This window comes from Candidatus Methylobacter favarea, assembly GCF_902806695.1.
GTDB classification, from domain to species: domain Bacteria; phylum Pseudomonadota; class Gammaproteobacteria; order Methylococcales; family Methylomonadaceae; genus Methylobacter_B; species Methylobacter_B favarea.
Genome location: NZ_CADCXN010000052.1, coordinates 1 through 51,938, shown reverse-complemented (window position 1 = coordinate 51,938; position 51,938 = coordinate 1). Strand labels below are relative to the sequence as shown.

The window sequence follows — 51,938 nt, the reverse complement described above, 5'->3', positions numbered from 1 at the left end:
CGCCATGCCCCCTCACTCAAATTACTCGGGTAACGTTTTTTCCGTTTTTTGTGCTCATACTATTTATTTCATAATCAAAATTGATACCTTATGGGCGAAAAGATGAATTTCCAAACAGCTTCTAAGATTCGGGGATATTCATCAGCGCTCGAATCTGCAACCCATCGGTAATGTTCAATCGATCGGCGGCTTGAATTAATAATCGCATCAAGTGCAACCTGTTTTTCAGTTCTCAGCATTGCATGATTACTCCTGTGTAAAATAATCGCCAGGTACGTATACCCGCAAGCTGTTCGGCTGCAGATCAAAATAAGCCGGGGTCTGAGAGACAAACTCACCATCCGCCCATATATCCAGGGTTCTGGAAGTATGTATTCTAATGAACTCGCCGCTGCGAAGCCAAACACCTTCGCGGCCTTTTAATTGACCGCCCAGCATTACTACTGAGTGACTTAACAGATTCCAGAAGCTTTGCGGTTCCAGACTAAAAATTCTCAATTTATGGTCATCGAATGAAGCTTCCGTGGATAAAGCCATTCCTCCTCCGTAAAACCGGCCGTTGGCAACAGTAATATGAATTGAGCGCACACTGAATCCTTCTCCATCGCAGACCACATCGGCACGATAGGGCCGCATCGATTTAAATGCGTCAATCAGGCTTCTTGCATAACTGAACCGCCCCCACCGGGCTTTTATATCTTTGGTCAGCGTGTTATTTACTTTCACGCCAAGCCCGATATGCGCAGCATTTATAAAGCAACGATCGTTGACTTTGCCCAAATCTATGACATGCAAGCGGCCATTGGCAATGATTGTAGCGGCTGATTCCAGGGATTCGGGGATTTTCAAAGTACGGGCCAAGTCATTGGCAGTGCCCATTGGCAAAATACCCAAAGCAAGTCCGCATTCTGAGAGAGCCCCCGCTGCGGAGCTCATGGTTCCATCACCGCCTGCAAGGATAACTGTATCGACTATGCCGCGATTTTGTCGAATTAAATCACTAGTATGGGAAGGACTTTCAGATTCTTGTTCGATCAGGTTAAAATTGGAATCTTTAAGAATCTTAACGGCGCCATTGAGCTCATTAACTGCTTTGCCGCTTTTTTTATTTGAAATAAAAAGGGCATTCCGTTTAGTCATTCAAATCATTCCTGTAGGATAATTAGTGGCCTGTAATATCCTTATGCACTAATCAATAAACTTAATAGACTACCATAGCCAGTTAATCAACTATCGCCTCAGTCTGATAGACAGTTGTTTTCCTAAATTATTTAAGCGATGGGGCAAATTTAATTATTAAAAATGGCCGTAAGGTTTAGTTAAATTATGAAGTTATTTTATAAGCTACTATAAATCAGGATTTTTATTTTAAGAAGGGTATCGGATAAAGCCTGCATAATCTGAAAGATTCTCCCGACCATAAAAACCCTTGCCAAAAAACCTGGCTTGACGATAAAAAACAATATATTGAAAAGCCGTTAAACTATTTAAACTATTGAGGCTGACTGGCTCTAAAATCTCTATTTATAAAGGGCATTGGCTTAGTGTCCGGGAATAGATATAAAGGCAGCTGTCTTAGGCCGATAATTAACATTTAAAAGGTAAGTTAATGAAAAATAAAACAGTAACCCTACAACATTGTGTTAAGGGAATAACCGTAGGCATCCTGGCTTTCAGTTCTATAGTCATGGCTGCAAACTATGACCTGTTAAATTCGCAGCCAAATAACCTCAATAATCCTGATTTAGCTGTCCCCCTGAATAATGAATCAGAGAATTCTCCTTCAATTCTTGAGTCATTCAGGCAAGCTGAAATAAATAACAAGAAGGAAAATTACCTTGAAGTGCTTGAGCTGGTAAAACAAAACAAACTTAAGGAAGCTCAGACCAAGGTTTCCGCCTTATTAAAAAAGTATCCCAATGAACCGGAGTACTACAATTTACAAGCGCTTCTGGAAACTCTTAATAAAGACATGAGCGCTGCCCGGCAAAACTATGAAAAAGCTATTAAACTGGAGCCGAAAAATATCCTCGCGCATCTTGGCTTGGCGCAATTGGCTTTGGAAAGCGGCCAACCCTCTAAGGCCAAAGAATATGTAAATAAGTCGCTGGCTATTAACGATAAAGCTATTAGCGCCTATTTCCTATTAGCGGCTATTGCTTACAAGCAAAAAGACAATACTGAAGTAGAAAAGGTTTTAATAAAAGCCCATGAAAAGGTAAAGGGAAATTTCACCGCTGAAATAAAAGTCATAAACAATTTAGCCAAGTTTTACGCCATTCAGAAACAACCGGAAAAAATCCTGGCCTTAGCTGAAGAGTTGGTCAAACGCTATCCCGATAACAGCGTCGCTTTATCTCTGCTTGCCGGAGCCCAAATTGTCAATAACAAAAAACCGGCAGCCGAGGACACATTACTTCAAATTATTAACCGGGAAAAACAGGATATTAACAGTCGTTTATTACTAGCCAAATTATGGAGTGAGCATGCTGATAAAGACAAGGATATACTTAAATTACTGGACGAAACAGCTGCAATAGCTGCTGATAAGCCGGAGGCTCTGGCATTTAAAACCGCCTATTTAATTAAACTGAAGCGTAATCAGGAAGCCCTGGAATTAGCCACCCGGATTGATACTCAATTTCCAAAGCTGGTATTGGGCAAGCTGTTAAAAGGTGAAGTGTATCGGGCAGAGAAAAAGCTCGATAATGCCATCGATATGTATCAACAAGTCTATAAAATTCAGCCGATCGACCAAGTGTTGTTTACTATGGCTGACATAATGAACGCCCAGGGGAAACTGCCGGACGCCATTAACCTTCTCAACAACGCATTGGAAAAAAATCCCAAAAACGGCGCTATCCATTTTAAACTGGCTACTGCCTATCAACTGCAGAATGACTATAAACAAGCTGAAGGTCATTATAAAGCGATACTGGACCAGCAGCCTGATAATGTGCTTGCCTTGAATAACCTGGCCTTTCTTTATTCACAACAAAATGACCCGCAGGCTTTGGGATTAGCCAAAAAAGCTTTTGAGAAAGCTCCTGAGTCAGCCGCAATTCTAGATACCTACGGTTATATCCTTATTAAACAAAATCAACCAAAAGAAGGCTTGCCGATACTTGAAAAAGCCGCCAGCCTGGCGCCCAAAGCCAATGACATCCAGTTTCATTTGGCAGAAGCTTATGCTGCCAATAACAACAAAAAACACGCCATTGAAATCCTCGAAGCCACTGTAAAAACAGAACAAGACTTTTCCGAAAAAAAAGCCGCCGCCAGTTTATTGAATAATTTAAGAGAAGATTAATCAAACGCAGTCTGAGCCAGATTGCTTTTACCCGAACAGCGAGCATAACAATCCTGAGTGATTCCCGGTAGGATAACATCTGTTTAGCTGGCGATTAGTGCTTATCCATCAATCGGTTTCAAGCCTGATTTGACAGTTATCTGTTGTGGATGCGTTTTTCATCTCAAGCCCGAACTCATCCTGACAATAATGAGCCAGCCCCAAACAGGCCGGGTTTTAATTGCTATCTCACAATAGAGTATCAAGGAAAAAATGTGGGTAGCGATTTTTCCTTACTTTTTTCAAGTCAGTTTAATGATAGCGATGACAGCAGAGATGGTTAGGCCTAATGACCAGAACATGAACCGGTCCAGGCGATGGGTGATGATGGTTAAATGCTTATCGATTTGCTCAAAGCGCTTGTCCACCTGTTCAAAGCGCTTGTCCACTTGTTCAAAACGCTTGTCCACCTGCTCAAAGCGCTTGTTGGTATCGATGCTCATTTGCTCCAGGCGTTTGTCCACCTGTTCAAAACGCTTGTTCATATCGGCGCGAATTTCTTCAAAACGCTTGTTGCTGTTCTCAAAGCCCTGCATCATCAACTCGCGCTGATGCTTGAGCTCTTCTTCAACGCGAACAATGCGCTCGCGGATATCCAGCTCATAACGCACATTGGCATTGGCAAATTCCGGATGCGCAGCCAGGCTCTGATCGATAAGGTGCTGGATTTGTTGCAGATCTTCTTGAGCAAGCGCCATAATAATGGCTCCCTCGGGGAGTATAAAATTTGATCTTATGTTAGCCGGAATACAGTGGATTGGCAATATTGCCCATGCCTTGCGTATGGAGTGTCAAGAAGTTTTACAGTTACTGTCCACAGTGCGACGCAGGGCACCTATTAGACCATTTGGCCGTTCCTAAACAGCCATACCGACAAAAACAAATAACCACTCATCGATGGAAAAAGCCAATTGAGGCTTTAATGGCACTGCCTGGTTTAGAGCCTATAGCCGGTCGTTAATTAATCCCTTAAATTTTTGGCTGTTTAGCAAAATCAATCGAATTTAATCCTATTGATCATATTGCCCTGCCGGGTTTACCAGTCCAGCTACAGATATATATAGTCGACAATTGCGCCTTAATCCCATTTGATAGAAAGAAATAAAAAATTCCGCAATTATCGAGACCACAGGCGTGAATGAAGGCCCTTTAATTTATGTCAGAATTTTTTACACTTTAGGGAATGACATTTAGATTAAAATTAACATCATTATTCAAGCCCTTGTTTTAAAATAAATTATATATTTTGGCGCAACTCATGCATATCAATTTGTACGTATGAAAAATTTATACCTGTCATTTAGCAAAATTATTTTAGCTTTTCGTACTTAACTACAGAGGAAACACTATGAAATTACATACCAAACCTAAAATGCCTTTGCTTACTACGGTAGCGGCGGTGGGACTAGCCCTGGGCAGCACTGGTGCGCTTGCTGGCCATATTCCAGGCTTTTCATTTTCAAACGACGCGTTTAACATTAACCCCGTTACTGCGGGAGCATGCACAGCGTCGGCAACTTGCGCAGACTCAACCACCAACTTACGTTACATCGATTTCAGCTACAATGCTGAAGCCGATCAAACAGTAAGCAGCTTCAACGAAACAGGCGGGGGGTTTTTCGGCACTTTCCGGGAATCACTGGGCGGCCAAGCGGCCCAAAACACGGGGCTTGGCACCGACTATAGCATCTATGCCTTATTCTCCGGATTGGGCACTACCGCTAACAATACCGCAGGAGGAATAAACGGCACGTTCAGCAGCTTTACTTTCTCCATGTATATAGATCCGAATCAAGACACAAAGCTCACCACTCCAGCTGTAGGCGGCCCTGATGAGTCTGTAACAGTTGCCAGTTTGGGCGCAGATGACTTTAACATATTAAACGGAACGTTAATTGGCAACAATGGCGGCTTCCATGTGTTTCCAGGGTTAGCGGGCGGTGATTTTGACGTATTATTAAACGCCACCAGAGTAGGGGGCTTTTTCAGCGGCGTGGCATTCGCCGATCCTGGAACTACAGCTGATTTTAACGGCGTCAATTCCAATATCGTAGGCGTGGCCCCGCCTCCTGGCAGTTTTACCGATGGCACAATTAACGGTTCTGGTAATGCCAGCTTTGGATCTCAACAAGTGCCTGAACCGGAAAGTCTGGCGCTGCTTGGCTTGGGATTGGCCGGTCTGGGTTTTGCCAGACGGAGCCGTAAAGCTAGATCTTAACCTTCACACCTTAGCGTGATTATGATCGGGAGCAGAATCTCATGGCTCCCGATTTTTTGCCTTACAAAATAGCAAGGCCGTATAACCGCTGTTATCGCTCGCTCCGAGAGCATTACCATCATGAAATGAAGATGTCAGCTTATACGAATTGCGATACCGGCAATGCCGGTATAAAAAACCAGTTTAAAACGAGGTGCCATTTGATAACATACCAATCGAAAATAACCGGCTGATCAGGCAGGTTTTTAATTATTTGACCGGAGGTCAGGGCGGCATATTCTTTATCCATTCAGCTATCTATTGGTCAAGACGGTGTAAAAAAACCTGACACCCAGTTCCTATAAGGTGCTTATATTCTCTCCTGCTTTATATTCTTCCCTGCTTTTTATAATTAATTGGTCCCTCCCAAGGCGATGAGAGCGAGATGCCGCTTTTTGGCCTTGTCCTATCCTGCCCATAAAAACAGCCATAGCAGTATTTTCAGCACCTACCAGACTGTCGAGCAAGTGTGCCAACTTTTTAGCATACACTACTAATGTGCTTTGCCTGGTAAATGCTACCTGGTTCTGAATATAACCGTAAAAAATCAAGGGCGTCATTTCCGGTTGCATTTGTAAACCAAGTTGGGTAGCTGTTAGCCAAAAACGTTGCAATGCGCGGCCAGCATTGAGAAAGTCCTGCATCGTTTCAGGCTCGTGCCTGGCGATTATCGCAAAATGCGCGGCGCAGCAAATTCCGGGAAGTAAATCCAACTCGATTCTCGGCAGTAAAGTGCCAAAACAATAAGTATTTAGAAAGCTGACGCGCCCCCAGCTTTTCATGGCCCATTTCATCAGCTTTGTGGCAATGGGATCCAGCCCTACAGCCTGGTCGGGAATTTTATCATCGCTAAAACGCGCATCCCATTCTATGACAGTACTGTGGGTGGGGAAGGCTTCCGGTAAGGTCAAGCGTAGCTTGGCGTTTTTGTACATTAACCTGGCCGCTTGCCAGCGTCCTTTAAAGCCCTCAATCCACTTTACCGTGTAAAAATCCCCCACAGCTTGCTGCAGTGCTGTTTTTTGTTCGGGAGTAAGTGCTGTGGTTTTTAAAACGCGGCGCTGCACGCTGCGGATTGGCAAACAGGCAAACAGCGGGTCAGGGGCGATATCGATATTTTCGGTTAACAAAACATCGACCGTTGGCTTGGTTTCTGAAGTATCTACGCGCAGCCTGAATTCAGCTGGGTGCCCGAATTCTCGAGCCGCAATGGCGATACTTTCCAACAAGGCGCCAATGGCTAATTGACTGGCATGTCCCTGCAAATCATAAACGCAGTGATCGCGCGTATCGTAACCATGCACGACAAAGTGACTTGCATCGATAATTTCAAAACGCCAGGTTTGCATATTGTCGCCGCTGGGCGCCCACCGGGCATTTTCGAGTATTTTTTCAATGAGTGTTTGCGGTTCTTTTCCCACGGCGCTTACCCCTTGTTATTAATTTTGGACATAAATTGTTTTTTTGCCAGCGCAATGAAGAGGCGTTGCAACGGATTGCGGTTTCCCCAAGGTCGCCAGGTCTTCGCCAGTTTGTTTCTATACGCATCAAAATGCAGGCCCCAGGGCGCAGCCAAAACAGGCCCGCGCTGCAATAGAATTTTTAAAGCCTGAGTGGCGGCGAAGCCGGCGCAGATTTCGCAGGCCATCGGCGTCGAAGGGCCTTTGTGATTGAGCAAATCGACGGCGCTCATATCAACTAGATAACCATGCTGCAACATAGCCGGCGACAAGCCGAGCAAAAAATGTAGAATTTTATCGCTTTCCTGCTTACCTTGAAGCTGGAAGTACTCTTCAAAAGTCATCTGACCTGGCATGAAATTTAACAAAGCGGCACCCATGCCTAAAGGAGCGGCTGTGATTGCCGGAATTCCCCGTTCTGCGCAGGCAGCAAAAATTGCTTCCCGGACGGAAAAGGCAAAAAAATCCAGGCCGTCCACATAGACATCCACATCGGTTAAAAATTGTGAGAGATTGTCGGGATTTACACCTATTGGAAATTTATTGATAGCGAGCGCAGGATTGATGTCGAGTGCCATTTCCGCCATCACATCGGCTTTCGGCCGATTCAGGTGCGATATGGATGCGCCTGCCTGTCGGTTAAAGTTTGGTAGTTCAAACCGGTCGAAATCAGAGATATTAAATTTTCCTACACCAAGCCGCGTCAAGGCAATCAGATGATTACCCCCGACTCCACCCAATCCGGCAATAGCAATGCGTTTAGATTGAAGTATGTCTTGTTCATGATGAGTTATCCAGCCAATATTTCTGGAAAAGGCAATATGATGATTAAATTGAGAAAGTGGCATACCGTTAGTTACGTTATTGGGGTTGATACCATGATGTATGGAGTTAAAAACGTTGACTTATGCTAAGCTGGGGGCAGTTTTATTTTATAAGGGTCCCCCTTTCTTAAAAATTTAAATAAAGAAAAACAAGTATAGTACAATACCGTTACATCTTCGAATATGGGCAGGTCGCCACCCCAAACGCCCGGCCTGCTTATCACCCGGAAGCCCCCGGTTTAATTTCAGGATTATTGTTTTTCAAGCGCTTATTCGAAGCGGTAGTTATCGTTCGTTCATAAGTTCCACCCGCATATAACTGCTTTGCCAGGGCATTCGGGCAATTTCCTGAATTTAGGCAAAGATACCACTACAGCTTCCCGATGCAGGCAAGACCATCCTGGGGCCATTTGAAGGCTGATGATACCCGAGCTGACACCACAAACTCATGACGCTGCTCAAACTAGCCAGGCTTACTGTCCGGAAAAGTTGGAGGCATAAACGCTGGCGTTTTTGAGAGTTTGCATCCAGTTCCAGCCGAAGGGCTGCCCTGAAAACCGCCTGCCTGGTTGAGGTTGACATTGATAAATGGTTTCTGCTTAGACTCTGTACATGACAAAGATTAAGGGGGTGTTTGACGTTTAGGGGGAGTGTCACGCAGGTACTGACCACAGCAATGAAATCCCTTTTTTAAGCCGTTTGATTAAGCTGGAATAGGCATTACGGCTACTCTAACCCCGCGCTTAAAATGCTTTGGCCGGGAAGTTTTGATGGTCACCGGCAATACGCCATTACCGGCACATGGCGGGTTTCCTGAAGCGCAGGCAGGCCCCCCAAGGGTTTTGTCCCAGTCGCCGCTGGCAACCCCGCCCGTGCGCCAGGCGCAGAGGCTGAGATTAACCCGGCATCGGCCTAATCGCCCCGGTTGCGGCAGCTGTCCGATGCCGCCTGGCTTCAGCGCAGCCAAGCCCCGTTACGCCAAAGTTTTATGATCCCGGCCATGACAGCTGATACTGGTATTTTCAATGCGCATAAAAAACAAGCTTTTTGTTCAAAAGCCAGCCCATCCATTTATCGTAGCTAACTCCCGCTCAGCCGGCAGACTCTCTAGTCATTTTTTGCCCTGCCGACTGATGAAGCGCTTTAAGCTTTAATAGGGCAATGCGGTCCCGGCGCTTGGACCAGAGCATTTATTGACCGGCAATTCAAGGATCGCTGCGCCCGCGCTTCCGATTCGTCAGCTCCGGGAACGGATAAATATCAACTTCAATGAAATCCAACTGTTTCATGACAAAGGGAAATACATTAGGGTTATTGCAAATTGAGACTGAAAGGATTGCCTCAGCCCAGGTGCGGTAAATCCTGAACAGCTATTTAGAAAGCGATGTTCTCAATAGTATTAATTTCTGCTTCAGTTAATTCGATCTCATACGCTGCCAGATCTTCCTGCATATGACTCTTGCTGCTAGTTCCAGTCAGCGGAATCATGCCAACCTGGAGGGCGAACCGGAACACGACCTGCATTACTGAACAGCCATGCCGCCTGGCAATCTTATGCAGCTCCGGCCGGTTTAATTCTGTCAAATTAGCGGTAAGCAAGGAGAAGCCTTGATAGATAATGCCATTTGCCTGGCATAGCGTGCGAATCCCGGCCTCCCATTTTGTCCGTGCATAACACCGGTTTTGTACAAAGGCGGGCTTGACCTCGGCTTTTTCGATCAGCAATCGCAACTGCTCCAAAGTTATATTGGAAATGCCTGTCAGCTTCACGGAAGCTTCTTTCTGTAAATTTTCCATGGCGCGCCAGACTTCCCAATCGGCTTCTTTCAGGCCCTGGTTTGAAGCAGGCCCATGCAGGATATATGAATCCAGATAGGAAGTGTTCAGATGTTCCAGTGAACTTGCAAAAGATTGCCTGACCTGAGTCCCATAGTTTGCTTTCGGATCATAAGGGAGCCGGTGATCCTGGCCTGCAGCATAGGTGAACTTCGTTTGCAGGAACAGATCAGCGCGCTGCAATTTATTTTCAGTCAAAATGCGTTGCACAGCCTTGCCTACGCCAGCCTCGACATAGTGTCGCCGCTGATTGGCGGTATCAATCCCCAAAAATCCGGACTGAACCGCAGCGTAGGTTAATGCCTCGGTTTGATCCTCCTTCCAGGCAGTTCCATATAGAAAAGTGGGAACCGTAGTTCCTCCATGCTGAATAACACGGCTGACTTGATGAGCATTAGCGGGCATTGCGACATCTCCTTTTTTGAAAGGGCTTGAAAGCCGCTATAGCCACCGATATTAGTTTTTGATGGGAGCGGCGCGGAGCATGGCTGATTTTATTTGCTACGCCGAACGCCTTATGTGTTGATTTTATCGATGTTAATCGTGCTGATGGCGACAAACGGCTGCAGCCTTGTTTTACTCAAGGACTGAACTCGCTTCAGTTAAGTTCACCCATTTTGACACTCGGCATGACCATTGCCGTGAAGAAAAATTTCTCCACAATTAAAATTAGGCTAATCGTCGGCTATGCCAAATTGATAAATCGTGGTGTGGCGGTAAATCTCGGAAGGCATGAGCACGGTGGAAGGGAAGTCAGGATGATTCGGTGAATCAGGAAAATGCTGTGTTTCAAGGCACAATCCTGCATGTTTTTGATAAGCCTGACCACGCTTGCCAGTGACCGCGCCGTCGAGAAAGTTGCCGCTATAAAACTGAATGCCGGGCTGCGTCGTATAGACCTGCATGCGCCGTCCAGAGGAAGGCTCCAGGACTTCGGCGGCCAAGGTGCAGGCGTTGTGGTCCTTTATTAATACCCAGTTATGATCATACCCTCCCCGGGCATGCTGCAATTGCTCGCTTTTCACATGGGCTTTCAAATAATGGCCGATGGGCAGCATTTGCCTGAAATCCATGGGAGTCCCGGCCACAGCCGCCTGTTCGCCGGTTGGGATTAAGGTTTCATCCACGGGCAAATAATGGTCGGCAATCAATCGCAGCCGATGGCCGAGCACTGAATTATGCCCGGCCAGATTGAAATAGGCATGGCTGGTCAGATTGATAATGGTGGGCGCGTCGGTTCTGGCGCTGTAATCCAGCCTTAATTCATTGCTTTGCGTAAGCGTATACCCAACCTCAACTTCCACATTAGCCGGGTAGCCTTCCTCTCCATCCGGGCTTTTGCAGCTTAAAGTTAACTGCGGCCCAGTGGTGGTAGTTTCAGCATCAGCCTGCCAGATTTTTTTGTCAAAGCCGGCCACGCCCCCATGTAAATGATTAGGGCCATTGTTGCAGGCGAGCTGATATTCCATGTCATTCAGCAGGAATCGTCCGCGCGCAATGCGGTTGGCATAGCGGCCAATCAAAGCGCCAAAATAGGGATGCTCGCGAAGATAGGGCGCCAGGGAATCGAAGCCCAGAACCACATCGGACAATGCGCCCTGGCGATCGGGCATGCGCAGCGAAACCAGTATGCCCCCATAAGTCATGATGCGCGCTTCAAGCCTATTATCGTTAGTCAGGGTATAACAGTCGATGGCCTGGCCGCCATCAGTCGATCCAAAATATTGCTTCAGAATTGACATTTCAGTTAATTTGCAGTCACTGGACTTTGGGCCCCGCTTCTTCCGGCACCAGCCGGCGGCCTTTACGTTCCGGCCGGTTATAAAGGCCGAGCACGGTTCGGGCGCTGATTATTGCTGTGCCGGATTTGCACAAAGCAACACAGGCTCCGCCAAAGCCCGCGCCGGTGAGCCTTGCCCCATATACGCCTGGCTGGCCTTGCAGAAGGGCTGCCAGTTGATCGAGCTCGGCAATGGATACTTCATAGTCATCGCGCAGACTGGCATGCGATGCATTCATGAGCTGTCCGAATTCTTCAGGAGTAATGCCCTGGCGCGCCCGCAGCACGCGATTATTTTCAGTTACTACATGATGGGCGCGGCGGCGCAAGCGGGGGGGCAATGACGCGAGCCGTTCAGGATCAGTCACATCGCGCAGCGCTGCAACGCCTAACTGCTGTGCCGCGCTTTCACATTCGCTGCGCCGCTCGTTATATTTGCTGGCGGCCAGCGTGCGCTTTACACCCGAGTCGACCACCAGAATTTCCGAGTCGTCCGGAAGCGGCAATAGCTCCCGCTCTAAAGTACGCGTGTCGAGAAACAGCATGCGCTCCGAGTCAGCCAGGCTCGACGCCATCTGATCCATGATGCCGCAATTAACGCCTGCATATTCAATCTCGGCACGCTGGGCAAGCTGGGCTATGCGCACATCATCGAGGGGTAATTGCAGCAATAGTCGCAGAGCCCGGAGAGTAGCGACTTCAAGCGCCGCGCTTGAAGACAGGCCCAGTTCCATGGGCACCTGGGAGTCAATGTAAATATCAAGCACCGGCACTTTCAGCTCTAAAATCTCCAGCTGGCGCAGGCAACCGTAGATATAGCGCGCAAACTGCCGGTCCGGCAAGCTGGTTAAATCAAATTCGGCGACTTCATCCAGAGAGGCGGTATAAAGCCGGAAGACCTTCGTTAATCCCGGCCGCAAAAATACGCGGGTTTTTTGCGGTATCGCAATGGGCAGCACATAGCCATCGTTGTAATCGGTGTGTTCGCCCAGCAAATTGACGCGTCCGGGCGCTTCAGCGGCCGCTGTCCAGGGGGCGCCAAAAATTTGCTCAAACGTTTTCATAAGCCGTTTCCAATATCAACTTCGACGGCCTGCAACTCCCTGGCTTTGTCTTCGGGCAATGCGTCCATAGCAAAAAAGCCGGCTGCAAGCTCGGTGCCGGCCAGATATTTCAGCTTTTCCGCAGTGCGGTAAGGCGGATAAAATTCAGCATGCAGATGGCATTCAGGATGCGGCTGGCCGTCAACAGGAGCCTGGTACCAGGCCATAAGATAGGGAAACGGGCGCTGCCATAAACCATCATATTTCATGAGCACCATTTTCAGCGCCCGGGCAAGATCGCGGCGCTGGTCGTCATTAAGATCGGCAAAAGTCGGTACCGCTAAAATCGGCGCAACCCATACTTCATAAGGATAGCGGGCGCACACAGGCACAAAAGCGACAGCATGCTCGCCCTGGTACAGTATGCGGCGGCCATCATTGAGCTCTTTAATAATCAATGCTTCCAGCAGGCCCTGGCCATTTTGCCGCCAATATTTCAAAGCCTGTTGCTGCATGCCGGCAGGTACGGGAGGGACTAGCGGGTAGGCATAAATCTGCCCATGGGGATGATGTAGCGTAGTGCCTACTTCGGCGCCGCGGTTTTCAAACGGCAAAATATACAGGATATCGGCAAGTTTGCCTAATTGCACAGTACGGTCGGCCCACACCTGCAGCAGTAATTCTATATGCGCAAGAGACAGCGCGCCCAATGAAGAGTCCGCCTGCTGCGTATACACTACCACTTCACATTTGCCGGTGGCGGGCCGGGTCGGTACGATCAGTTCGGGCGCTGAATGGGCGGCAGTAGTCAGGGACGGAAAGCGATTGTCGAAGACAGCAACTTCCCAGTTGCCGGCGGGTAATTCAGTAGGATGATCAGCATTTACAGTTATCGCCAGCGGGTTATATTCGGGAGGCGGCATGAAAGTGCGTTCCTGGCGATAGCCTGCATAAGTGATCCATTCGCCGCGTAACGGATGCCAGCGCAAATGCGGATTTGCCTGTAAAGGCGCAGGGAACGGGCTGGGCGCTGTTATGCCCTGCTGATTGAGAGGATTACGACTGTAGAGCCAAAGCTGCCGTCCGTCGGGTTTGTTTAATGCGAGCATGTGCATAATCTTCATCCTATTCAATACATTCAGCCAGGATTATACCAACGGTAAAATCGGGTCGCCCGGTATATTTCTTCCAACGGAATTTTTGGCGTGCGATCGGCACAAAGCAAGCCATTGGCTTCCTGAAAAGTGTCGGCAAATTGCGTGTAGCAGAATCCGCTGAACAAAGGACAATGCGCCACGACTGCGATTATCTGCTCATACATGCGGGTAAACTCCTCATCGGTCCGGGCGACTGAATAACCCCAGGCCTGTTTCACGCCGGGCTGCGGACATTTGGCGTAGGCAATGCCGCCAAATTCGGTAAGCACAATAGGCTGACCTCGATGCGGATAGCCGTCCAGAGTCAGTATGCGACCGCCTGGTCGGCGCCTATCGAACAATTGTTCTATATTAACCCCTATGCCATAGCGCTGCCCTAGTTGCTCAGGATTGCTATCGTAATCATGAATGCCGATTATGTCGGTTGCGCTGCTTTCCCAGCCGTCATTGCCAATGACAGGACGGGTCGCATCCAGCGTCTTGGTCAGATGATAAAGGGCTTCTATGGCGTCCCTGTGCTCGCGTATGCTGGTTAATTCCGGTACGCCCCAGGATTCGTTATAAGGCACCCAGACGATTATGCACGGGTGGCTGTAATCGCGTTCAATGACTTCTATCCATTCCCGCACTAAACGTTGAATGGCTGTGCGGGTAAAACGATAAGCTGAAGGCATCTCTTCCCAGACCAGCAGACCCAGTCGGTCAGCCCAGTACAAATAACGCGGATCTTCAATTTTCTGATGCTTGCGCACGCCGTTAAAGCCCATTGCCTTTGCCAGTTCAACGTCGCGTCTTAAAGCATCGTCATCGGGGGCGGCAAGCAGCGTATCAGGCCAATAGCCCTGATCGAGCACCAATCTCAATGGATAAGGGCGCCCATTCAGCATGAAGCGATCTTTCAGGATATTGACTGAGCGCAGCGCCGTATAAGAGGTAAATTCATCCAGCACGCTGTCTCCCCGTTTAAGGCGAATCTCGGCATTTAAAAGAGTAGGCCGCTCAGGACTCCACAGCAGCTCATTGCGCGAGTCATCAATGCCGGGATCGGATATTGCGATACGGCGGTCGGCTTCGCCGTCAATAATCTGATAGCTGTCGCGCGCCAATAATTTGTCTTTATGGCGCAAGGTGACTTCCACTGTCAAATCTTCACTGAGTTTGCCGACAACAGAGGCCGAAAAGCCAAGCGCGAATTGCTCCTGATAAGGGGTCCAGCGAATATGGCGGATAAATGTATCGGCAACCCGTTCGATCCATACAGTCTGCCATATTCCAGTAGTGCGGGGATACCAGATAGAGTGCGGTTCCAGTTGCCAGTCCTGCTTGCCCCGCGGCTTGGTCAAATCCTGCGGATCATCTTCGACCATGACCGTCACGATCTGGCTGCCGCTTTCATTCAGTGCGGAAGTAATGTCGCAATAAAAAGGGGTATTGCCGCCTTCATGAGTAATGACCCTGTGGCCATTGATCCATACTTTGGAGTAATAATCGACCGCGCCGAAATGCAATAAAATGCGCCCGCCTGCGATCTCCACATCCAAGGTGAATTCACGCTCATACCAGCAGAACCGGTGAAAGCCCCGATCGCCTATGCCGCTGGCTTCGGACTCAGGCGGAAATGGCACGATAATCTGCATGGGCCATTCTTTAATGGCCGATGGATGATGAAATCGGCGCATGTCGTCGAATTGGAATTTCCATGATCCATTGAGCGAAACCCAATGGGAACGAACTAATTGGGGACGAGGATAGGCGCTTGACAAAATAGGCTCCTTAAAATCCTGGATTGAAAACCTAAATATATGTTTGCTTATCTTTGTTTTATTGAACTATTATCAGGCAGGAGCATAAGCTTTTATTAGTGATGCATTTACCTGTATAAAATATTATTTTATGAGAGTTTGAAATAAAATGCCCTGTTAAATTCAAAATTTTTCAACATGAGTTTCAATTAGTCCGAATTCATAGTACTTCAGCAGAATCTTCGGTCTTTTCAATGGGGCTTCTGGTACTCCGCTCAAGTGGCTCAAAAGCAGCATTTGTAACAGCTCGACAGATGGCAACAGCTTGAAAACTTTAGACACGCTTGTCGCCACGGAACAAAACAGCGAGAATCGTCGGTGTTGAGGAATAGAATAACTTGCTCGGGTATTTACTGGCGTGCCGGCGGCGCTGTAAACCAAAATGCTACAGCAACCGCTATTAAATTAACTACGCACCGATTGGGCTTTTATATATTTTGCAGTGAGGTAGCCTAAAAATGCACCCCATATTATCATAAAAATTCCGTGTAAAATTATTTCCAGTTTAAACCTATATTCTTGGGTATAGTAATCATAGATATAATCAATAGTAATAATACAAGCTGTTATATATAAAGCTTTTCTAAAAGTAACTGCACCCGCATAGAAACAACTAACGCCAAGTATAATAAACCCTGACAAAAATCTTATACTGGCATGTATTGACCAATCAAGATCGAGTATTGGAGTTTTTAACAAAGCTATGTTCAAAAAATATAGCAAAACAATACCTATAATAAAAGTAGAAACGAGCATTTTCATAGGTAACCGCCTTTTATACCCTGCAATTATTGAGTTTTTTATCTAAAAAGTAATTCGGACTATTCTATTACCATTTTAAACTAAAATTTTTGACTTGAAGTTTCGCCCTTTTTTAAAATTAATTATCCAGACAGGCGGCGCATTTATTTTTATAGATTTAACTTGACCCTGCGAAGGAAATAAGCCTTTCTTGTTCATTCTTGGCTTTTCAAGACCGCCGCTTTGGGCAGGAACAAGCGGAGCAAAAGTTTTCAATTTCAACCAGTATAAACACCCTTAAAGCAACGGCAATTATTTTCAGCCAGAATCCGCGTCTATAGCAATAGTGGCGTAGCTCACCTGCATGGACTGCTACTGGGCAAAAGCCGATTGACATACTATAAGCAGCAGGATCGCCAGCCCTACCAGCGGCTTGCCAACAACCAGTGAATGTTGAGCACTGAATAGTACAGGTAGCGGCTGATGAAGGCATACATCAGCATATCGCCCGGCACCAGTTCTTCGGCGGGCAACAGACAACTTTTGCCGTCGCGACGTACCGGCTCTTGAAGCGTGAGAATAGTGCATATCGCATCAAGGGCCTTTTCCGCTTTTTTGTCCTCCTGGATAAAGCCGATCAGCGCATTGATCCCAATACATCGGCGATAACGCAGCTGTCAAGCCAGTGGCCGCCGTTATAGCGGCCGCTCTAAGCAGGACATAAATGAATGAGCATCTTAAAACTGGCTGACAAAGCGTTTAAAATGCCCGCTGTCGTGAGCCTCTTAATAACCGTAGCGGACCACACAGTTCTGCCTGCGGCCCGGCTTAAGTCCTGTTCAGTTCTGGACAAGACCTCCCAATCTTTTCAGCTACCCTGATTATATAACCGGTTTAAGCAATTGCAATAAAAGAAACAGTGAGTGCCAGAGCTGTTATAAGGATGTGGATGGAGTATCCGTAAATATAAATAAAAATCCCTTAGTCTTGCTTCCAGGAATACCAGGACTTGAATAACAATAATGACCGGAATGACCGCGAGAACACCGACATGAAATATTTTAGGCTCGATTTAATAAACTTAAGCATTTTCCTACTACTGGATTAAGACTCGTTTCGCAACAACAGATTTTAACAGGGCCAGGGCTTGTTATCCTGGAGCCAGCAAAACCTTTACTCTTCATAATTTTGCCAGCCGCAAATAAAACGATCTTTACTAGCGAGAGCCCATTTAAATATGACGGCTATAGCCCGACTTATTGCTATAACTAACGATAAGGAAAGACTAGTTGGGGTCGACAGCGAAAGGGTCACCGCCGTCCACATTATCGACTACTAGCCAGTTTATCGAAACAGCCCTGCAAAAGGGTTTAAGGCGCCCGGCCCGTTACTATTGGCTCAATGTGATTCTTTTAGATATTCCGCCTTAAGAGAAGCTCTGCCCGATCTGGAAACGGGTGATTATCTATTGCAAAACACCCAAACAAAACTGCAAAGACAGAACCAGGATATATCCGGCGAAGCCGATGGATTGCGCTTCCTGCTGATCCGGGGACGTGAGCGAATTGGTTAATACACTGGGGAAGATTGATGCATGGACCGAGCATGACGCGATTCTGCTGGAAGATTTGGCTCAGTCAACCCAGCTACCCTTTCAAGATAATTTTCCTGGGCATGTCGCAATCCAGTCGATGGTCTTGGCGGAATTGGAAATTGCTTATCTCCGTCGTATTTAGGAAATAACCGGGGGCAATAAAGTGCAAGCGGCTAAAATTTTAGGAATTGATCGAGATACGCTTTATCGGAAGTTAGATGACTAAACCGGAAAAATGCAGCATTAAAGCTTAAGTTGCCCCGTCATTTTCAGGCCGCCCTCCGAGTTTGCAACGGCTGTGAAAGACTTGCAGGGTTAAAGATTTGCAGGGTTATTGTCGGTTGGGTCCGCCTGCCTGAAGCTGAGCTGGCCGCCGCCAAGTTCCAGTTTATGGGGGGCGAACTCTTCGTATGCTTACATTACAGGATATAAAGATTAACTCTGAATGGCATCAATATTTATTTGCATAGCCTGGAAGCATATCATTACTAACAGCTGATTATAATGGCTAGTGGAGGATGGATAGTAGCGCCAAAATAAAGTTATGCAGCAAGGCAAATTCCGCAAGACTTCCAAGGGGCTTAAGTTCCAGACTTTGGATTAAACTCTTAAGCAGCTGAATAACTTATAGATAGATAACTTCTGGCTTACCTTCCGCTTCCACCAGTTTACCTATAGGAAAAACGGTCTCTCCAAGTGAATGCAGGGTCTCAAGAGCAGCTTTTTCATCTTCTGCCGCCACGCAGACGATCATGCCGATGCCGCAATTAAATGTGCTTAGCATATCCGCCTGCAATACATTGCCCTGATTTTGCAGCCATTTAAAGATTTCCGGAAATTCCCAGCCTGATAGATCAATATGGGCATTAATCCCGCCGGGGAGGACGCGAGGCAGGTTTTCGGTTATACCGCCGCCGGTAATATGAGCAAGCGCATGTACCGGCACTTTATCCAGCAGCGACAATACTGGTTTCACATAAATCCTGGTGGGTTCCAGCAAGGCCAAGCCTAAGGAGCCACCCTTGAACGAGTCTGTCAATTCCGAATGACTGTGTGCGAGTATCTTGCGGATTAATGAATAGCCGTTCGAATGGGGTCCGGCGGAGGCCATGCCAATCAGCTTGTCGCCGGCTTTAACCTTGCCGCTATCCAATACCTTGCTCTTTTCCACAATGCCGACGCAAAAACCGGCCAGATCGTACTCGCCATCCGCATACATGCCGGGCATTTCCGCCGTTTCGCCGCCAACCAGCGCTGTCTCCGCCAGTTCACAGCCTTTGCCTATGCCTGCTATAACGGAGGCTGCGGTCTCTACATCGAGCTTGCCGGTAGCGAAATAATCCAGAAAAAATAAAGGCTCGGCGCCTTGCACGATAATGTCATTGACGCACATCGCGACCAGATCAATGCCTATCGTGTCATGAATGCCTAAATCAACAGCCAATTTAAGCTTGGTGCCCACGCCGTCCGTTCCTGAAACCAGAACCGGATGTTGATAGCGCTCCCATGGAAGTTCATACAGCGAGCCGAATCCGCCCAGACCCGCCATAACGCCGGCTGTTCGCGTTCTGGCTGCAATAGGCTTGATGCGTTCAACGAGTTCGCTGCCGGCTTCAATATCAACGCCGGCGCTTTTATAATTCAAGCTTTGCTGGTCATGTTCACTCAAGGGAGTTCTCTTGCTAAAGATAAGTTTTAAACAGCCGATATTGTACAAGACATTGCCGATTTTAGTGAAAGGATATAAATGTACTTTTTAGGGCTTTTATTATTGCGGCATTATTTTTCTATCAACAGACTTTTGCCGTTCAGGTTATCGGCCTATATGAAACAGAAGTCATTGCCCCAAACCAGTACACGTAAGGTAGAAATATAGCCATAAAAGAAGCCTTGACTATTGTGCTGAGCCGGATTCTGGCCGGCGCAACTATCTTGCATGATGCTGCCGTTTAGAGGGCATTGGCTGATGCCTTACGTATGCATGCAATATCAATATTTGTTGATGGAGAGCGGTTCAGGCGCAGACAGCAGTGCCTGAGCCATGCGCTTGGGGTTTGATGAGTCTTTATTATTGAATCTGATAAAAACCGGCGGGTTGCACGGTGGGACGAAACGGGGCCGCAAACTCTGCTTTGGCTGGCTGTTGAAAAAAACGGGCGGCGGGCTTTTTTAAAGCCGAGATGATGCCTGAGCTGGACAATGCTGTAAATAAAATATCCCGGCAAACAGCTTGCCGTTGATATTGCCTTTGCTTGATAGGGACGAAAAGCGAGAAATATCGCTAAGTGATGTCTTAAGCGCCTATCCGCAACCTTTGCTGACAGTTTCCGAATGCTAGGGCGAGGTGTCAATTGTGGCGGGCAGGCTAGTTAAAATGAAGGAATGCTGGTGTGCGGATTGGGCATTTTATTTTGACGCACAAACATCGACCAATGGTTGAAGCCTTGCACAACCCTGAATGAGTCGATTTTAACAGCGATGAAAGGGGTCTATAACTGGCTGTCGAGGTATTATGCCGGTAACCCGATACCCCTTGAGCCCGGTCCAGTGAGGCTTAAGGTTTGAGGCGTCAGAGGTTTGGATGATGTCGGCAGGATTACGGATTATCTGAAATCATTGACGATGGTCAAATTTGCACTCTGGGCCGGTAAGAAAAACAGGCTTAATCTTTTCAAGCTGAATATTGAGGGTAGCTGAAATACGTTTGAGGATGCGGTAGGCATTGGCCGGGTTGTAAATCCGCAAGGCAAGGATACTACCGGCAACAATGAACTTGACTATCAATTGTTGCCGCAGCGATTTAATTAGTTCCTCGAATTATTAAATACCGGGATAAGTTGAAATTCATCTGAAAAAAAATTAAAGTGCAGCGAGGTTAATCTAAATAATTAAAAATAAAAGATAACTTCAAAGTCTTAATCGAGGAAGTAATATGAAAATAATAACAATGATGAAATTGGCGGCCGTTATTGCTATGGTTGTATTTAATGACGCAGCCGTGGCGTATAGTCCAGAGGAGACGGAGCAGGAATGCAAAAAACCACGCTTCAGGGAGTTTGACCTCCCCGAGTATAAAGCACCTGAGAATATTGAAGTTAAACCGGAATCAGAATTTTCTTTTATGGTATCGCCTTGGGCGGATCCAACGACCATCAGGTTGACTGCGAAAAAGAAAAAGCTGGATTATACCGTCGAAAGCAATAGCAGTTTTCACCGGATCAAATCAAAACTGCCTGCCGGTCTGAATGGGCAATATGTTAGAATCGAGGTGAGCGTCAAGGCGGTTTTAGGCTGCGATGAACAGGGCGGCTGGCTGGTTAAAGTGGCAAAATAATTAAATACTCCTGCAGGAGTAACAGTCTTCATTAGCTCTTTTCAAGAAGGTTTAAGGGCAGATTTTTAGCCTTAAACCTTCTTTTAGCTATTTTCCTGATACCAGGCTGTAGGCTGCAATGAGGCTGCGAACCCCAACAATTGGGACATTGACAGAGGTGGGACTTCATTGCATTCAAGATACAACAGCATTAAATTCGGCAATACCAATTAAAAATGCCGTAGAACCGCGGGACTTAAATGAATATTCCCAAGCATGTGTACTCTCAGATGGAAATTTTTTGAATGCTTGAAGAATTGGCAAATACTTCGCTCCTTTAAGGGAAGGATATTTCACTCTTTGATCATTTTTTAACATCTTGAAGTGATTTGATATCTTGAAGTGTTCTAATATCAATTCAATTTGTACATCGTTTTGTACATCGTTTTCTACGCAGTCAGTATTTCTTATTACACAAATTTGCATAACGTGTCCTGGTAAGTTTTGCGAATTATATCTAATCGCCGATTCTAACTTGAGTCTGTCCCTCATAAAGTAATAAAACACTCCCCAGGGATTTTTATTTATGAGGTTTTCATCATAAATTTTATATTCAGCCAATACAAATCTGCCATGTGAAAATCCTACTAAATCTCCTCGACAATTATGTCCGTCATCCGGAGTAAATTCAGGTAACAGGACTCTGTAATCTACTTCATTTTGAAATAATCCAATCTTCTTGTCCTTTAACTGGCTGGATACTTTTTGCGTGATTTCGACTTCCTTCATATTTTTGAATTTTAGAGTCGTAGCTATGATCTCTTCTACAATCAATTTACAGTGATTCATGATAATCCTTGCAATATAAATTTATATGCCTAACGTAGAGCGAAGCAGGCACGAAACCGTTTGTCACTGTACCGATTAGACAAAGCAGCAAATTAAGCCAATCCTAGAGCTCTTATCTTTAGTTGCCCCCTCGGTTAAAGGAATCCCCGATTTATTCAGGGTAAGCTGAAGGTAATGAAGCCTAACATCTGTCATAAGGTAGGCTGTCGGCCTTGCGTAAGCTCCATTACTAATGTTAGTCCATTACATAATATCAGTAAGGGGTTTTGTTACTTATCTCTGCCCATGCCTCGAAAGGCTGAGGAGCGCTCGGCAGATTTAAATGCACCATGGGAATACTGCGATCTGAAGGGTGAACGCAAATTTCCTCGTAAATTAATTTGTCATCAAAACCGGCGGCTGCGGCATCATAGCGATTGCAGGCAAAATAAACTTTTTCAAGTCTGGCCCAGTAAATTGCCCCCAAACACATGGGACAGGGCTCGCAGCTGGTATACAGTATGCAATTACAGAGCTGAAAATCATTAAGTTTTCTGCAGGCCAGGCGTACTGCCATGATTTCTGCATGGGCAGTAGGATCCATAATACTGGTAACTTTGTTGACACTGGCCGCAATCACTTGATTATCCTTCACAATAATTGCGCCATATGGCCCGCCCTGGCCGGTTTTGACATTCTCTAAAGCCAGATCAATGGCCTGTTGTAAAAATCTTTCATGCAGCTCATGCATTTATAGGCCTAACGGATTATTCGGGTCTATGCCGGGCATAAACGGCAGTCGCCGATCCTGGTTGGTAAGCTGGTATATTTTCCCCAGCCAGTTATTGAAGACGGCTTTTGCTGTATCTCGCCAGGTATTGTCAATATATTCAAGAATCAGGCTTTCAGGAAATGCAGCCAGCTCCCTGCCGGTTTGCCGGGCGGAAATGACCTCCTGTTTATAGCCGGTAAGAATTTCCTGTACCTCTGCACTAAAATAATTTTCGGGAAAGGGCGGATAGTCTTGCCTTTCTGTCGTGTAGAAACGCATGACTTCACGTTTGTATTCTTTTAACAGGCTGATATCATCATATTCGGGGTGTCCCTGAAAAAAAACAATGCGGAAACCATCGGGACTGACGGCGAGATGTGTGCCGGCTTCTTTACTGACCGCCAGGACTTTTAGGCCATGCCGTTCCATATCGCTTTGGAATATTTCATTAAAGCGTGAATGGGGAACATCAAAGCGGGTGTTGATTTCAGCGACCAGGGGATGGGTACGATCGGTCAGCTTATGCGCAAACACTCCCCAGCGTTTGGCCGGGATGCGAGTACGCTCAATGCCATAGCAGTATTGAATGACCGCATGAGTGGCAAGGCATGAGCAAAGCACCGACGTGACATTTTCCTTGGCCCAGGAGAAAACTTCCGTCAAGGGCTGCCAAAAGTCTTCTTCAGGCAATTGGGCATGAGTAACATTGGCGCCGCTGATAATAAGGGCGTCCAGGCCATCCTGTTTGATTTTCTCAAAAGGTTCATAATATCTGGCGATATGGGCCTGCGCTTTGGGGCCTCTCTGCAAGCCTTTAATCGTGAAGGGATGGATATGAAACTGGGCGATTTGATTACAGGCGCCAACCAGTCGGAAAAATTGTCTTTCCGTTGCCTCCAGCGCGGCATCGGGCATCATATTGAGCAGCCCGATATGCATTTCCCGTATATCCTGGTTGACCGCGCGATCCTGGTCCAATATTACTTCACCCTCTTCTTGAAGACGCTGAAATGTCGGCAGGTCGGTATGGGCCACTAAAGGCATAAGCACAACTCTTTATCGGTCATTGCTGTTTTGCAATCGCCTCGGCAATAAGCCGAATAAAGTCATGCTCTGTTTTAACTTCGGCGGCGTCGTGCGCGTCTACGGTATAGCCGTACTGGGCGGCGATCGCTTCATAACGGGGCAGGCGGGATTTGAATAACTCGGGAAAAATCCAGGAAACAAAGTCATCCGGCGGAATTGCTTCAGGGCAGGGATAATTTTTCAGGTGCATGAATTCAGCCAGTTTTTCATCAAGAAATGATTCGCGGTAATAAAGGGGCTTGGGATCGGTTTGGGAGCGTTCAATAATGGTTTGTTCCAGAGCCGGAGGTATTTTAATGTAAACAATCAGCGTGTGCCTGGCCAGGGTATTCAATACTTCCGGGTTATCCAGTTCACAAACGCTGCCGCCGGCATCGTTAATAAAATTTTTATAACCATAGATGTCTTCGGCTTTATGAATAAAGTCAGGGACATCATTCATGGCTGCGATTTCTGCATCATGGTGCAGTTTTTGTCTGCGTTTAAATTCCTTTAACGACAATCCTCCCGATTCAGGATTGCCGAGCTTGCCAAGAAAACTGGACACAGCGGCAAGATTATCGACCGTTATTTTGCTGCTGATATAGATGGAATCGGAGAGCAGCAACTGGCGCAAAAACGGCACGCTCATAGCCTGGCGTTTAATATTGTCCAAAATCGGCTCTTCCAGATATTTTGTGCCTATCCGGTAGTCACCCGAATAATGGAACCATTTGGCTTTGGGTAACTTATTAGCCAGCGTCGTCTTTCCCGCGCCCGACATTGCCAGCAAGGTAATTCTTTTAGATTGCCAGTCCAGAAATTCCCGCGGACTCATTTTCATGTAATGTTTCCTGATTATTACAGATAATCTTCAATGTCCATATCCTCGGGATTAGGTTTATGTTCGTCCGGATCTGAATAGCCCAGATCATCGATTTCAAGATCATCAAAGGGTGCTGTCCAGTCTTCGGGATCCTCAATATAATCGAAGGTTGAGTTATACCAGCTGTCATGATCATACTCGCCGATATCGCCGTTCAGGTATTGCACTTCAATTGAATCATCGCTGTCTTCAATATTGACAATCTGGAATTTCAGGTTGTTTTCCACATCTTTGTACCAGCTGCCGACGATGGGATCTGCTACGGTTGCCATGATTATTTTCCTCAATATTTTAGGTTAGGTTGTTCAGATACAGGGTATAAAAAACGAATATTACTAATACTCTTAAATCAAATACAATGAATTTATAGCGAGCGTGATGCAGTGATTCACGATTTTTTCAACTTCAAACGTTATGCAAAAACCGCTTATAAAGCGGTTCGGCAGCTTATTTACGGCTATATTTATAGAGGAAGAGCGGCTTTCTTGCAAGCCTACGCTGTGCTACGATGAGCAAGATTTTTATCAAAGCAGGAGATTAGCAGTGAAGGATATTTTGATTGGCGGCGAAAATGGGGCTAAAGTCATCATGAATGCAGCAATGGGCAATCGTCATGGCATGATTTCAGGTGCGATCGGCACCGGTAAAACGGTCACCCTGCAAATTCTGGCAGAAGGGTTTTCACGCCTGGGTGTGCCGGTATTTCTTGCCGACATTAAAGGTGACTTGTCGGGCATTACCAGTCCCGGCCAGACCCATGAAAAAATTTCCGAACGCCTTGAAAAAATTGGTTTAACCGATTTTCAGCCTCGCGGCAATCCGGCTGTTTTCTGGGATATTTTTGCCAAAACCGGGCATCCGGTGCGCACTACCATCTCGGATATGGGCCCGTTGCTGCTCAGCAATCTGCTGGAGTTGAATGACACGCAAACCGGAGTATTGTACAGCTGTTTTAAAATTGCCGATGATAACGGGCTGTTATTGCTGGATTTAAAAGATTTATGCGCGATGATAGCCTGGATGGGAGAGGAAGCCAAACAGCTGCAAGCCGAGTACGGTAATATTTCTGCGGCGAGTCTCGGCGCCATTCAACGGCAGTTGCTGGTTCTGGAAGCGCAGGGCGCGGAATATTTTTTCGGGGAGCCGGCAATTGAGTTGGCTGATTTTTGCAAAACGGATTTTTCGGGAAATGGCGTCATCAGCATTCTTGATGCTACCGAGCTCACTACGAAATCGCCGCGTTTATATGCCACTTTTCTGCTTTGGCTGCTTGCCGAGTTATTCGAAACGCTGCCGGAAGTAGGGGATGGCGATTGTCCTAAACTGGTCCTGTTTTTTGATGAAGCGCACCTGCTGTTCGATCAGGCGCCCAAGGTATTGATTGATAAAATCGAACAAATTGTCAGGCTGATTCGCTCTAAAGGCGTGGGCGTGTATTTTATCAGTCAAAGCCCGCTGGATATTCCCGAAGACATTCTCGGACAGCTAGGTCTTAAAATTCAGCATGCGCTAAGAGCCTTTACCCCGAAGGATCACCAGACAGTCAGAAGCGTTGCCGCCACTTTTCGCCGCAACCCGGCGATTGATACGGAAGCTGCCATTCAGGAATTAAAAAATGGGGAAGCGCTGGTTTCGGTATTGAATAAGGATGGCAGTCCGGCACCGGTAGAGCGAATCCTGATTCGTCCCCCCGAATCTCAAATTGGCCCTATTTCAAACCAGCAGCGGGAGGAAATAATGCGCCGATCTCCTTTTAGCGGCCGCTACGCCCAGGAAGTGGATCGGGAGTCAGCTTATGAACTGCTCAAGAAAAAAGCCCAGCGGCAAGCCGAGGCTGCGGCTGAAGAGGCGCTGACCAAACAGCATTCAGGCAATACTTCCACCCGTACCGCCAGAGGAACACGATCCCGGGGGCGGCAGAGCGTCGGTGAAGCGCTGCTTACAAGTGCAGCCCGCAGCATAGGCAGTACGGTAGGCCGGCAGATTATCCGGGGCATTATGGGCTCGTTATTAGGCGGCCGCCGAGCCTAGCATTCAGGCTTAATCTATATGTCTTGCAAGCTTTGCGTATATTCCATGCTCATTTGTTTGATGTTGTCATTGACAATAAAGAATTTTTATGGGGCAGGCAAAGGAGCCAATAAGTGGTCATGAAGTTACTTGCTTGCAATTGAATCTATCCGCACATTGCAAAATAAATTCAATGAGAGTTAGAATGTAAATGCCGGTTCCCCAAATAGTTCCTCGCTTTTCTAAAGGCCGCGGAACTATGTGGTTATTTCTGAGTACAACTGGTAACGACAACCCAAAAATTAATAATGAGGAGAAAATAATGAAAAAATTAGCATCCGTATTTGCAGGTTTATTGTTGTGTCTGAGTACTACTGTTTTCGCCGACGCCGAAAGTGACAAACACTCTGCCCAGGCATTGCAGCATGCCAATATGGCCGTGGAGCAGGGTAAAGCGGGTAAAGCGCCAAGTTTGGTTGAACATGCGAAGGCCGGATTGGAACATACAGTGGCAGCTGCAATTACAGCCAAGGGCGTGCCATTAACCCATATAAATGCAGCTTCAGATTCCCTTACACAGGCTATTGATCACGGTAATTTAGGTCATACAGAAATGGCCACTAAAGCTGCCGAACAGGCTGTGGAACACATTAAAGCCGCTACAAGCAGTCAATAATATTCTCGTCTTTAAACAACGGGCGGCTAATTCCGCTCGTTGTTTTTTTATTATCTGCAACCTGGCAAGCAAGCCCATTAACGGGAAGGTATCACATTACATCAATCGATGACCTGCTCATAACAAGTTCCCGGTTTTATTTGTACCTGAAAAAGTATCGCTTAAACCTGGCAGGTTTTGATGAAAATAAACCTCTATGAATTTTTGAGGAAGGGGTTCTTGCAGGGCTGCACTCTATCTAAAGACGCATCAACAATACATTTGCAAGCCTTTGCAAAATCACTGCAAGAAGCAATTACTATGAAATGGGGCTATGCAGATATGGCTGCCATATCCCTTTAAAAGAATGCAAGAACCGGGGGGACCCGGAAATAAATAATACGCGGCCTTGATATAAGGTCAGCTCAGCTATTTAATTTAGCCTCTATTTTTTGTTTGTAATTCAGATAATGAATGGTCTGCAACTGATCGGGAGTGTCTATGCCGAAGGCAGAAAGGGGGAGGTCAACATCAGTAATATGGATTGGATAATCAAGTTTACTTTGCCTGAATTGAATAATATATTGATAAGTTGCATAAAAAACCTGCTTGCCGTGATCCAGTGAAGAAAATTCCTGATCATTGCAGTAAATTGTATAGTTTATGCCATGAGGACTTGCTATTCCGCTGATGCGGAGGTTTAGTTGTTTAATTGTAAATGGAGTTTTCAAAAATACCGGTTTGCATGAAAACACGCCAGCAGGATTTTTCCGAATTTCGTAATACTCAAGGTTCATGATGCTTTCGAAAAGATTACGATTGAGGATAGCTTCCAAAAAAGCCGAATATTGATTTAAAAGCTGATTAAGGTCTGAGTTTTGGTGCTGCTGTGTATAGAGGGCTCCCTTTTCGTCAATAATATAAATACTGATATGAGTTTTGCCTTGACAATAAAACACCTGAATTATTTGAGGTTTATTCAGCGTATAAATAAAAGGGATAGGGCTATTGTCAAGCACAGCCTGATCAAAATGTACCGGACTGAAATGTGCCTGGTGGCTGGCCAGTTCTTTTAGCAGCAGATCTTTTGTCGCCAGTTTACGAAAACTCAGGATCTTGTTTACAGTCTGGAAAATATAAAACGAGCTTCCGCCCGCCAGGATATACCGCCATGAACGGCTGCGCTGCTGTTTGGAAAAAAGTTTTATTAAAGTATTAAAAACCGCTTCAACCCGAAGAATAATGCTTTTGGCTCGAACCGGCGTATAGCACACAATAGTCAGATCATTCGAAGACAGCGGTTTTTTGTTATTATTGACAAGCTCTGTCAGGCAATTAAATAATCCGTCTATATTTTCGTATTGGCCGGTAGTGACTTCACTCCAGCTGGATAGTGAAATCTTATCCATGGTTTGAACAAAACATTGCCGGTCCATGCCGTAACTTAGCGCGTCAGAACGCTCACTCATAACGCAAAGGCTGTTTTCGCAGGCCTCAGGCCCGGCTATCCCAAGGTTTATAAAAACCAGGGATTTGGTCATGGTTTTGGCAGTCTGATAAGCCTCCAGTGAATTTTTACAGTCAAAGTTAGCGGTTAAAAACTGGTTCAGGCAGCTCAGCATGGAATGCAGCTCTTCCTTGGTTGTTTTAAGTGAAATTGTGCTGAAATGCACTTGCACTTGCTTATGATACAGGCCGTTTATGATCAGCCAACACAGAATTTCAATTAAAGTCTGGCATTTTTGTATGGGTTCAAAGTCCGATGCATTAGCCATCTGAACATGTTTTAAAAACAAGACCCATCCCGAAGTCCTCTCGTTAAAGCGGCTTTCTACAATAGATAGCTCGGTTTCCCGGCAATGAATGGCAGAACGGGTGGTAAGTATTTCAATCTTGCCGGGTTTTTTTTCGAGAAAGGAATATAACTTCCTGCCTATCAGTTTCAGATCGTTACTGTCTTGAGAATTTTGGTTAACATGACTGCCGGCAAAGCCCATGATCATCCGGTAACAGTGGATTAATTGCTGCAGAATAATCGCATGTTCCCGGGTGGCTTTTTTTATATCCCAATAACGCTGCCTGTTAAGGTCAGCCAGCGTGGAGGCAGGCCAATTCCAGTTTTTGGCGATATTGGCCATATATTCCTGCCTGGATTCGCGGGTTTGGGCATTCATGGGATTGCCGGAAGAGCCCATGATTTTTAAATAAAAGCTTTGTCGAGCCAAGGCTAGTCTTTCGAAGCTATTCGTTTTCTGCAGATAAGCTTCGACTTTTTGATAAATTAACAAATACGGGTCGAGATCGATAACGGCATAGTTCCCGTGATGGACGGCTTGTTTTACCTCCTGACAAAGCCATGCGGTATGCGGATATTCGCTGGCATAGCACTCCATCAATAATAACTTCAATAAGGATTTGTGCGGAGAGTGAAGGGATTTATAGATATGCCAAAGCGTTGCGCTAATAAATTCTTCAGAGGGAACGGCATCCAGGCCACCAAAATCGATAAATTCCTGGTCATAAAAAATAAACCGGTTTTCTTTCAGGTGATTGACATAACTTGTATAGTTGTTTTCCTGATGCGGGGGAACCAGCCACCAGACCGGACTTTTTCCGGCTATATAAATCGAAGTTCGGTAAAACTCTTCCAGGAGCAGATAGTGCTGGGTTTGGCCGCTGCTTTCCGATGAAATCGGGGTATTGTGGCCGAGCCGGAATTGCTCGCTATCCATCAGAAAGAAATGCACTTCCAGCGTTAGTGACGCCGCCCAGCTTTCAATTGCCGTGGCTTTTTTTTGCAGCTCATCAATTTCAGAAGGCATTAGTCCGGATTGATGGCATAGCCAGATATCCATATCGCTGCTTTTGGAAAATGCAATGCTGCCTACGCTGCCCATTAAAAACACCCCTTCAATGGCAGAGTTTTGCAGCGGATTAGGGGTGTAGCTGAAATTTTTTGCAAACTGCCCCGCCGCCTTTATTGCCTGGCTGCCGGGGCTATAATTCGCTATTCCTGCGGGTGTGCCCGAAGAAATAAATCCCGGCAGTAAAGGCAGGTTGCGATCAAAAATCAAGGCTAACAACTCCAGGAAAATCCGTTGCCGGGGTTGCAGAAAGTCCTGTATGCGTTGGGCCCGAATCTGATGCAGTCTTTTAAAGCGCTGCCTGACTGTTTGCAGATCCTGTATGCCGATATCTTCGCCGGGAGAACCTAAATGGATGGGGGGATATTGTTTTGCCACAGTGAAACAACTCTATATTTATTCCTGCCAAGTATAGAGCAAAGAGCGAATTACAATGGCTTGGGCATCAAAAGAACAAACAGGAAAAACGTGTCCGGCCTTGCGTCTTAATCTTTTTTAGCGGCAAGATAAATATTAGTGACGCTGGATAGCCTGCAAATTTTGCCGCGCTGTTAAAATTGCATTTTTTACGGTATCGGGGGCGGTGCCGCCGATATGCTTGCGCGAGGCGACCGATCCCTCCAGTGTTAAAACGTCGAAAACATCCTGTGTAATCAGTGGTGAAAATTGCTGCAACTCCGGCAGAGATATTTCTGACAGGTCACGGCTGCTTTCTATGCCCAGGCGCACTGCCAGGCCCACGACTTCATGGGCATCGCGGAAAGCCATGCCTTTACGCACCAGATAATCGGCCAGATCGGTGGCCGTGGCGAAGCCGCGTTTGGCTGAGTTGTACATATTTTCTTTTTTGGGACTGATATGAGGCACCATATCGGCATAAGCGTGCAGACAATGGATCAAGGTGTCGGCGGTATCAAACAGCGGCTCTTTATCCTCCTGGTTGTCCTTATTGTAAGCCAGCGGCTGGCTTTTCATGAGCATCAGCAGTGATATTAAATGGCCTGTAACCCGGCCTGATTTACCGCGCACCAGTTCCGGCACATCGGGATTTTTCTTTTGCGGCATAATCGAAGAGCCGGTGCAGAACGCATCGGGAATGTCGATAAAGTCAAACTGGGCGCTGGACCACAGGATTAACTCTTCAGAAAAACGCGATAAATGCATCATGATTAAACTGCCCGCGGCACAAAATTCAATGGCAAAATCACGGTCGCTTACCGCATCCAGCGAATTGGCAGCAGGGCGGCTGAAGCCGAGTAACCCGGCTGTCATGAGGCGGTCAATCGGGTAGCTTGTGCCAGCCAATGCCGCTGCCCCCAACGGCATGATATTGATCCGTTTGCAGCACTCCTGAAGCCTTTCCTGATCGCGGCTTAGCATTTCAAACCAAGCCATCAGGTGATGTCCGAAGGTAATCGGCTGGGCAACTTGCAAATGCGTAAAGCCCGGCATGATAGTGTCGGCATGCTGTTCCGCCAAATCCAGTAGGGCCGTTTGCAGACGCGTCAGCTGATCGGTAATATTTTTAATTTCGCTGCGTAAATACAGACGAATATCCGTTGCCACCTGATCATTACGCGAACGCCCGGTATGCAGTTTTTTTCCGGCTATGCCGATTAAATCGGTGAGTCTCGCTTCAATGTTCATATGAACATCTTCCTGCTTGATCGACCAGACAAATTCGCCGCGGGAAATTTCCTCTCCGATTTGAGTCAGGCCGCTGATAATACCGTCGCGTTCTTTTTCCGTCAGAACGCCTATTTTGCACAGCATGGCGGCGTGTGCGATCGAGCCCTGAATATCCTGATGCGCCATGCGCCGGTCAAAATCTACAGAAGCGGTAAATACCTCAACAAAGGCATTTGTAGCCTGGGCAAAGCGGGCGCTGGAAAGCTTGCCGGAATTAACGTTAGTCATTATCGTTTATGCGCAGTAACTGAAAAGCTGAAATTATACCGCTAAACCATAAGGCCCGAGCGCTAAATGAAGGTAAGGTTTGCCTGGACGGAATACTGTTATCAATCGTGTGGTTTAGAGCTGAATTTACCATAGCGCACCAGCATGGCCGGCAGCAATAGCAGATTTAATAGTGTGGAAGAGGCTAATCCCCCTATGATTATCGCCGCCATCGGCCCCATGATTTCCCTTCCTGGATTATCGCTATTGAAAGCGATCGGGAACATCGCCAAGGCCGTTACCAGCGCCGTCATTAAAATGGATGGCAAGCGTTCCTGGGCGCCTTGAATGGCTGTTTCCAGACGCCAGTTTTTTCCTTCAACTTCGATTAAATATCGATAATGTGAAAGCAGCATAATGCTATTGCGCACGGTAATGCCGAATAAGGTGACAAAGCCTACAATTGAACCGACCGACAAGGTTGCTTCGGTAATTACCACAGCCGCAACACCGCCAATTATGGCGAAGGGCAGATTGGCCAGGGTTAATAAAGCATGCCGGACAGTGCCGATGGCGATATAAATAAAAATCAGCACGCCGGCTCCAGCCAGCAATGCATGCAGGATTAATTCCTTGCGAGCCTGTTCCTGTTCGATGGCGGCGCCGGTGAATTCGGGATAAATACCGGCCGTAAAAGGGACGTCCTTTAATATGCGCGATTTAAGCTCCTGCATAAAGTCATCGAAATCCCTGCCGATAATAGCGGCGGTGACGGTTTGCCGCCGTTGGGAATTTTGATGAAGAATATTATAGCGGCTGGCTGAATGTCTGATTTCGGCAACTTGTCCCAGCCTGATTATACTGCCGTCCAGCGTTCTGATGGGCAGTTGGGCAATCGATTCAGGCTGCTGTCTCAGGCTGGGCGTCAAGGTAACGGCAATGTTGCAGATTTTATTGCCCTGGATATTTTTGCCGACTACCCGCGTTTCGTAAGCGGCCTGCACAACATCAATAACCTGAGCAGGCAAAACGCCCCGGAAGTTGAGCTGGTCAAGATTGAGGTTAATTTGCAGCAGGGGCGTGGCGGGCGGCGAACGCAGCTGCACATCGGCGGCGCCGGGAAGCTCACGGATAATCCGGGCGGTTTCCGCGGCGATAGTATCAAGCCTGTTCAGGTCATTGCCGTAAATATTGACGACAACAGGAGCAGTGTAGCCGGAAATGGTTTCATCGACCCGCTCGGTTAAAAACGTATTGGCTTCAAATAAAATACCGGGAAAGTCAGACAGAATCTCCCTGAGCCTGTCTTTTACCTGCTGTTGTTCCTCGCCTGAAAGCGGCTCAAGACGGACTTCATACTCACTGTAATGACTGCCGTAAGTGTCAGCGCCTCTTTCCGCCCGGCCGGCCCATTGCGATACCGATTGCACGCCTGGAATGGTCATGAACTGCGCGGTCAGCTTGCCGCCGATCCTTATCGATTCCTGTAAAGACGTGCCCGGAATGCTGCTGGTGTGGACAATATAATGACCTTCGCGCAATTCAGGCAGAAATTTGCTGCCGAGGCTAAAAAAGGCCGCCAGTGCTGATAAGCACATGATAATACTGGCGGCAATAATCCAGTTAAAATGCCTGGAAACAGCAATCAGCAAATTTTTGTAGAGAGGCTTGATACGCCTGATAAGCGGCGGCTCACTCGTATCGCTGATTTTACTGCCGAGCAAGGCAAAGCACAGCGTCGGCGTCAAGGTGAGCGCTACCAGTAAGGACATTAAAATGGCCATAATATAAGAAATTCCCAGCGGCGCAAACAAGCGTCCCGCAACCCCGTTCAAGGTCAACAACGGAACAAAGACCAGTGCGACTATAAAACTGGCGTAGACCACCGAGCTGCGCACCTCCAATGAGGCTGTATACACCACTGCCGCTACAGGCAGCGGCCTGGCTGATAAACGGTTTTCACGCAAGCGCCGGAAAATGTTTTCAGTATCAATAATGGCGTCATCAACGACTTCACCCAGCGCAATGGCCAAGCCTCCAAGCACCATGATGTTGAGATTCACGCCTGTTTCCAGCAATATAATAATGGCCCCGGTCAGCGACACGGGAATGGCCATTGCAGAAATAAAAGCAGTGCGCAAATTGAACAAAAACAGGTACAGAATAATCAGCACGAACAAGCCGCCGAATAGTAAATGTCCGGATAAATTGGCCAGTGATCTTTCAATATAATCGGCAGGGCGGAACAGATGGGAATAAAAATTAATAGCCTGGTTACTGAAAACAGGCTTGAATTCCTTCAAAGCCTCTTCAACCTGTCTGGAGACCGATAAGGTATTGGCGCCGTATTGACCGATAACCATCATGACTATGCCAGGCCGGGCCATAATTTGCGCCGCCCCGATTGGCGGCTCGGGTGCATAGCCAATCGTAGCGACTTCGCCTAAAGTAATCGTGAGGCCCTGATCGCGCTTGACGAGGATTTTTGAAAATTGTTCAGGAGATACGGGCTGTCCCGCAACCTGCAAGGTGAAGCGCTGGTTTTTATTTTCCATAAAACCGCCGCCCTGAATATTTCCGGCCTGCGATGCAGCCTGAATAATATCATCAAGCGCAAGATTAAAACGCTGTAGTTGTAGCGGATCAATCTGAATTTGCAGCTGCTGAACTTCGCCGCCGAATACATTAACATCAGCTACGCCCGGCACCGCCAATAAACGCGGCACGATCGTCCAATCCACGAGACTGCGTAAGCTCATTAAACTTTCAGTATCGGAATTCAGTCCAATTGTCAATATAGTGGCGGATGACGATGAAAGCGGCAAGACGACAGGTCGGCCAACAGTGGGCGGCAATTGCCTGGATAAGCTGGCCAGCCGTTCGCTGATCAGTTGGCGATTATGGTAAATATCGCTGTCATCCACAAAAGTCGCAGTAATAATGGATAAACCCTGAATGGATTCAGAACGAACAGACTTCATGTCCATCAGGCCAGTAATCGACATTTCGATTTGCCGGGTAACAAGGACTTCAACCTGTTCGGCGGAAAGGCCCGGCGACTCGGTTTGAATAATGACCCGTTTGGGGGAAAATTCTGGAAAAATATCCAGGCCGGCCGTGGCGAAGCGATAACCGCCATAGAGCAGGATCAATACCGCAAGAGCGATAACGATGCCGTAAAAATGGATGGAAAAACGGACGATGGCAGCTAGCATGGCATAGATTGATAATTCGGATTATGCACAAGCTGGAAGCGGCTTGCAGATTTCCTGCTGACAGAGTTAATAAGTTAAAAAATCAGGCTAGTCCAAAAATAAACGCTTGTTGATCATGACTTTTATAAAACAAGTGAACGGATTTCGCAGAACTTGCGCTATTAACTTGTTGACATGATTTAGAGACTCTATTGGAGAAATGCTATAAGAATTCAGGCAGTATTAATAAAAAAATCGATTAGTTTATACTTTTGCCCTTTATCTTGAGCTGACAAAAATTACTGTTTAATAACATATCATTAAGCTAAATAGGGTTACAATAAACATTTTTAAAACGACGATTTCTTGTGGCTGGAAAAATTATTCGCATCGCAACGCGCAAAAGTCCTTTGGCATTATGGCAGGCAGAGCATGTTGCAGGGCTTTTGGAGCAGGCATTTCCAGGAGAAAAAACTGAACTGGTTAAAATCTCCACTCGAGGCGACAAAATCCTGGATGCGCCTTTAGCCAAGGTCGGCGGCAAAGGTCTTTTTGTCAAGGAATTGGAGCAGGGCATGCTGGAGGGCTGTGCCGATATTGCCGTGCATTCCATGAAGGATGTGCCGGTGGCATTTCCGGCAGGCTTGCACTTGGCCGCCATTTTACTTCGGGATGATCCGGAAGACGCCTTTGTGTCCAATCATTTTTTAACCTTCAATGAGCTGCCGGCGAATGTCAGAATTGGTACGTCCAGCTTGCGCCGGCAATGCCAGATTAAAGAAAAATATCCTCTTGCTGAAGTATTGCCTTTACGAGGAAATGTGAACACACGCTTGGCCAGGCTGGATGCCGGAGAATATGACGCCATTATTTTAGCCTCAGCCGGTTTGAAAAGATTGGGCATGGCGAATCGTATTACGCAAGGCCTGGATACATCAATAAGTCTGCCGGCAATAGGGCAGGGCGCTATAGGCATAGAATGCCGGGTAGATGATGCGGAAATTAATGCAATGCTCGGTAAATTGCATGATTGGGAAACCGGTCTGTGTGTTGCCGCTGAAAGAGCGATGAATGCGCGCCTGAACGGCGGCTGCCAAGTGCCGATTGCAGGATTTGCGCAGCTTCAGGGCGAGCAGATCTTTATGCGCGGGCTAGTCGGCAATCCTGACGGCAGTCTGCTTTACCGGGCTGAACGTTCAGGCCGACGCGATCAGGCCGAGTCCATTGGCCGTCTGGTTGCCGAAGACCTGTTAGCCCAGGGAGCAGCCAAGATACTGCAAGAGCTGTTTCAGTGAGTAAGCTATTGAATAGGGCGCGCATTCTGGTAACTCGACCGGCGCACCAGGCAGAAAACCTGTGCCGTTTAATTGAAGAGCATGGAGGCATACCGATCCGGTTCCCGACATTGGATATTGTCGCCGTGGATGATAATTTTACCATCCGGCAATCCTTGTCAGATTTGGACAGGTTCCAATGGGTCTGTTTTATGAGTGCAAATGCAGTAGATTTTGCTCTGAAAGCGAATAGTGGCAGAATAGCTCGATTAAAAACAGTGCGTTTAGCGGCTATAGGACAGGCCACGGCCCATGCTTTGGAACTGGCCGGGCTGCCAGTCGATCTCATGCCTGAAAAAAATTATAACAGTGAGGCATTGCTGGCGATGCCTCACTTACAGCATGTCCAGGAGCAAAAGTTTTTAATTATTCGCGGCGAAGGCGGCCGTGATGAATTAGCAACTACCCTGCGAAATCGAGGCGCACACGTAGAATATCTGGATGTATACAAAAGAGTGCTTCCCGGCATTAATGCTGCACCGGTTTTAAGGTTGCTGGCAGAAAATAAGCTGGATGTAATTACCATAACCAGTGTTGAAGCCTTGCAAAACTTATTAACGATGGTGGGAAAAGGACAGCACAAGCTGTTAAATGAAGTACCTCTGGTGGTGATTAGCGATAGAATCAGGCATATGGCCGCAGAAAGGGGCTTTGAGCGAGTTCATGTGTCGGATAGTCCTTCAGACACAGCAATTGTTGAGAAACTAACATTGATTGACGGGGAACAAAGTGACCGAATTGATTGAAAAACAAGAACCGGATGCAGGCGAGGGCTCAATAAGGCAGCGATCGCGCAGCGGATTCTGGTTTGGTGTCATTATTTTGCTCATTATAATGGCAATTGCAGGAGCAGGCTTTTATCTTTTTCAGCAGCTGCGCAGTCAACAGCAGGATTTGGGAGGGGAGGTCAACAAAGGCGACATGCAAGTCATAGAGTTGTCCAGGCAGATTAGCGGTTACCAATCGCAACTGGCGGCTATTCAGTCCCAACTGGCAACCCTAGAAAAAGACATCGCCGGTAAAGACACCCATTTTACTAAAACCCTTGCTGATTTTTCCCAGTTGCATAACGAAAAGCTGAATAACACCCGAAAGGAATTAAATAGCGCAATTCAGCAGGTACAGCGCCAGCTTGGAAAAACGCGCGGTGACTGGTTAATTGCAGATGCTGAATATTTATTAAGCGTCGCTAATGAAAGATTGCATTTAATAGGCGATGTCAATACTACCCGGGAAGCTTTAGAGGCGGCCGATCAACGCCTCAAAGAAAGCGGGGACGCGGGGGTATTTAAAGTACGCGAGCAAATCGCCCACGAAATCGCAGCGCTCCGATCTACAAATACGCCTGATATTGTAGGTATATATTCTGCAATCAAGACACTGCAAGAGCATGTGGATAAATTAGTATTGGTATTACCCTATTCTGGAAAAGCCTTGATTACACCTGCCGAGCCAGCATCACCTTCGAATACTGATAAAACTAAAGAAACGCCGGATATGCTTGACTCTGCCCTGGATGAACTTCACGGCATAGTTACCATCCGGCGCTCGGATCAGCCCATCAAAGAAATATTAACTCCCGAAGAGGCCCAGTTTATTCGCGAGCAGTTGAGAGTAAAACTGGAAATGGTAAAAATGACGCTGGTTCAGCAAAATGAGCCGCTATATCAAGCCAGTCTGGATGATACAAAAAAATGGGCTGAACAGCATTTTAATCAGAACAATGACGCCAGAAATTTTACTGCTGAACTGGACCGATTAAAGACAATCAAAATTCACAGTCAATTTCCCGATATCAGCGCCTCTTTAAAAATGCTCAGGGATGTTAGCAAGCTGAGAATAGAAACAGACAAGGCAGTGCAGCCCGATGAAGAGGTAAAGCCAGCTGAAGCAGTGCAACCCGATGAAGAAGTGAAGCCAGCTGAAGCTGTACCTGGAAAGCAGCAATAGAGAGATGATGAAAAGTATACTTTATTTTTTAGGATCGCTCGGTTTAGCAACTCTAACTGCTTTTGTGGTAAGTAAATGGCTGAGCGGATTCGATAACCCTGGCTATGTTCTGATCGGTATAGGGCAATGGTCTTTGGAGACATCCCTGGTGTTTTTTTCGGTAAGCCTGATTCTTGGGTTTTTTGCATTTTATGTGTTTTTCCGCTCACTGGGCTGGTTTCTAAGACTGCCGAAACAGATCACCACCCGTAGCAAAAACATTAAGTTTAACCGTTCCCAGGAAGCATTGATTGCCGGCTTAGTGGATTCTGCTGAAGGTAACTGGGAAAAAGCCGAAACCGTTTTGATTAAACATGCCTCTCATAGCGGCGCTCCGTTGATTCACTATCTGACCGCAGCGCGGGCGGCGCAATCGCGTGGAGCATTTGATAAAAGGGATGAATATTTGAAAAAAGCGGCTGACCAGGCGCCTGGCTCTGATGTGGCGATAGGTCTTACCCAGGCAGAGCTGCATTTATCGGGCCATCAGTTTGAACAAGCTTTGGAAACGCTGACGAGATTGCATTCAATAGATCCAACACATGCTACGGTATTAAAATTGTTACATCAAACCTATCAGCAACTGGGTGATTGGGAAGGCATTAGAAAACTGCTTCCGGCATTGAACAATAATAAGATTCTGATGGAGGCCGAAGTAAAATTACTGGAGACTGAAGCATTCAGTGAACTGTTAAAACAAGCTTCGGAAAAAGACAGCAGTGAAGAAATCCAGGCATTATGGGCCGAAATTCCGGCTCACATAAAAAGAATGCAGGGCATTTCGGCAATATATTTTGCGGCAATGATTAATGCCGGCGCCGGTGCGGAGATTGAGCGTGAACTTGCTGACGTCTTGTCCGTAAACTGGGATCAAACATTGCTGGCATTGTTCGGCAGCGTGCAATCTAATGATACTTTCGGGCAGCTGCAAATTTCCGAACAGTGGCTCTCCCGGCATCCGGACGATGCTGTGTTGCTGACAATTTTAGGCAAGCTGTGTCAAAAATGTCAGGACCCTCAAAAAGCAGAATTTTATTTATCCAAAAGCATCGCTATTGACCCAACTGTCCAGGCTTATCAGTTATTAGGCGATTTATACTATGAGCAAGGGAATAAAGACAAAGCCAGTGAATGCTATAAAAATGGCCTGGAATTGGCTTCCAGTGAAATTGCCAAGGATATAAACGCCCTATCCTGAATAATTTCAAACGCTATATTCCACATAACTCAAACACGTTTTTCATAGCTCCTGATTTTCTGGCTGCCACGACTTTAATCCCACCTATCTTAAGCTCGCTGCACACCTTTAGCTGATTATCTGGAACCGTGCAGTTGTGATTATCCCCCGATCCGGTAAATCCTAAAGGAATACTCTGCTCTTGGCGATCACCTTCGGATCATTTGCGATTTTTTTCCAAGTCCTCACACTGGCATTATCCGCGCCCAATAAAGGGCGTTTAAGCCTATTTCCCGGCAGCACGGCGGTAGCGTCTCATAAGCAATAAGCTGACCATCGGCGCGAAACATTGGCAAAATGTCCTCGTGGCAGAAAAGTTAAAGGTTTTGGGCTCGGAATTCTCGCTCCGTACTTGGGCAATTCCCAGGCCTGATCGCACTGTGCAATGCCAAGGCATGGAGGTGCTGCTGTCTGTTGTTTTCGACGTCGCCGAAGGGCGATCCAGTGATAGTCGCTAGGGTAAATAGCAACAGAGAATCTGCTTCCAGCCTTTTTCCTAGTCAGCTTGTAAATGAAGTTAGCTGCTGCTTTATAATATGGTCCTTTCCAAACATTGAAAATATCTTTATAATAGTTAAGTTAAACGGGGCATTGAGCCTCTCCTTGCTTTACCATCTGCTTTTAAGACAGGGGTGGAAGGCCTTAACCGTAAGGAAAAATATGCGACATTATGAAATCGTCTTTTTAGTCCATCCTGATCAAAGCGCTCAGGTTCCCGCGATGATTGAACGTTACAAGTCGACCATCGAGTCAGCGTCGGGCGCCATTCACCGGTTGGAAGACTGGGGCCGTAGACATCTGGCTTACCCGATTAAAAAAATCCATAAAGCACATTATGTGTTGATGAATATTGAATGCGATCAGGCTACCTTGGCGGAACTGGAAAGTGGCTTCCGGTTCAATGATGCAATTTTGCGCAGCATGACGTTGTTGCAAAAACAAGCGATTACTGAAATATCCCCGATTGCGACTTCAACTGCAGATGAAAACCAAGCAGCAGAATCCAGGGCCAAGGAGGCTGCAGCCAGAGAAACAGCAGCGGTGGCAGCAGTGGGAGATAGCGACGAAATTGATCTGGACAATATCGACGAAGACGTGAATGCTGACGAAATTATCCCCGAATAAACTTCTAACTTTTGAATTACGAGAATTATTATGGCACGCAACGTAAGACGCAAAAAATTCTGCCGGTTCAGTGCAGAAGGCGGCACCGCGATTGATTATAAGGATCTGGATTTATTAAATGATTATATTACGGAAACCGGTAAAATTGTTCCCAGCCGTATAACCGGAACCAGCGCTAAATATCAAAGACAGTTATGCGTTGCCATTAAACGGGCACGTTTTATTGCCTTGCTGCCTTTCTGCGACGCTCATAAATAATACACGGCAAGGGCATTGAGGTTCCTGGCGGCATACATTATGCGAGGTAGAGTGCAAGCCATGATGGTGGCTTCAACCCTTGCCCTGTTATCACTGGTTATGCCTCCTGTGAGTATTTTCAGTTCAGCCTCTGTTGCTCTCGTTACCTTGAGACGCGGAGCTCTTGAAGGCTTAACTATTTTACTATGCTCAAGTGCTGCAGCAGGGCTATTAGGATTCTTTCTCTTAGGTAATTTCCAGTTTGCACTACTGTATGTAATAGTGTTGTGGATGCCTGTCTGGTTGATTTCCATAGTTTTAAGGGAAGGACGGCATTTATCTCTGGCTGTCGAAATCGCGGTATTAACAGGCATGATAGGCGTTATAGTTTTCTATCTCTATCATGCTGAACCGGCGGCGATGTGGAAAAGCATCCTTACCCAAATAGTGCCGGCTAATGCCCCGGTTGAGAATATTCAGCATACTGTCGATATTCTCTCGCATTACATGACCGGCATCGTCGCTGCCGGTACAGTATTTGGCCTGCTATTCGGCTTGTTTCTTGGGCGGTGGTGGCAATCAGTGCTATATAATCCGGGTGGGTTCAGGCAGGAATTTTTATCGCTGAGTACAAAGCCGAGGCTGGCGCTAGGCAGCATCGCGGTCGTGGCGATTGCTTGGGCGAGTTCAGGAGTGACGTCTGAAATTTTCTGGAACATCACCATTTTGCTGTTTGTGCTGTACACCTGTATTGGAACGGCTGTATTACATACGGTATTCGCTTCTATGAAATTGGCGCGCTATATGGTGCCGATGTTTTATCTGACATTATTTTTAATACCGCATGCCATGCTGCCGGTCGCTTTAATCGGGCTAAGCGACGCATGGATGGACTTACGAAAAAAAACCAACCAAACTAACGCCTGAGGGCACAAAAATAGTCGGCCAAAGAGCCGAAAATATTGAGGTATTTAAAAATGGAAGTTATTCTTCTTGAAAAAATAGCAAACCTGGGTAATCTGGGTGATAAGGTTGCAATTAAATCAGGCTATGGCAGAAACTATCTTATCCCGCAAGGCAAAGCTGTTGCTGCAACAGCTAAAAAAATGGCTGAATTTGAAGCTCGCCGCGCAGAGCTTGAAAAAGCTGAAATTGAAAAGCTGAACGCTGCTCAAGCCCGTGCCAATGCATTGAGTAAAATTCAAATTGTAATTACTCATAAAGCCGGTGATGAAGGAAAGTTGTTTGGCTCGGTGGGTACGCAAAATATTGCTGATGCAATTACCGAAGCCGGTTGTGCTGTTGAAAAACACGAAATTCGTTTACCTCAAGGCGCTATTCGTCAAATTGGCGAATACCCAATCGACATCACTTTACATACTGATGTTGTGGTGACCATGCCAATTAAGATTGCTGCTGAAGCATAAGCTTTAAAGGTGCAAGGCTGCAGGGGACGCTAGTCACTCCCCGCCCCTTGCACCTTTTAATCATGCGGGCTGTTTATTCCTCCCTTTTTTACCTGTTAGTTCCTTTCATACTGTTTCGCCTGATATGGCGAGGTATTAAAGCACCCGCCTACCGCCGACGATGGCGCGAGCGCTTTGCTCTGTATAATAAAAAGTTTCCTCACGAGGTTATCTGGTTTCATGCTGTATCAGTAGGGGAGGCTGAAGCTTTATTCCCCTTAGCGCGGCGGCTACAAACACAGCATCCCGATAGCAGGCTATTAATTACCACTATGACCCCTACCGGCTCAGCCCGGGTTAAAGCGGTGATGAAAGAAAGCGTAGAGCACGTCTATTTGCCTTATGATATTCCCAGTGCAGTGAATCGGTTTATGCAGAGCTTTAAGCCGAAGATAGCCGTTATTATGGAAACTGAAATCTGGCCAAACCTGTTTGCATACTGCGGCAAAAACAAAATTCCTTTATATATTATCAATGCCCGGTTATCGGAAAAATCCGCACGCAGCTATCAAAAAATTCCATGGCTCATTCATCCTGCTTTGGCGCAGGTTAAGCTCATTGCCGCCCAAACACAGAAGGACGCCGACAGATTCTTGGCTATCGGCGCGGCAAATGAAAATGTTGAAACCTTGGGTAATATAAAATTTGATATTGAAATCCCACCCGAAACCCTTCTGCAAGGGAGGCAATTAAAAGCTGATCTGTTTGACAAAAGGTTTGTCTGGCTGATTGCCAGTACGCATAAAGATGAGGAAATACTATTTATCGAAATTTATAAGCAAATAAAACAGGAAATTCCGGAATTATTGCTGGTTATTGTGCCGCGGCATCCTGAGCGCTTCCTGGAAGTTAAAAAATTATGTGAACAGCAAAAGCTGAAAGTTGTTCTGCGCACATCTGGTGAGAAAACTCTAAAACATACGGATGTTTATCTGGTTGACACAATGGGCGAGTTAAAGCCGCTTTATGGCTCCTCAGATGTGGCATTTGTCGGCGGCAGTATGGTGCCGGTGGGCGGGCATAATATTCTGGAAGCCGCTGCTGTAGGAGTTCCAGTAATGTTTGGACCTTACATGGCTAATTTTAAGGAAATAGCCCAAGAGGTGCTGAAACAGGATGCGGCAATACAATGCCGGAATAAAGACGATATTGTGAAGACAATTCATGCCCTACAAGCAGATCCTTTATATAGAAAATCGTTAACCGAAAAAGGCAAATTGTTTGTTCTTCAGAATCAGGGGGCAATTGCCAGAATCAGTGACATCCTTAATCAGGATATTATTAAAGCAGAATGAGCCGAATGGTTTAGATGTAAAAACCTGAACTTGATCAGACAACCGTAAAAATATTGCAATCAAACCTGATAATGAAGGGCTACAATAGATTTACTTGTGATCATAACAAGTTAATATTGATATTTATTTAAAATACACTTTTTGAAATCGAGTGGTCAAGAATGAGCTTCAGTACCAGATTTTTTAAACGGCATAGCCTACATTCTATACAGGTTAAACGGATCGGGATAACTCTCAAGCCCTATTTTGAATATTCGAGATCAACCTAAATCGACATTTAAAAAACAGTATAATTAACCTGAGTTCGGGATAAAAAAAGAAGCAGGTTTTTATTATAACAAGGAGAAAATAAGTTTTCGAGGCTCACTTTCTCAAACAAAACACCTGCTAGTAATGAAATTAACACACCTATTCTGCGATGCGGGCAATTTTTGCCGAACCTTTAATAGTTGAATGGCAAAAGAATCAACTCATTCAAGGCGGCAAGAAAGGTCATCCCCCGCATCGCATGAGCTATAGCGAAATGATCATGATTTTAATGGCTTGCCATCAGTCAGGCTTTCGAACCTCTGCATAGGGTTTTACCTGAAGCCTGTACACTGCTATGGGTCATCCGGCTTGCCTAACGGGGGTGAGCTATAATCGCTTTACCGAATGATGCCAGACCTGTTAGCGCCCATTACCGCCTCTATGAACAGTCGTCTTCGCAGGCAGCGCTTTTATTGATGCTATGCCCCTGAAAGTCTGCAAGACTATCCGTATGTCACGGCGCCCAACCCGGGTCAGGAAAGCAGGGCGCGGCAAGTCATCGACCGGCAAGCTGTTAGGCGACCGAGACACTATTTCCAAAGAATTAACCCGGCTGTTGGCTGGCCGGGATCTTAAACTGATGACCGCCCTGAAAAACAACTGAAAGCTCAGGCTAGGGATGCCTTTAATCAATTACTGCAGCAAGCGCAGCCTCATCGAAACCCTCAATGATCAGCTCAAGAATATTGGCGATCTTGAGCATTCGCAGCATCGCTCGTTGAGCCCTTACAGGTCCCCTATCATGGCCAGTTTACCGGCTTATTCCTGTCAGGATAAAAAGCCGGCTCTTCAATTACGTGAGGCTGATTTACTCCCTCTTTTACAGAATGCTTAAACTGAACTCAGGTTAATTAGGTTCTGTAGAAAAATGCCGGGGATTCTAGAACGCGGTGCTGTGAATTTTACGCAGTGGTGGGCAGCGGCAGTTATAGCTCACTCCTTTGGGCAAATGGAATTCAGCATTCAAACTCTTTTCCAGAGGGGGCAATCAGGATGTTTAGCGGGGAATGCCTAGTGGCTACAGCCAAAACCCCGCTTTACAGCACATCTTGATAGATAGCACTATTACTCGCCCCCAAGCCGGAAGCGGGCTATTTTACATCTGGTAGAGGTACTTAAACAGTGGATGAAAAGCGGCATTGATGTTGATGTTACGACCTTTTTAAAAGGCACTCAGACGGTTGAAATCGGCGGTACTTTAATTAGCGGCCGCCCGCCTGAAAGCGTTTATCCGATTGTGTCAAAACCAAGCCAGGAAAAATACTACACCACAGCAGGAAAAGCGCCTCTCCTCCCTAATTCCCAGCCAACGGGCAGTTTAGCCCAGCATCTTAGCTAAACGTCGGCTCAAATTGACATAACGGCTCAGCATCTGCAGCGACTTGTGGCCGCCAATCGCCTTTAGCTTCATCACGCTCAAGCCCTTCTAGTCCCTCCGGGTGATGGCCTCGTGGCGGAGGTCAGGAAAGCGCAAGTCAGCAATAGCCTCCAGCGCAGGGATAGATAACAGCATGGCACGTACCGTTTTTGGTATCCGGCAAATACGCCAAGCGGCCTTTTATCCCACTGCGTTTCAAGCCGTGCAGCTCGCCCCGGCGCATCGCTGTTTCAATCGCCAGGATAACAAAAGCCTGCATTTCCGGATTGCAGCCGTCCAATATTTTTTGCTCATCGCCTACTGCCAGGCGCCTGTCCCGGCTTCTGGCCGCTTTTAGCTTGCGGATCATAGTAACGGGATTGGGGAGCGGGAAACCCCACTCTTTAATAGCAATCGTAAACACGTGCGACAGCAGCGCCAAGTCTCTAGTGACCGTGCTGCCGGATAAGCTCTCCGCTAGCCGCTTATCCCGTCATTTTGCAACATCGACTTGCTTGAGGGTGCCGATGGCTTTTGCCGAGAGGGTTTCGCGGCTATCGACATAGGTCCTGACGCCCATGCCGGACGTACTAGTCGAAGCTCAGCGTTCGGCCTCTGAGCGGGTGTGAAGGTTCGGGATATGCTTTTATAGCCGTGTCTGCAAACCCGGCAGCACCAGGAGTTTCCGCGTTTTGTGAAGGTAGCGATAATTCCCCCTTTGCTTTGGCGCTTGCCGGTAAAAATTTGATAATGCCACAGCTCAGCAAGGTACTCAAATCCCTGTCAATAAATAGCATGCCAAAGCTTATTGGAACTCCAGTGGAACAAAGGCCGAGGGATTATTTTTAAGAGACTGTAATTTATTGATTTCTTGGTGCCTCGGGCCGGAGTCGAACCGGCACAGTGTTACCACCGAGGGATTTTAAGTCTAATGAAGTCCAAAAACGCCAACTCGCCCCAACACACAATAATAATGAAATCAATGGCTTAACTGGTTTGCTTGATTGTCCTGCATTGATGTTTATTGCCCTTTATTAAAGGCAATTGCGACAAAATTGCGACAAAGTATTATAATGAAACCCTAGAAACAACGCGGGCCTGAAGGTGTAATCAGCACCAGCAAGCCCTTACCATCAACTTAAATTCGGGTTAAGCAAATGGCTGACAGCATTATATCAAATGCCGGTTGCGATCCCCAAGGAAGCAATCATGGCAAGCATCAAAACCCGCAAAGCTACGGACGGTACAAGCCGCTACACAGCGGAAGTTCGTTTAAAAGGCTATCCTGCCCAAACCGCCACTTTTAAACGGCTCACTGACGCCCGGAAGTGGATTCAAGATATCGAGAGCGCCATCAGGGAAGGCAGACACTTCAAAACTATTGAGTCCAAAAAGCACACCTTCGCTGATTTAGCCGATAGGTACGTTAAGGACGTATTGCCCGGCAAGCCCAAGCAACAGTCACGGCAAAAAATGCAAATCGAATGGTGGAAGGAACGCCTGGGCGCTTATCTCTTGGCTGATGTAACCCCGGCGCTCATTGTTCAGTTTAGGGATGAACTGGCAAGCGGAACAACCTGCCGTCACACCAAAAGAAGCCCGGCCACCGTAGTTCGCTATATGGCAGCTTTATCCCATGCTTATACTATTTGCGTAAAAGAATGGGGCTGGCTGGATGATTCACCCATGCGGAAAGTCAAGAAGCCGAGGGAATCACGCGGCAGGGTTAGGTTTTTGGACGATGACGAGCGGCAAATATTATTGATTGCCTGTAAGGAATCAAGGAACAAATATCTTTATATGTGTGTGATTCTGGCATTGTCCAGCGGTATGAGGCAGGCTGAATTAATGTGCTTGAAATGGCCGGATGTGAACCTTAAGGACGGTTATCTAATTTTGCACGAAACCAAGAACGAGGAAAGGCGGCGCGTTCCCTTATCCGGCTTGGGCCTGGAGCTGCTAAGAGAACATGCCAAAATCAGGCGCCTGGATACCCCGCTATTATTTCCTAGCCATACAAACCCGCACAAGCCGCTAGATTTACGCAGCGCCTTTGAGTATGCCCTGGATAGAGCAGAAATCACTGATTTTCATTGGCACGATTTACGCCATTCCGCAGCCAGTTATCTAGCCATGAATGGGGCGTCACTGGCCGAAATTGCCGAAGTATTAGGACATAAAACCCTGAGTATGGTGAAGCGTTACGCCCATCTATCCGACGGCCATGTTAGCAACGTGGTTGCCAGTATGAATCAGAAAATCTTTGGGGGTAACGTTTGATTATAAAAAAAACTCAAAAGCCAGCATATCAGCTTAGGGAGTTAATCAAGGATGAAAGTAAAATATTTGATATTTTGCAATCTGCCATTGATGGAAGATTTAATATTTACTATCAAAACGTTGGTATTAAACGAGTAAGGTTAAAAACTAAACCAATCCTAGGAGGAGTCCCGCATAAAAAAATAACTGCATACTTAGATAATGAGTTTATTCGTTTGCAGCAATATAATCTTAAGGAACTGCGCTGCAATCGACAAACTGAGTTACTTATAATTTTTTCTAATGATTGCGATTTTATCAAGTTTCAAGATAGCGAAAATTTTGACTTAAATGACGTTGATATTTTTGCAACATTAGACGAGCAGAAAAGCATCATGATAAGGCCCGAAGATATAAAGTATCTTTTTATCAAGGCTGGAGATGTTATAGCTTTTGAGCGGGAGCTTGAATGCGTGAGCAATGAACATCAAGCCACAACAAACGCACAAAATGACGCTCTAAAGCAAGCCGAAACTGTGGGGAATGATGGTGCGGGTAGTCAAGACAACACAGAACTAGCAAATACAAAGGTTACTAAAGTCAGCCTAAACGATACCGGCTATTCATGTTTGCTAAATGTTCCCAGTAAAGTCGATGGTTGGTTCCAAGCTATCGATGATATGTGCCGTGAATATTTTAATCAGCACACAAAAATGCCGAATGAAACTCAAGCATGGTCGCGATTATGCGCAAGCCCGCCGGTTGGCTACTTAATCACAATCGTCAAGGATAGGGGGGAAGATTGTTTGAGCATGCCCGGCATCAAACTGATGAGCAAAAGTGCTTTTTGTAAAAGATGGGAGAAGTACGCCGCCAATAAACCCCAATAACGCCAATAACAGATTTTAAACCCTGCCACCGTTTCAGAGCTGGCAAATAAACTGTAATGACTCTAACACAAGGGAAACCTTGTGGAAAGCCTGCGAAAGCAGGAAAAAAACTTTCTTTTTGGAGTCATTAAATGCCAAATTTTTCAACAGTAAAACAATTTGCAGAAAAGTACCCCGCCTTTACTATCGGTTGCCTTCGTTCTTTAATCTTCCAGGAAAACAGCAATGGCCTTGCCAATTCTGGAGCAATAGTCCGAATTGGACGAAAAGTGCTGATTTCAGATGCTAAGTTTTTTGCTTGGGTTGAAGCACAAAATAATGGGGGTGCGGCATGAAGCAGACATTTTCCCCACGCTGGCTACGTGCAATCGGGGCATTGCAGAATGGGCCTTTGATGCGAGAAAACCTGGATGCAATAGTTGGGTGCAGTAATAGTCCTGAGCTTGTCGCCAGTCTTAGGCGTAAAGGGCTTGAAATACCCTGTGAGCGGGTTAAGCGATACGACAAAGATGGGAATGCCTGTTATCCGGGGCAGTATAGCCTTACCCCGGAAGACAAACAGATTGTTAAAACTTGGTTTGAATAAGCATTCTTGGGGCAGCGTTCGCAGCGTTGCCCTAGTTTTGATCGAAGGAAATCGACAATGAATTATAGCACGAAAGCGCTTGATTGCGCTTTGAATTATGCTGAACGAGGATGGTTTGTCATACCACTACACTCGGTTGAAAACGGGCAATGCACTTGTAAACGGCAATGCAAAAGTCCCGGCAAGCATCCCATCTTTAATAACTGGCAGGCAAAGGCAACCACAGACCCTGCCCAGATAAAACAATGGTGGAACAAGTACTCATTCGCAAATATCGGCATCGTTACCGGACAGAAATCCGGCCTTGTTGTCATCGACATTGACCCGCGCAATGGCGGTGATGCAAGTCTGCAAGATTTAATCGATGCATACGCCGATTTTAACGCGATTCTAGCCACTTATACGGTCATGACGGGCGGTAATGGCAGCCATTTTTATTATCATTACAGCAAGGCGTTTAAATCGCTTAAGAACCATGGCTTAGGCAAAGGTATCGACATTAAAGCCGATGGCGGCTATATCCTGGCTCCGCCATCAAATCACGTCAGCGGCGGCGTTTATTCTGTGTTACACGACTTTGAGCCGTTACCCTTGCCACCCATGTTGATTGACCTGATAACGGCAGGCCAAAGCGAAAGTACCAGCAACAAGCCCGAAATTGTCGAAGGAGGCCGTAACGATACGCTCATGGCACTTGCAGCCGAACAGTTCCGGCAAGGTAAGACGTTAGAGCGGGTTCAGGTTTTTCTGTTGGAGGAAAACACTTTACGGTGCAAACCACCGCTTGAGAATAAGGAGGTTATCGGTATGGCAAAAAGTCTTGCCAGCAGCTTCAAGCCGGAAGCCGCGCAAGCATCATTCAAGACTCAATGGCAGCAAGCCATACTTGAGTCCGGGTTAGGGAGCGGTTTTGCCCATGTTCTTATGGCATTGTCCTTGTATATGGATGTAGAAGGACGGAACTGCTACCCCACGGAGGAAACTATAGCGGAGCGAATACGCATTACCCGGAAGAGTGTCAGTGGACATTTAAAGAGAGCCGTGGATGTTGGATTCCTGAGTCGGTACTTGCGTGGCGTAGAGGGTAAGCGGGGTTTCAGTTATGGCTACATTGCCCAGATACCAGCAAATCAAGATAGGTAAATTTTACTCATACAACGTGTTTAGATGGGTAAATTCTTCCCGTTAGCGGGCGCAAATTACCCCCTAACATTACAGTAATATTATTCATAGGGGAGAGGGTTTAGAGGAGTGGTGAACCAGAGTTATTTAAAAAGGTAAATATAGTGGAGTTTGTGTTAGTTAAACAAAATTAACTAGCTATAAGATTGTCATTCTTGGCCAGGACAAAGTAACTAACAGCCGGTATTAGTAGAACAGGCCAAACTCCACATTTTACATCTTTTATCGATTTTATCAGTGCAGGGTATAGGCATTTTTCAGCAAAAAACACTGAAATTAGCAGGAATCAAACAGATAACTGTATCAAAATTAAACTTATTAAAACCGAAGGGAACAGGTATAGCAAAATTAGAAAAAGACAACAGCGGGAATAAAGCGGGGAGGCCATCGGGTAATACCCCACCTCCCTATCAGTCCCAGTTACCTCCCCACATCTTTTGCCCAGTGAGAAGGGGGGTTTAGTCCTAAAAAATACAAGGAATCCACATGCCCAACAAAAATTATTAAAAAATTAAGCTAACAAAACCCCAACAATACCACAATAGTACCCGAATAAAACCCTAACAAAACCCCCACATTACCATGAGGCGTACTAAGTTTGAGGGTAGTTCGTTGGTTGAAATTTTAATCCAGTGAATATCAATTGATTATTGCCGGTACCAAACGCTAAATATTGTCTTGTTCATTCTTTGCAGTCGCCAACGTGTTTGGACCAGTAAGAGGCGTTCAAGCAATTATTAGTACATATATCTAAATTATAGTATTCAGCAAAAAGACCTCCGGTTGGTATATCTCTGCATTTTTCAGGCACATAGGGCAAGGCTTTTTCTCTACACGCACTTTTAACTTGAATAACGGCCAATCTGTCATTTACGCCCTTCATATTCTCAAGAATACAATCGCTATATTCACCGGCAAGACAGGATTCGGCAATTAACAAGATTAACAGCAGTAGGGTTTGTTTCATTTGAGATTCATATTAGGTTCGTTGATAAAAAAGCGGTGAAGGTAAGTCCTGTTTTTGTTCATGTTAGTGCCACATCGGATTACCATTAATTCGGCATAATTGCAGATGTTCTAAGGTTGCCATTTTGTTGCATGATTAATTCTATTGTGTAGCCACTGTATTGATAACCATCAAAAGAAAAATTAAAAGTTGAATCTGCTTTGTTGTAAGTCGTATCTGACCCAAAAAGATAATTTAAACCATACCATTTTGGGCATTGCTAAATAAATATAGACAATGTATAAGTTTTGGAACATTCAGATGCCTTGGGAGGGCGTGATGGATTGTCCAAAATGCGGCAAGCAAGCGAACTGCAAAGACGGCCGAGCGAATGGCCGTC

The 51,938-nt window shown here is 46.4% G+C and carries 48 protein-coding genes and 1 pseudogene; 25 read left to right on the top strand and 24 right to left on the bottom strand.

The window, feature by feature from the left end; all coding sequences use genetic code 11:
- Positions 1–246: 246 nt before the first annotated feature.
- Complete coding sequence (locus HUX64_RS06895; RefSeq protein ID WP_174625503.1) at positions 247–1,140, bottom strand: lipid kinase; 894 nt, start codon at positions 1,138–1,140, stop codon at positions 247–249.
- A gap of 469 nt (positions 1,141–1,609) precedes the next feature.
- Between HUX64_RS06895 and HUX64_RS06890 the strand changes: the two genes are divergently transcribed.
- Positions 1,610–3,310, top strand: a complete 1,701-nt coding sequence (locus HUX64_RS06890; RefSeq protein ID WP_174625502.1) for a tetratricopeptide repeat protein — start codon at positions 1,610–1,612, stop codon at positions 3,308–3,310.
- A gap of 281 nt (positions 3,311–3,591) precedes the next feature.
- Here the strand turns inward: HUX64_RS06890 and HUX64_RS06885 are convergent, their stop codons facing one another.
- Entirely contained in the window at positions 3,592–4,047 is a 456-nt protein-coding gene (locus HUX64_RS06885) for a hypothetical protein (protein ID WP_174625501.1), read from the bottom strand.
- Positions 4,048–4,697: 650 nt separating this feature from the next.
- Here HUX64_RS06885 and pepA point away from each other — a divergent pair.
- Positions 4,698–5,567 carry a flocculation-associated PEP-CTERM protein PepA gene (pepA, locus tag HUX64_RS06880; RefSeq protein ID WP_174625500.1) on the top strand — a complete coding sequence of 290 codons (870 nt, stop codon included), beginning with the start codon at positions 4,698–4,700 and terminating at the stop codon, positions 5,565–5,567.
- A 139-nt stretch (positions 5,568–5,706) separates the two neighbouring features.
- Here the strand turns inward: pepA and HUX64_RS06875 are convergent, their stop codons facing one another.
- From HUX64_RS06875 to HUX64_RS06825, 11 genes are all read right to left on the bottom strand, one after another.
- Complete coding sequence (locus tag HUX64_RS06875; protein WP_174625499.1) at positions 5,707–5,856, bottom strand: hypothetical protein; 150 nt, start codon at positions 5,854–5,856, stop codon at positions 5,707–5,709.
- 49 nt (positions 5,857–5,905) lie between these two features.
- A complete protein-coding gene (locus tag HUX64_RS06870) occupies positions 5,906–7,027 on the bottom strand; it encodes a nitroreductase family protein (RefSeq protein WP_174625498.1) in 1,122 nt (373 codons plus the stop codon).
- Positions 7,028–7,032: 5 nt separating this feature from the next.
- Entirely contained in the window at positions 7,033–7,914 is an 882-nt protein-coding gene (locus HUX64_RS06865; RefSeq protein WP_174625497.1) for a ThiF family adenylyltransferase, read from the bottom strand.
- A 679-nt stretch (positions 7,915–8,593) separates the two neighbouring features.
- Entirely contained in the window at positions 8,594–8,857 is a 264-nt protein-coding gene (locus HUX64_RS06860) for a hypothetical protein (protein WP_174625496.1), read from the bottom strand.
- Positions 8,858–9,264: 407 nt separating this feature from the next.
- The gene (locus tag HUX64_RS06855) at positions 9,265–10,131 is read right to left on the bottom strand and encodes an aldo/keto reductase family protein (RefSeq protein WP_174625495.1); all 867 of its coding nucleotides are present in this window, start codon (positions 10,129–10,131) and stop codon (positions 9,265–9,267) included.
- Between the two features lie 269 nt (positions 10,132–10,400).
- A complete protein-coding gene (locus HUX64_RS06850; RefSeq protein ID WP_174625494.1) occupies positions 10,401–11,468 on the bottom strand; it encodes an aldose epimerase family protein in 1,068 nt (355 codons plus the stop codon).
- A 16-nt stretch (positions 11,469–11,484) separates the two neighbouring features.
- A complete protein-coding gene (galK, locus tag HUX64_RS06845) occupies positions 11,485–12,570 on the bottom strand; it encodes a galactokinase (protein WP_174625493.1) in 1,086 nt (361 codons plus the stop codon).
- On the bottom strand, positions 12,567–13,664 hold the full coding sequence (galT, locus tag HUX64_RS06840) for a galactose-1-phosphate uridylyltransferase (RefSeq protein WP_174625492.1): 1,098 nt from the start codon (positions 13,662–13,664) through the stop codon (positions 12,567–12,569). Before galT ends, galK begins: the two co-directional genes overlap by 4 nt.
- Before the next feature lie 23 nt (positions 13,665–13,687).
- Complete coding sequence (locus HUX64_RS06835) at positions 13,688–15,469, bottom strand: glycoside hydrolase family 2 protein (protein ID WP_246246936.1); 1,782 nt, start codon at positions 15,467–15,469, stop codon at positions 13,688–13,690.
- A gap of 444 nt (positions 15,470–15,913) precedes the next feature.
- Positions 15,914–16,270, bottom strand: a complete 357-nt coding sequence (locus HUX64_RS06830) for a hypothetical protein (protein WP_174625491.1) — start codon at positions 16,268–16,270, stop codon at positions 15,914–15,916.
- Between the two features lie 75 nt (positions 16,271–16,345).
- A complete protein-coding gene (locus HUX64_RS06825; RefSeq protein WP_217426450.1) occupies positions 16,346–16,525 on the bottom strand; it encodes a hypothetical protein in 180 nt (59 codons plus the stop codon).
- 1,117 nt (positions 16,526–17,642) lie between these two features.
- On the opposite strand from HUX64_RS06825, the gene HUX64_RS06820 reads away from it, so the two are divergent.
- Both HUX64_RS06820 and HUX64_RS20400 read left to right on the top strand, forming a co-directional pair.
- Positions 17,643–17,822, top strand: a complete 180-nt coding sequence (locus HUX64_RS06820; RefSeq protein ID WP_174625489.1) for a hypothetical protein — start codon at positions 17,643–17,645, stop codon at positions 17,820–17,822.
- A 166-nt stretch (positions 17,823–17,988) separates the two neighbouring features.
- Complete coding sequence (locus HUX64_RS20400; RefSeq protein ID WP_217426452.1) at positions 17,989–18,069, top strand: helix-turn-helix domain-containing protein; 81 nt, start codon at positions 17,989–17,991, stop codon at positions 18,067–18,069.
- A 399-nt stretch (positions 18,070–18,468) separates the two neighbouring features.
- On the opposite strand, the gene purM is transcribed toward HUX64_RS20400, so the two are convergent.
- Positions 18,469–19,512 carry a phosphoribosylformylglycinamidine cyclo-ligase gene (purM, locus tag HUX64_RS06810; RefSeq protein ID WP_174625488.1) on the bottom strand — a complete coding sequence of 348 codons (1,044 nt, stop codon included), beginning with the start codon at positions 19,510–19,512 and terminating at the stop codon, positions 18,469–18,471.
- Positions 19,513–20,073: 561 nt separating this feature from the next.
- Here purM and HUX64_RS20395 point away from each other — a divergent pair.
- Both HUX64_RS20395 and HUX64_RS06800 read left to right on the top strand, forming a co-directional pair.
- On the top strand, positions 20,074–20,181 hold the full coding sequence (locus tag HUX64_RS20395; RefSeq protein WP_174625487.1) for a DUF2066 domain-containing protein: 108 nt from the start codon (positions 20,074–20,076) through the stop codon (positions 20,179–20,181).
- A 594-nt stretch (positions 20,182–20,775) separates the two neighbouring features.
- A complete protein-coding gene (locus HUX64_RS06800; RefSeq protein ID WP_174625486.1) occupies positions 20,776–21,177 on the top strand; it encodes a hypothetical protein in 402 nt (133 codons plus the stop codon).
- Between the two features lie 174 nt (positions 21,178–21,351).
- On the opposite strand, the gene HUX64_RS06795 is transcribed toward HUX64_RS06800, so the two are convergent.
- From HUX64_RS06795 to HUX64_RS06775, 5 genes are all read right to left on the bottom strand, one after another.
- Entirely contained in the window at positions 21,352–22,005 is a 654-nt protein-coding gene (locus tag HUX64_RS06795) for a hypothetical protein (RefSeq protein WP_174625485.1), read from the bottom strand.
- Between the two features lie 253 nt (positions 22,006–22,258).
- Positions 22,259–22,726 carry a nucleoside deaminase gene (locus HUX64_RS06790; RefSeq protein ID WP_217426451.1) on the bottom strand — a complete coding sequence of 156 codons (468 nt, stop codon included), beginning with the start codon at positions 22,724–22,726 and terminating at the stop codon, positions 22,259–22,261.
- Positions 22,727–22,735: 9 nt separating this feature from the next.
- Positions 22,736–23,800: a homoserine O-succinyltransferase MetA gene (metA, locus tag HUX64_RS06785; protein WP_174625483.1), complete on the bottom strand. Its 1,065-nt coding sequence runs from the start codon at positions 23,798–23,800 to the stop codon at positions 22,736–22,738.
- Between the two features lie 19 nt (positions 23,801–23,819).
- Positions 23,820–24,665: an ATPase gene (locus tag HUX64_RS06780; protein WP_174625482.1), complete on the bottom strand. Its 846-nt coding sequence runs from the start codon at positions 24,663–24,665 to the stop codon at positions 23,820–23,822.
- Between the two features lie 17 nt (positions 24,666–24,682).
- Positions 24,683–24,979: a DUF6763 family protein gene (locus HUX64_RS06775; RefSeq protein WP_174625481.1), complete on the bottom strand. Its 297-nt coding sequence runs from the start codon at positions 24,977–24,979 to the stop codon at positions 24,683–24,685.
- 271 nt (positions 24,980–25,250) lie between these two features.
- On the opposite strand from HUX64_RS06775, the gene HUX64_RS06770 reads away from it, so the two are divergent.
- From HUX64_RS06770 to HUX64_RS06760, 3 genes are all read left to right on the top strand, one after another.
- On the top strand, positions 25,251–26,738 hold the full coding sequence (locus tag HUX64_RS06770) for a helicase HerA-like domain-containing protein (protein WP_217426449.1): 1,488 nt from the start codon (positions 25,251–25,253) through the stop codon (positions 26,736–26,738).
- 301 nt (positions 26,739–27,039) lie between these two features.
- Entirely contained in the window at positions 27,040–27,393 is a 354-nt protein-coding gene (gene smbP / locus HUX64_RS06765) for a small metal-binding protein SmbP (RefSeq protein WP_174625479.1), read from the top strand.
- 180 nt (positions 27,394–27,573) lie between these two features.
- The gene (locus HUX64_RS06760; RefSeq protein WP_174625478.1) at positions 27,574–27,735 is read left to right on the top strand and encodes a hypothetical protein; all 162 of its coding nucleotides are present in this window, start codon (positions 27,574–27,576) and stop codon (positions 27,733–27,735) included.
- Positions 27,736–27,797: 62 nt separating this feature from the next.
- Here HUX64_RS06760 and HUX64_RS06755 read toward each other — a convergent pair whose 3' ends face one another.
- The 3 genes from HUX64_RS06755 to HUX64_RS06745 all read right to left on the bottom strand — a co-directional run bounded on the left by HUX64_RS06755 (position 27,798) and on the right by HUX64_RS06745 (position 35,347).
- The gene (locus tag HUX64_RS06755) at positions 27,798–30,614 is read right to left on the bottom strand and encodes a class I adenylate cyclase (protein WP_174625477.1); all 2,817 of its coding nucleotides are present in this window, start codon (positions 30,612–30,614) and stop codon (positions 27,798–27,800) included.
- A 135-nt stretch (positions 30,615–30,749) separates the two neighbouring features.
- Positions 30,750–32,153, bottom strand: coding sequence for an argininosuccinate lyase (gene argH, locus HUX64_RS06750; RefSeq protein ID WP_174625476.1), 1,404 nt, complete (start codon positions 32,151–32,153; stop codon positions 30,750–30,752).
- A gap of 101 nt (positions 32,154–32,254) precedes the next feature.
- A complete protein-coding gene (locus HUX64_RS06745; RefSeq protein ID WP_174625475.1) occupies positions 32,255–35,347 on the bottom strand; it encodes an efflux RND transporter permease subunit in 3,093 nt (1,030 codons plus the stop codon).
- A gap of 347 nt (positions 35,348–35,694) precedes the next feature.
- Between HUX64_RS06745 and hemC the strand changes: the two genes are divergently transcribed.
- The 11 genes and pseudogenes from hemC (at position 35,695) to HUX64_RS06680 (ending at position 45,657) form a co-directional block, all read left to right on the top strand.
- The gene (gene hemC, locus HUX64_RS06740; RefSeq protein ID WP_174625474.1) at positions 35,695–36,621 is read left to right on the top strand and encodes a hydroxymethylbilane synthase; all 927 of its coding nucleotides are present in this window, start codon (positions 35,695–35,697) and stop codon (positions 36,619–36,621) included.
- Complete coding sequence (locus HUX64_RS06735) at positions 36,618–37,406, top strand: uroporphyrinogen-III synthase (protein WP_174625473.1); 789 nt, start codon at positions 36,618–36,620, stop codon at positions 37,404–37,406. Before hemC ends, HUX64_RS06735 begins: the two co-directional genes overlap by 4 nt.
- Positions 37,390–38,610, top strand: coding sequence for a uroporphyrinogen-III C-methyltransferase (locus tag HUX64_RS06730; protein ID WP_174625472.1), 1,221 nt, complete (start codon positions 37,390–37,392; stop codon positions 38,608–38,610). Before HUX64_RS06735 ends, HUX64_RS06730 begins: the two co-directional genes overlap by 17 nt.
- Positions 38,611–38,617: 7 nt before the next feature.
- Positions 38,618–39,847, top strand: coding sequence for a heme biosynthesis HemY N-terminal domain-containing protein (locus HUX64_RS06725; protein ID WP_425484248.1), 1,230 nt, complete (start codon positions 38,618–38,620; stop codon positions 39,845–39,847).
- A 699-nt stretch (positions 39,848–40,546) separates the two neighbouring features.
- Positions 40,547–41,011, top strand: coding sequence for a 30S ribosomal protein S6 (rpsF, locus tag HUX64_RS06720; protein ID WP_174625470.1), 465 nt, complete (start codon positions 40,547–40,549; stop codon positions 41,009–41,011).
- A gap of 30 nt (positions 41,012–41,041) precedes the next feature.
- The gene (gene rpsR, locus HUX64_RS06715; protein ID WP_174625469.1) at positions 41,042–41,269 is read left to right on the top strand and encodes a 30S ribosomal protein S18; all 228 of its coding nucleotides are present in this window, start codon (positions 41,042–41,044) and stop codon (positions 41,267–41,269) included.
- Positions 41,270–41,308: 39 nt separating this feature from the next.
- Positions 41,309–42,175, top strand: a complete 867-nt coding sequence (locus HUX64_RS06710) for a hypothetical protein (protein WP_246246935.1) — start codon at positions 41,309–41,311, stop codon at positions 42,173–42,175.
- 50 nt (positions 42,176–42,225) lie between these two features.
- Positions 42,226–42,675, top strand: coding sequence for a 50S ribosomal protein L9 (gene rplI / locus HUX64_RS06705; protein WP_174625468.1), 450 nt, complete (start codon positions 42,226–42,228; stop codon positions 42,673–42,675).
- A 62-nt stretch (positions 42,676–42,737) separates the two neighbouring features.
- A complete protein-coding gene (waaA, locus tag HUX64_RS06700; RefSeq protein ID WP_174625467.1) occupies positions 42,738–44,009 on the top strand; it encodes a lipid IV(A) 3-deoxy-D-manno-octulosonic acid transferase in 1,272 nt (423 codons plus the stop codon).
- Positions 44,010–44,402: 393 nt separating this feature from the next.
- Positions 44,403–45,153, top strand: a pseudogene (locus HUX64_RS20390) (transposase).
- A 291-nt stretch (positions 45,154–45,444) separates the two neighbouring features.
- Positions 45,445–45,657 (top strand): hypothetical protein, encoded by a 213-nt coding sequence (locus HUX64_RS06680; RefSeq protein ID WP_174625463.1) that lies wholly within the window; start codon positions 45,445–45,447, stop codon positions 45,655–45,657.
- A 136-nt stretch (positions 45,658–45,793) separates the two neighbouring features.
- On the opposite strand, the gene HUX64_RS06675 is transcribed toward HUX64_RS06680, so the two are convergent.
- A complete protein-coding gene (locus HUX64_RS06675; RefSeq protein ID WP_174625462.1) occupies positions 45,794–46,045 on the bottom strand; it encodes a site-specific integrase in 252 nt (83 codons plus the stop codon).
- 839 nt (positions 46,046–46,884) lie between these two features.
- Here HUX64_RS06675 and HUX64_RS06670 point away from each other — a divergent pair.
- The 5 genes from HUX64_RS06670 to HUX64_RS06650 all read left to right on the top strand — a co-directional run bounded on the left by HUX64_RS06670 (position 46,885) and on the right by HUX64_RS06650 (position 50,553).
- On the top strand, positions 46,885–47,955 hold the full coding sequence (locus tag HUX64_RS06670; protein ID WP_174625461.1) for a tyrosine-type recombinase/integrase: 1,071 nt from the start codon (positions 46,885–46,887) through the stop codon (positions 47,953–47,955).
- Positions 47,952–48,824, top strand: coding sequence for a hypothetical protein (locus HUX64_RS06665; protein ID WP_174625460.1), 873 nt, complete (start codon positions 47,952–47,954; stop codon positions 48,822–48,824). Before HUX64_RS06670 ends, HUX64_RS06665 begins: the two co-directional genes overlap by 4 nt.
- A 131-nt stretch (positions 48,825–48,955) precedes the next feature.
- Complete coding sequence (locus tag HUX64_RS06660; protein ID WP_174625459.1) at positions 48,956–49,159, top strand: hypothetical protein; 204 nt, start codon at positions 48,956–48,958, stop codon at positions 49,157–49,159.
- A complete protein-coding gene (locus tag HUX64_RS06655; protein WP_174625458.1) occupies positions 49,156–49,410 on the top strand; it encodes a hypothetical protein in 255 nt (84 codons plus the stop codon). Before HUX64_RS06660 ends, HUX64_RS06655 begins: the two co-directional genes overlap by 4 nt.
- A 57-nt stretch (positions 49,411–49,467) precedes the next feature.
- The gene (locus HUX64_RS06650) at positions 49,468–50,553 is read left to right on the top strand and encodes a bifunctional DNA primase/polymerase (protein WP_174625457.1); all 1,086 of its coding nucleotides are present in this window, start codon (positions 49,468–49,470) and stop codon (positions 50,551–50,553) included.
- A gap of 721 nt (positions 50,554–51,274) precedes the next feature.
- Here HUX64_RS06650 and HUX64_RS06645 read toward each other — a convergent pair.
- On the bottom strand, positions 51,275–51,559 hold the full coding sequence (locus tag HUX64_RS06645; RefSeq protein ID WP_174625456.1) for a hypothetical protein: 285 nt from the start codon (positions 51,557–51,559) through the stop codon (positions 51,275–51,277).
- Positions 51,560–51,938: the final 379 nt, after the last annotated feature.

What these genes read in the sequence shown, in the direction of transcription:
- HUX64_RS06895 (WP_174625503.1), bottom strand. Translation starts at nt 1,140, where the DNA reads ATGACTAAACGGAATGCCCTTTTTATTTCAAATAAAAAAAGCGGCAAA.
- HUX64_RS06890 (WP_174625502.1), top strand. Translation starts at nt 1,610, where the DNA reads ATGAAAAATAAAACAGTAACCCTACAACATTGTGTTAAGGGAATAACC.
- HUX64_RS06885 (WP_174625501.1), bottom strand. Translation starts at nt 4,047, where the DNA reads ATGGCGCTTGCTCAAGAAGATCTGCAACAAATCCAGCACCTTATCGAT.
- pepA (WP_174625500.1), top strand. Translation starts at nt 4,698, where the DNA reads ATGAAATTACATACCAAACCTAAAATGCCTTTGCTTACTACGGTAGCG.
- HUX64_RS06875 (WP_174625499.1), bottom strand. Translation starts at nt 5,856, where the DNA reads ATGGATAAAGAATATGCCGCCCTGACCTCCGGTCAAATAATTAAAAAC.
- HUX64_RS06865 (WP_174625497.1), bottom strand. Translation starts at nt 7,914, where the DNA reads ATGCCACTTTCTCAATTTAATCATCATATTGCCTTTTCCAGAAATATT.
- HUX64_RS06855 (WP_174625495.1), bottom strand. Translation starts at nt 10,131, where the DNA reads ATGCCCGCTAATGCTCATCAAGTCAGCCGTGTTATTCAGCATGGAGGA.
- HUX64_RS06850 (WP_174625494.1), bottom strand. Translation starts at nt 11,468, where the DNA reads ATGTCAATTCTGAAGCAATATTTTGGATCGACTGATGGCGGCCAGGCC.
- galK (WP_174625493.1), bottom strand. Translation starts at nt 12,570, where the DNA reads ATGAAAACGTTTGAGCAAATTTTTGGCGCCCCCTGGACAGCGGCCGCT.
- galT (WP_174625492.1), bottom strand. Translation starts at nt 13,664, where the DNA reads ATGCACATGCTCGCATTAAACAAACCCGACGGACGGCAGCTTTGGCTC.
- HUX64_RS06830 (WP_174625491.1), bottom strand. Translation starts at nt 16,270, where the DNA reads ATGAAAATGCTCGTTTCTACTTTTATTATAGGTATTGTTTTGCTATAT.
- HUX64_RS06800 (WP_174625486.1), top strand. Translation starts at nt 20,776, where the DNA reads ATGAAAATAATAACAATGATGAAATTGGCGGCCGTTATTGCTATGGTT.
- HUX64_RS06795 (WP_174625485.1), bottom strand. Translation starts at nt 22,005, where the DNA reads ATGAATCACTGTAAATTGATTGTAGAAGAGATCATAGCTACGACTCTA.
- metA (WP_174625483.1), bottom strand. Translation starts at nt 23,800, where the DNA reads ATGCCTTTAGTGGCCCATACCGACCTGCCGACATTTCAGCGTCTTCAA.
- HUX64_RS06780 (WP_174625482.1), bottom strand. Translation starts at nt 24,665, where the DNA reads ATGAAAATGAGTCCGCGGGAATTTCTGGACTGGCAATCTAAAAGAATT.
- HUX64_RS06775 (WP_174625481.1), bottom strand. Translation starts at nt 24,979, where the DNA reads ATGGCAACCGTAGCAGATCCCATCGTCGGCAGCTGGTACAAAGATGTG.
- smbP (WP_174625479.1), top strand. Translation starts at nt 27,040, where the DNA reads ATGAAAAAATTAGCATCCGTATTTGCAGGTTTATTGTTGTGTCTGAGT.
- HUX64_RS06760 (WP_174625478.1), top strand. Translation starts at nt 27,574, where the DNA reads ATGAAAATAAACCTCTATGAATTTTTGAGGAAGGGGTTCTTGCAGGGC.
- argH (WP_174625476.1), bottom strand. Translation starts at nt 32,153, where the DNA reads ATGACTAACGTTAATTCCGGCAAGCTTTCCAGCGCCCGCTTTGCCCAG.
- HUX64_RS06745 (WP_174625475.1), bottom strand. Translation starts at nt 35,347, where the DNA reads ATGCTAGCTGCCATCGTCCGTTTTTCCATCCATTTTTACGGCATCGTT.
- HUX64_RS06725 (WP_425484248.1), top strand. Translation starts at nt 38,618, where the DNA reads ATGAAAAGTATACTTTATTTTTTAGGATCGCTCGGTTTAGCAACTCTA.
- rpsF (WP_174625470.1), top strand. Translation starts at nt 40,547, where the DNA reads ATGCGACATTATGAAATCGTCTTTTTAGTCCATCCTGATCAAAGCGCT.
- rpsR (WP_174625469.1), top strand. Translation starts at nt 41,042, where the DNA reads ATGGCACGCAACGTAAGACGCAAAAAATTCTGCCGGTTCAGTGCAGAA.
- HUX64_RS06710 (WP_246246935.1), top strand. Translation starts at nt 41,309, where the DNA reads ATGCGAGGTAGAGTGCAAGCCATGATGGTGGCTTCAACCCTTGCCCTG.
- rplI (WP_174625468.1), top strand. Translation starts at nt 42,226, where the DNA reads ATGGAAGTTATTCTTCTTGAAAAAATAGCAAACCTGGGTAATCTGGGT.
- waaA (WP_174625467.1), top strand. Translation starts at nt 42,738, where the DNA reads ATGCGGGCTGTTTATTCCTCCCTTTTTTACCTGTTAGTTCCTTTCATA.
- HUX64_RS06680 (WP_174625463.1), top strand. Translation starts at nt 45,445, where the DNA reads ATGAAAAGCGGCATTGATGTTGATGTTACGACCTTTTTAAAAGGCACT.
- HUX64_RS06675 (WP_174625462.1), bottom strand. Translation starts at nt 46,045, where the DNA reads ATGATCCGCAAGCTAAAAGCGGCCAGAAGCCGGGACAGGCGCCTGGCA.
- HUX64_RS06670 (WP_174625461.1), top strand. Translation starts at nt 46,885, where the DNA reads ATGGCAAGCATCAAAACCCGCAAAGCTACGGACGGTACAAGCCGCTAC.
- HUX64_RS06660 (WP_174625459.1), top strand. Translation starts at nt 48,956, where the DNA reads ATGCCAAATTTTTCAACAGTAAAACAATTTGCAGAAAAGTACCCCGCC.
- HUX64_RS06655 (WP_174625458.1), top strand. Translation starts at nt 49,156, where the DNA reads ATGAAGCAGACATTTTCCCCACGCTGGCTACGTGCAATCGGGGCATTG.
- HUX64_RS06650 (WP_174625457.1), top strand. Translation starts at nt 49,468, where the DNA reads ATGAATTATAGCACGAAAGCGCTTGATTGCGCTTTGAATTATGCTGAA.
- HUX64_RS06645 (WP_174625456.1), bottom strand. Translation starts at nt 51,559, where the DNA reads ATGAAACAAACCCTACTGCTGTTAATCTTGTTAATTGCCGAATCCTGT.